Origin of the sequence: Paraburkholderia sartisoli (genome assembly GCF_900107685.1) — a bacterium.
GTDB lineage: Bacteria > Pseudomonadota > Gammaproteobacteria > Burkholderiales > Burkholderiaceae > Paraburkholderia > Paraburkholderia sartisoli.
Genome location: NZ_FNRQ01000001.1, coordinates 1,204,119 through 1,260,854, shown reverse-complemented (window position 1 = coordinate 1,260,854; position 56,736 = coordinate 1,204,119). Strand labels below are relative to the sequence as shown.

General features: G+C 63.8%; 54 protein-coding genes and 1 tRNA gene (1 of these 55 cut by a window edge). 25 read left to right on the top strand and 30 right to left on the bottom strand.

Translation table 11 applies throughout. The features are described 5' to 3' along the window. From BLV45_RS05750 to BLV45_RS05735, 4 genes are all read right to left on the bottom strand, one after another. Positions 1-1,056 carry the 5' portion of an FAD-containing oxidoreductase gene (locus BLV45_RS05750; protein ID WP_090530133.1) on the bottom strand. Its footprint begins 366 nt before the window's first position, so 1,056 of the gene's 1,422 nt are visible here — the first part of the coding sequence; the start codon lies at positions 1,054-1,056; the stop codon falls past the left edge of the window. 115 nt (positions 1,057-1,171) lie between these two features. Next, positions 1,172-1,360: a hypothetical protein gene (locus tag BLV45_RS05745; protein WP_090530130.1), complete on the bottom strand. Its 189-nt coding sequence runs from the start codon at positions 1,358-1,360 to the stop codon at positions 1,172-1,174. 167 nt (positions 1,361-1,527) lie between these two features. Then, entirely contained in the window at positions 1,528-2,646 is a 1,119-nt protein-coding gene (locus tag BLV45_RS05740) for a 3-deoxy-7-phosphoheptulonate synthase (RefSeq protein WP_090530127.1), read from the bottom strand. 130 nt (positions 2,647-2,776) lie between these two features. Further along, positions 2,777-3,085, bottom strand: a complete 309-nt coding sequence (locus BLV45_RS05735) for a high-potential iron-sulfur protein (protein WP_090530124.1) — start codon at positions 3,083-3,085, stop codon at positions 2,777-2,779. Positions 3,086-3,358: 273 nt separating this feature from the next. On the opposite strand from BLV45_RS05735, the gene BLV45_RS05730 reads away from it, so the two are divergent. The 4 genes from BLV45_RS05730 to BLV45_RS05715 all read left to right on the top strand — a co-directional run bounded on the left by BLV45_RS05730 (position 3,359) and on the right by BLV45_RS05715 (position 7,110). Further along, positions 3,359-4,465 (top strand): OpgC domain-containing protein, encoded by a 1,107-nt coding sequence (locus BLV45_RS05730; RefSeq protein WP_090530121.1) that lies wholly within the window; start codon positions 3,359-3,361, stop codon positions 4,463-4,465. Between the two features lie 143 nt (positions 4,466-4,608). Beyond that, on the top strand, positions 4,609-6,183 hold the full coding sequence (locus BLV45_RS05725; RefSeq protein WP_407670975.1) for a tannase/feruloyl esterase family alpha/beta hydrolase: 1,575 nt from the start codon (positions 4,609-4,611) through the stop codon (positions 6,181-6,183). 159 nt (positions 6,184-6,342) lie between these two features. Beyond that, a complete protein-coding gene (locus BLV45_RS05720; RefSeq protein WP_245753122.1) occupies positions 6,343-6,657 on the top strand; it encodes a DUF4258 domain-containing protein in 315 nt (104 codons plus the stop codon). 9 nt (positions 6,658-6,666) lie between these two features. Beyond that, positions 6,667-7,110, top strand: coding sequence for a helix-turn-helix domain-containing protein (locus tag BLV45_RS05715; RefSeq protein ID WP_090530115.1), 444 nt, complete (start codon positions 6,667-6,669; stop codon positions 7,108-7,110). Positions 7,111-7,241: 131 nt separating this feature from the next. Here BLV45_RS05715 and benD read toward each other — a convergent pair whose 3' ends face one another. The 5 genes from benD to catA all read right to left on the bottom strand — a co-directional run bounded on the left by benD (position 7,242) and on the right by catA (position 11,973). Next, positions 7,242-8,018 (bottom strand): benzoate diol dehydrogenase BenD, encoded by a 777-nt coding sequence (benD, locus tag BLV45_RS05710; protein ID WP_090530112.1) that lies wholly within the window; start codon positions 8,016-8,018, stop codon positions 7,242-7,244. Next, complete coding sequence (gene benC / locus BLV45_RS05705) at positions 8,015-9,037, bottom strand: benzoate 1,2-dioxygenase electron transfer component BenC (protein ID WP_090530109.1); 1,023 nt, start codon at positions 9,035-9,037, stop codon at positions 8,015-8,017. The genes benD and benC overlap by 4 nt, the downstream gene beginning before the upstream one ends. 39 nt (positions 9,038-9,076) lie before the next feature. Continuing rightward, complete coding sequence (gene benB / locus BLV45_RS05700; RefSeq protein WP_090530106.1) at positions 9,077-9,565, bottom strand: benzoate 1,2-dioxygenase small subunit; 489 nt, start codon at positions 9,563-9,565, stop codon at positions 9,077-9,079. Next, on the bottom strand, positions 9,562-10,920 hold the full coding sequence (locus BLV45_RS05695; protein ID WP_090530102.1) for a Rieske 2Fe-2S domain-containing protein: 1,359 nt from the start codon (positions 10,918-10,920) through the stop codon (positions 9,562-9,564). Before BLV45_RS05695 ends, benB begins: the two co-directional genes overlap by 4 nt. Positions 10,921-11,040: 120 nt before the next feature. Continuing rightward, complete coding sequence (gene catA / locus BLV45_RS05690) at positions 11,041-11,973, bottom strand: catechol 1,2-dioxygenase (RefSeq protein ID WP_090530099.1); 933 nt, start codon at positions 11,971-11,973, stop codon at positions 11,041-11,043. A 175-nt stretch (positions 11,974-12,148) separates the two neighbouring features. Here catA and BLV45_RS05685 point away from each other — a divergent pair, with 175 nt between their 5' ends. From BLV45_RS05685 to catC, 3 genes are all read left to right on the top strand, one after another. Then, the gene (locus BLV45_RS05685; RefSeq protein WP_090530096.1) at positions 12,149-13,072 is read left to right on the top strand and encodes a LysR family transcriptional regulator; all 924 of its coding nucleotides are present in this window, start codon (positions 12,149-12,151) and stop codon (positions 13,070-13,072) included. A gap of 105 nt (positions 13,073-13,177) precedes the next feature. Then, positions 13,178-14,305 carry a muconate/chloromuconate family cycloisomerase gene (locus tag BLV45_RS05680; protein WP_090530093.1) on the top strand — a complete coding sequence of 376 codons (1,128 nt, stop codon included), beginning with the start codon at positions 13,178-13,180 and terminating at the stop codon, positions 14,303-14,305. Between the two features lie 86 nt (positions 14,306-14,391). Then, a complete protein-coding gene (gene catC, locus BLV45_RS05675; RefSeq protein WP_090530090.1) occupies positions 14,392-14,670 on the top strand; it encodes a muconolactone Delta-isomerase in 279 nt (92 codons plus the stop codon). A gap of 191 nt (positions 14,671-14,861) precedes the next feature. Here catC and BLV45_RS05670 read toward each other — a convergent pair. Further along, positions 14,862-14,946 (bottom strand) — tRNA-Leu (locus tag BLV45_RS05670). Positions 14,947-15,392: 446 nt separating this feature from the next. Between BLV45_RS05670 and otsA the strand changes: the two genes are divergently transcribed. From otsA to BLV45_RS05630, 8 genes are all read left to right on the top strand, one after another. Then, positions 15,393-16,826 carry an alpha,alpha-trehalose-phosphate synthase (UDP-forming) gene (otsA, locus tag BLV45_RS05665; RefSeq protein ID WP_090530087.1) on the top strand — a complete coding sequence of 478 codons (1,434 nt, stop codon included), beginning with the start codon at positions 15,393-15,395 and terminating at the stop codon, positions 16,824-16,826. 219 nt (positions 16,827-17,045) lie between these two features. Continuing rightward, positions 17,046-18,101 (top strand): substrate-binding domain-containing protein, encoded by a 1,056-nt coding sequence (locus tag BLV45_RS05660; RefSeq protein WP_090530084.1) that lies wholly within the window; start codon positions 17,046-17,048, stop codon positions 18,099-18,101. A 136-nt stretch (positions 18,102-18,237) separates the two neighbouring features. Then, entirely contained in the window at positions 18,238-19,224 is a 987-nt protein-coding gene (locus BLV45_RS05655; protein ID WP_090531181.1) for an ABC transporter substrate-binding protein, read from the top strand. 88 nt (positions 19,225-19,312) lie between these two features. Further along, a complete protein-coding gene (locus tag BLV45_RS05650; RefSeq protein WP_090531178.1) occupies positions 19,313-20,137 on the top strand; it encodes an ABC transporter permease in 825 nt (274 codons plus the stop codon). 20 nt (positions 20,138-20,157) lie between these two features. Next, on the top strand, positions 20,158-21,084 hold the full coding sequence (locus BLV45_RS05645) for an ABC transporter permease (protein WP_090530082.1): 927 nt from the start codon (positions 20,158-20,160) through the stop codon (positions 21,082-21,084). Beyond that, entirely contained in the window at positions 21,081-22,130 is a 1,050-nt protein-coding gene (locus BLV45_RS05640; RefSeq protein ID WP_090530079.1) for an ABC transporter ATP-binding protein, read from the top strand. Before BLV45_RS05645 ends, BLV45_RS05640 begins: the two co-directional genes overlap by 4 nt. Before the next feature lie 49 nt (positions 22,131-22,179). Next, positions 22,180-23,007: a phosphodiesterase gene (locus BLV45_RS05635; RefSeq protein ID WP_090530076.1), complete on the top strand. Its 828-nt coding sequence runs from the start codon at positions 22,180-22,182 to the stop codon at positions 23,005-23,007. 202 nt (positions 23,008-23,209) lie between these two features. Beyond that, a complete protein-coding gene (locus tag BLV45_RS05630) occupies positions 23,210-24,415 on the top strand; it encodes an MFS transporter (RefSeq protein ID WP_090530073.1) in 1,206 nt (401 codons plus the stop codon). Between the two features lie 26 nt (positions 24,416-24,441). Here the strand turns inward: BLV45_RS05630 and BLV45_RS05625 are convergent, their stop codons facing one another. The 5 genes from BLV45_RS05625 to BLV45_RS05605 all read right to left on the bottom strand — a co-directional run bounded on the left by BLV45_RS05625 (position 24,442) and on the right by BLV45_RS05605 (position 26,739). Beyond that, the gene (locus tag BLV45_RS05625; protein ID WP_245753121.1) at positions 24,442-24,891 is read right to left on the bottom strand and encodes a response regulator; all 450 of its coding nucleotides are present in this window, start codon (positions 24,889-24,891) and stop codon (positions 24,442-24,444) included. Between the two features lie 8 nt (positions 24,892-24,899). Continuing rightward, entirely contained in the window at positions 24,900-25,532 is a 633-nt protein-coding gene (locus tag BLV45_RS05620) for a response regulator (RefSeq protein ID WP_090530070.1), read from the bottom strand. Positions 25,533-25,675: 143 nt separating this feature from the next. Next, positions 25,676-26,239, bottom strand: a complete 564-nt coding sequence (locus BLV45_RS05615) for a ferritin-like domain-containing protein (RefSeq protein ID WP_090530067.1) — start codon at positions 26,237-26,239, stop codon at positions 25,676-25,678. Between the two features lie 84 nt (positions 26,240-26,323). Then, positions 26,324-26,485, bottom strand: a complete 162-nt coding sequence (locus BLV45_RS05610) for a DUF1328 domain-containing protein (protein ID WP_090530064.1) — start codon at positions 26,483-26,485, stop codon at positions 26,324-26,326. A gap of 77 nt (positions 26,486-26,562) precedes the next feature. Next, positions 26,563-26,739, bottom strand: coding sequence for a DUF1328 domain-containing protein (locus BLV45_RS05605; protein WP_090530061.1), 177 nt, complete (start codon positions 26,737-26,739; stop codon positions 26,563-26,565). 273 nt (positions 26,740-27,012) lie between these two features. Between BLV45_RS05605 and BLV45_RS05600 the strand changes: the two genes are divergently transcribed. Both BLV45_RS05600 and BLV45_RS05595 read left to right on the top strand, forming a co-directional pair. Further along, on the top strand, positions 27,013-28,443 hold the full coding sequence (locus BLV45_RS05600; protein WP_090530058.1) for a sensor histidine kinase: 1,431 nt from the start codon (positions 27,013-27,015) through the stop codon (positions 28,441-28,443). 190 nt (positions 28,444-28,633) lie between these two features. After that, positions 28,634-28,771: an entericidin A/B family lipoprotein gene (locus tag BLV45_RS05595; RefSeq protein ID WP_090530055.1), complete on the top strand. Its 138-nt coding sequence runs from the start codon at positions 28,634-28,636 to the stop codon at positions 28,769-28,771. Positions 28,772-28,905: 134 nt separating this feature from the next. Here the strand turns inward: BLV45_RS05595 and BLV45_RS05590 are convergent, their stop codons facing one another. The 5 genes from BLV45_RS05590 to BLV45_RS05570 form a co-directional block, all read right to left on the bottom strand. Then, positions 28,906-29,823 (bottom strand): EamA family transporter, encoded by a 918-nt coding sequence (locus BLV45_RS05590; protein ID WP_090530052.1) that lies wholly within the window; start codon positions 29,821-29,823, stop codon positions 28,906-28,908. 366 nt (positions 29,824-30,189) lie between these two features. Further along, positions 30,190-30,423: a pentapeptide MXKDX repeat protein gene (locus tag BLV45_RS05585; RefSeq protein ID WP_090530049.1), complete on the bottom strand. Its 234-nt coding sequence runs from the start codon at positions 30,421-30,423 to the stop codon at positions 30,190-30,192. Between the two features lie 144 nt (positions 30,424-30,567). Then, a complete protein-coding gene (locus BLV45_RS05580; RefSeq protein WP_090530047.1) occupies positions 30,568-31,344 on the bottom strand; it encodes a molybdopterin-dependent oxidoreductase in 777 nt (258 codons plus the stop codon). Further along, positions 31,341-31,997 (bottom strand): cytochrome b/b6 domain-containing protein, encoded by a 657-nt coding sequence (locus tag BLV45_RS05575; protein WP_090530044.1) that lies wholly within the window; start codon positions 31,995-31,997, stop codon positions 31,341-31,343. Before BLV45_RS05575 ends, BLV45_RS05580 begins: the two co-directional genes overlap by 4 nt. Positions 31,998-32,054: 57 nt before the next feature. Next, positions 32,055-32,909 carry a DUF1223 domain-containing protein gene (locus BLV45_RS05570; RefSeq protein ID WP_090530041.1) on the bottom strand — a complete coding sequence of 285 codons (855 nt, stop codon included), beginning with the start codon at positions 32,907-32,909 and terminating at the stop codon, positions 32,055-32,057. A 789-nt stretch (positions 32,910-33,698) separates the two neighbouring features. On the opposite strand from BLV45_RS05570, the gene thiC reads away from it, so the two are divergent. The 5 genes from thiC to BLV45_RS05545 all read left to right on the top strand — a co-directional run bounded on the left by thiC (position 33,699) and on the right by BLV45_RS05545 (position 39,821). After that, positions 33,699-35,630, top strand: a complete 1,932-nt coding sequence (gene thiC, locus BLV45_RS05565) for a phosphomethylpyrimidine synthase ThiC (RefSeq protein ID WP_090530038.1) — start codon at positions 33,699-33,701, stop codon at positions 35,628-35,630. A gap of 171 nt (positions 35,631-35,801) precedes the next feature. Beyond that, a complete protein-coding gene (locus BLV45_RS05560) occupies positions 35,802-36,014 on the top strand; it encodes a glycine zipper 2TM domain-containing protein (protein WP_090530035.1) in 213 nt (70 codons plus the stop codon). A gap of 301 nt (positions 36,015-36,315) precedes the next feature. Continuing rightward, positions 36,316-36,759, top strand: coding sequence for a hypothetical protein (locus BLV45_RS05555; RefSeq protein WP_090530032.1), 444 nt, complete (start codon positions 36,316-36,318; stop codon positions 36,757-36,759). A 306-nt stretch (positions 36,760-37,065) separates the two neighbouring features. Next, a complete protein-coding gene (locus BLV45_RS05550; protein WP_090530029.1) occupies positions 37,066-38,664 on the top strand; it encodes an L-lactate permease in 1,599 nt (532 codons plus the stop codon). A gap of 227 nt (positions 38,665-38,891) precedes the next feature. Then, a complete protein-coding gene (locus BLV45_RS05545) occupies positions 38,892-39,821 on the top strand; it encodes a DMT family transporter (RefSeq protein WP_090530025.1) in 930 nt (309 codons plus the stop codon). Positions 39,822-40,292: 471 nt separating this feature from the next. Here the strand turns inward: BLV45_RS05545 and bamC are convergent, their stop codons facing one another. Next, entirely contained in the window at positions 40,293-41,525 is a 1,233-nt protein-coding gene (bamC, locus tag BLV45_RS05540; RefSeq protein ID WP_090530022.1) for an outer membrane protein assembly factor BamC, read from the bottom strand. 389 nt (positions 41,526-41,914) lie between these two features. Between bamC and BLV45_RS05535 the strand changes: the two genes are divergently transcribed. Together BLV45_RS05535 and BLV45_RS05530 are read left to right on the top strand one after the other, a co-directional pair. After that, positions 41,915-42,379: a DUF2844 domain-containing protein gene (locus BLV45_RS05535; RefSeq protein WP_090530019.1), complete on the top strand. Its 465-nt coding sequence runs from the start codon at positions 41,915-41,917 to the stop codon at positions 42,377-42,379. Positions 42,380-42,392: 13 nt separating this feature from the next. Continuing rightward, a complete protein-coding gene (locus tag BLV45_RS05530; RefSeq protein ID WP_090530016.1) occupies positions 42,393-43,649 on the top strand; it encodes a DUF3443 domain-containing protein in 1,257 nt (418 codons plus the stop codon). A 72-nt stretch (positions 43,650-43,721) separates the two neighbouring features. Here the strand turns inward: BLV45_RS05530 and BLV45_RS05525 are convergent, their stop codons facing one another. Together BLV45_RS05525 and BLV45_RS05520 are read right to left on the bottom strand one after the other, a co-directional pair. Beyond that, on the bottom strand, positions 43,722-44,819 hold the full coding sequence (locus BLV45_RS05525; RefSeq protein WP_090530013.1) for an OmpA family protein: 1,098 nt from the start codon (positions 44,817-44,819) through the stop codon (positions 43,722-43,724). 82 nt (positions 44,820-44,901) lie between these two features. Further along, positions 44,902-48,909 carry an ESPR-type extended signal peptide-containing protein gene (locus BLV45_RS05520; RefSeq protein ID WP_090530009.1) on the bottom strand — a complete coding sequence of 1,336 codons (4,008 nt, stop codon included), beginning with the start codon at positions 48,907-48,909 and terminating at the stop codon, positions 44,902-44,904. A 399-nt stretch (positions 48,910-49,308) separates the two neighbouring features. Here BLV45_RS05520 and BLV45_RS05515 point away from each other — a divergent pair, with 399 nt between their 5' ends. Then, positions 49,309-51,213, top strand: coding sequence for a glycosyl transferase family 1 (locus tag BLV45_RS05515; RefSeq protein ID WP_407670958.1), 1,905 nt, complete (start codon positions 49,309-49,311; stop codon positions 51,211-51,213). Here BLV45_RS05515 and BLV45_RS05510 read toward each other — a convergent pair. The 7 genes from BLV45_RS05510 to BLV45_RS05480 form a co-directional block, all read right to left on the bottom strand. After that, the gene (locus BLV45_RS05510) at positions 51,208-51,435 is read right to left on the bottom strand and encodes a hypothetical protein (RefSeq protein ID WP_090530002.1); all 228 of its coding nucleotides are present in this window, start codon (positions 51,433-51,435) and stop codon (positions 51,208-51,210) included. The two genes, BLV45_RS05515 and BLV45_RS05510, sit on opposite strands and share 6 nt — an antisense overlap. Before the next feature lie 101 nt (positions 51,436-51,536). Further along, complete coding sequence (locus BLV45_RS05505; RefSeq protein WP_090529998.1) at positions 51,537-51,944, bottom strand: hypothetical protein; 408 nt, start codon at positions 51,942-51,944, stop codon at positions 51,537-51,539. 142 nt (positions 51,945-52,086) lie between these two features. Next, the gene (locus tag BLV45_RS05500) at positions 52,087-52,455 is read right to left on the bottom strand and encodes a response regulator (RefSeq protein WP_090529995.1); all 369 of its coding nucleotides are present in this window, start codon (positions 52,453-52,455) and stop codon (positions 52,087-52,089) included. Between the two features lie 361 nt (positions 52,456-52,816). After that, complete coding sequence (locus tag BLV45_RS05495) at positions 52,817-53,584, bottom strand: amino acid ABC transporter ATP-binding protein (RefSeq protein ID WP_090529993.1); 768 nt, start codon at positions 53,582-53,584, stop codon at positions 52,817-52,819. Beyond that, positions 53,581-54,261 carry an amino acid ABC transporter permease gene (locus BLV45_RS05490; protein ID WP_090529990.1) on the bottom strand — a complete coding sequence of 227 codons (681 nt, stop codon included), beginning with the start codon at positions 54,259-54,261 and terminating at the stop codon, positions 53,581-53,583. Before BLV45_RS05490 ends, BLV45_RS05495 begins: the two co-directional genes overlap by 4 nt. Before the next feature lie 32 nt (positions 54,262-54,293). Next, positions 54,294-55,070: an amino acid ABC transporter substrate-binding protein gene (locus BLV45_RS05485; RefSeq protein ID WP_090531172.1), complete on the bottom strand. Its 777-nt coding sequence runs from the start codon at positions 55,068-55,070 to the stop codon at positions 54,294-54,296. Positions 55,071-55,612: 542 nt separating this feature from the next. Then, a complete protein-coding gene (locus BLV45_RS05480; protein ID WP_090529986.1) occupies positions 55,613-56,590 on the bottom strand; it encodes a LysR family transcriptional regulator in 978 nt (325 codons plus the stop codon). Positions 56,591-56,736 lie beyond the last annotated feature (146 nt).

The following is a 56,736-nucleotide window of genomic DNA, read 5'->3' as shown; positions in this document are numbered from 1 at the left end:
GACGCTGCGTCGTTCGCCCGTTCGCGCGGCATCGATCACATTCGCCGCGACGACCTGGAAGTCGTTATACGACGTGTGCGTGAATGCGCCGCGTCCGTTGACGTCGCCGATGGCCCACACGCCAGGCACCGAGGTCCGCAGTTCGCCATCGACGGGAATCATGCCGTGTCTGTCGACCACGATGCCCGCGGCCTCGAGACCGAGATCGTCGGTATTCGGGCGACGTCCGGTTGCAAAGAGCAGATGCGAAGCGTCGAGCACGGGCGTGTCGCCGGAAAAGTGAATGCGCGCCGCGCTGCCTTCGCTGTTCTGGCGGCCGGGTGCTTCGAGTCGCGTGGGTTCCGCGTGAAAGCGGAATTCGATGCCTTCGCGCACGAACACGTCCTGCACGGCTCTCGCGAAATCCGCGTCCTCGCGGCTCAGCACGCGATCGCCGCGCACGATCACCGTCACACGGCTGCCGAAGCGCCGGAACACCTGCGCGAATTCCAGCGCGATATAACTCGCGCCGACGATCACCAGATGCTCGGGCAACGTCGTCAGTTCAAGCAGCGTCGAGTTCGTGAAATAGCGGATGTCGTCGATGCCGGGCAGCGCCGGCACGACCGGGCGCGTGCCGGTGTTGATGAAGATCTGGTCGGCTTCGAGGTGCTGGCCGGGCTGGCCGTCGCGTCCTTCGACGTGCATCGTGTGCGGACCCGTGAAGCGCGCGTGGCCATTAAAGACGCTCACGTTGGTCGCGCCGTGCAGCCACTTTTCGACGCCGCCTCTGGACTGCCCGATGATCTCGTCCTTGCGCGCCTTCACGCGCGCGAGATCGACCGTGATGTCACCCGTGATCTGGACGCCGTACGCGACCGCGTGGCGCGCCACGTGCGCGGCGCGCGCGCAGGCCACGTACGCCTTGGTCGGCGTGCAGCCCACGTTCACGCATGTGCCGCCAAACGCCGCGCGTTCGATGACAGCGGTTTTGCGGCCGCTTTCGCCAAGCCGGACCGCCAGCGGCGAGCCGCCCTGTCCAGTGCCGATCACGATGGCGTCGAAATGCTGGGGCATGGCAGACCTCCGGAAGCCGGTAAGGGTCGTGCCATCTTACACGCGACTTTTCCGCCGTGCGGTTTCGCGGGCCTTTAGCGTGGGGGGCAGCGTCCGGGCGAGGTTCAGCGGACGTTCAGCCTTCGCAGTGAACGTGGCAGATGAACTCGCGCGAGCGGTCGAGCGCGGCCTTCGCGCCGCGCGTCGCGACGACAAACCCCACCTGGCTCAGGCTGAAATCGTGCGACACCATGAGCTGCATGAGCGACACCATCGCCAGCACCACGGCCGGGTGATAAAGCTGGCGTTCGATCAGGTCTCGCATGTCTACTCCTTCGCCCGTGTGTACCGTGGGGCACTGCATCCAATGTGTCGATGGAAGCAATTGTAGGAGGGACATGTCCACGGATAAATGCGTGGAACGCGAAGTCACTTGTCGGTGGATCCGAACAATCGGCCCGCTCCGCGGCGCGGGCCCCGGCGGGTATCGGTTCAGCCCGCGCGGCGTGCCCGAACGGCGGCTGCGAGCCTGTCGAGCACGGGCGCGGTCTGCGCCCACGAAAGGCATGCGTCCGTGATCGACACGCCGTAACGCAGCGGCACGCCGGGTTTCAGGTCCTGGCGCCCTTCCTCGAGGTGGCTTTCGATCATCACGCCGACGATGCGGCGATCGCCTGCCGAAAGCTGTCCGGCCAGATCTTCCGCGACGTCCATCTGCCGCAGGTGCGACTTGCCGGAATTGGCGTGCGAGCAGTCGACCATCACCTGCTCGCGCAGCCCCAGTTCGCGCAGCGCCGAGCAGCTCGCCTCGACGCCCGCGCTATCGTAGTTCGGGCCCTTCTTGCCGCCGCGCAGGATCACGTGCGCGTCGTCGTTGCCGCGCGTTTCGAAGATCGCCGCCATGCCCATCTTCGTCATGCCCATGAACGCGTGGCTCGCGCGGGCCGCGACGATCGCGTCCGCGGCGACCTGAACGCCGCCGTCGGTGCCGTTCTTGAAGCCGATCGGGCAGCTCAGGCCCGACGCCAGCTGGCGATGGCTCTGGCTTTCCGTCGTGCGCGCGCCGATCGCGCCCCACGCGATCAGGTCGGCGATGTATTGCGGGCTCAGCAGGTCGAGGAACTCCGTCGCGGTGGGCAGGCCGAGGCTGCTGATGTCGAGCAGCAGTTCACGCGCGCGGCGCAGCCCCTCGTTGATGCGGAAGCTGCCGTCGAGTTGCGGATCGTTGATGTAGCCCTTCCAGCCGACCGTCGTGCGCGGCTTTTCGAAGTAGACGCGCATGACGACCAGCAGATCGTCTTTTAACGCGCCGGCGGCTTCCTTCAGACGATGCGCGTAATCCATCGCCTGCTGATGATCGTGGATCGAACACGGGCCGACGACGACCACGAGGCGGTCGTCGCGGCCGTGCAGGATGTCCGCGATCGCCGAGCGGCTCTCTTCGACGAGCCGCTGGACGTCCGGCGGAACCGGCAGTTCGTCCTGCAGCAGCGCCGGAGAAATAAGGGGGCGAACGGCGCCGATGCGGGTGTCGTCGATGCGGGTGGTGTCCTGCGTCGAGTCGGCACGGCCGGCTTCCTGATCGTGCAAAGGGTTGTCCAGGCGGCTCAAGATAATCTCCGTAAGGCGGGTTGCGACAGGGCAAACGGCAAACCGCGATTATCGCATCCGCCGCGTGCGCTCGCGACCGGCGTGTACCGGCGTCTATCGGCGTCTATCGGCGTGTACCGGAGAACACCGCCTACGCGTTCGTCCAGGACGCGCACCAGCCGTGCGCCGCGACCTGTTTCGCGCCAAAGAGCGCGCAACCGCCGTACGGGTCGCTCGCGCCGCCCTGATAAAGCGAGCAGTTGCTGCACGTCTGGTTGGCGGCCCAGTTCGGGAATTTCGCGCGGTCGACCTTCGAGGCATCGAGCCGGTAGCCGAGTTTCTGCGCGGCGGGGTCGTCTTCGCTGAGTTTCGGCCCGTCGGCGAGGGCCGCGCGGGACAACGCCAGCGACGACACCATGCCGGCGCTGAGAATAAGAAAGCTGCGACGCGATGTTTGCATGACCGGATCCGGATGGTGGGGAGTCTTGTTGAAAGCCGCTGTGTTTCGCGACCTGGATTACCGTGCGCCGACAGCGTTATTTCAGTTGCCTCGCAACGCGCTGGTCTCACGCGAATTCGATTGACACCCTTCGCGTTTACGCGGAACGATCCACTTGTGTGTCTGTCGACTTCAATAACGTGCTCTGGTCGACCGCGATAACTTGCATGGGACCAGAGTAAGAGCTTTGCGCGAACTCTGGTCGACAGACTCACATCGTACGCGGGAATATCCATGAACTCGCATCAAGGCCGCTCGATCGAAGTGGATTTTTTCCGCGGGATCGTGCTGATCGTCATCGTGCTGGACCATATTCCCGGCAGCGTGCTGTCGCATCTGATGCTGCACGCATACGCGCTGTGCGATTCGGCGGAAGTGTTCGTGTTTCTCGGCGGCTATGCATCGGCGGCGGCTTATATGGCCGTACACGACCGTCGTGGTCCGGGCGCCGCCCAGAAGCGCTTTTTCAGGCGCAGCTGGGAAATCTATCGTGCGTATCTGCTCACCGCGCTGCTGACGCTCGTCTCGGGCGCCGCGCTCGCGCTCTTTCATCTGAACCAGCCGATGGTCGAGCTGTCCGGCTGGCTGCCGTTTTCCAGCGCACCGCTGCGCGCGGCGTTCGATATCGCGGTGCTCAGGCATCAGCCGTATCTGTCGAGCGTGTTGCCGATGTATGTGATCTTCGCGCTGTGGGTGCCGTTCGCGGTGCCGCTCGCGCGCCGCTCGGGGCTGCTCGCGATGACGGTGAGCCTCGCTATCTGGGCGCTCGCGCGCCCGCTAGCCTCGCTTTTCAGCATTGACGACGTCGGCAATTGGGCTTTCAATCCGTTTGCATGGCAACTGATGTTCGTACTCGGTATCCTGTGTCGCCTGCGGCCAGTCGGCGAGCGCTTTCATACGTCGGATACCGCGCGCTGGCTGACGCGGATTGCCGTCGCCGCCGTGCTCGCGTTCGCCGTGGTCAGGCTTTTCATCCTGACGCAGGCGTTGCCGGGTCATCTTAAACAGAACCTCTCGATGGATCGTGTGATCAATTTTCTGGTCATCGCGTGGCTTGCCGCGCGTTTCGTGCATACCGGCAGCATCGCGCGCCTTGCACGGCGGCTGCCCGCCGTGGTGACCGTCGGGCGCACCGGGCTCGTGTGTTTCGTCACGGGCACGCTGGTCTCGCTCATCGTCGACACCGCGACGCCGCGCGGCCTGCCCGGCTTCGCGCACACCGTGGCGGCGCTCACCGGCGATCTCGTCGCGATCACGGCGGTGCTCGCGATCGCGCGCGGCTGGAGCGAGTGGAAAGGCCTGCAGGCGCGCACGGCCGTCAATAGCGCCGGCTGCGGATGAGCGCGCGGGCCGGTTCGTCCGGCGCCCCGCGCGCCTTTGTCTCTTTGTGCGTGTCCGTGCTCGTGGCGTTGCGGGTGCCGTTGCATGTGCGCGTTTGGCCCGTGTTGCTGCTGGCCGCGGACGTTGTCAGTGCGGGCGCGGCGGTGGCGGCAACCGGGCCGACGCTCGCGACGCAATGCACGCAGTTCGCCGGATTCACGCTGCCGCCAGGGATCATCGGCCTGCCCACTGGCGGCGCGCGGATCGACACCGCGGAGATGATCGCCGCGACCGCCCGCAACAACCAGAACGGCGACTACTGCCGGATCACGGGCAGCATCAAGCCACTGAAGCCCGGCACGCCCGGCATCCGCTTCGACGTGAACCTGCCGCGCCGCTGGAACGGCCGTGCGTTGCAGGTGGGCGGCGGAGGCTATAACGGCGTCGTGGTGAGCGGCACGGGTGTGATGCCGTTCTGGCCGAACCGCGCGCCGCTCGCGCAGGGCTACGCGACGTTCGGCGACGATTCCGGTCACGTCGGCAATTCGGCCCTCGCGGTGTTCGGCCTCGACGATGAAGCCGTGGTGAACTTCGGCTACGCGCATCTGAAGAAGACACACGACGTCGCGCTCGCGCTGATCGAGCACGCCTACGGCCGGCCGCCCGAGCACACGTACTTCGCCGGCGGCTCGACGGGTGGACGCGAAGGCTACACCGTCATGCAGCGCTTCCCCGACGACTACGACGGCGTGATCGCCAACTCGCCCGCGCTGAATTTTTCCGGCGTGCGTCTGCTCGGCGTGAAAGTCGGCCAGACCGAGTACGCGACGCCAGGCGGTTTCGTGCCGCCGCCGCTGCTCGAACGCGTCTACCAGCGCACGCTTGAAGTGTGCGACCGGCTCGACGGCGCGGCGGACGGCATCGTGAGCGACGTCGGCGCATGTCGGAAGCACGAGGCGGACGTGATCGATTCGTTGCGGTGTCCGCCAGGCAAAGCCGGCATCGCGAACGACAGTTGCCTGTCGGGCGCCCAGCTCGCGACACTCGACGTGCTGCGCGACGGGCTGTCGCTGCCCTGGCCGCTCGCATGGAACGTACACCGCTATCGCGGCTACAACGTGTTTCAGGGCACGCTCTTCACCGGCATGCTCGGTCTTGCGCACGACGACGCCCACGGCACGCCCCCCACGATCGTCGCAAACGGGTATCTGTTTTCACAGGGCGACGGCTACGCCCGGTACTTCATCGCGCGCGACCCGGCCTTCGATTCGCTGAAGTTCGACGTGCTGCATCCAGGCCGATATCAGCGGCAGGTCGTGGCGCTCTCGCGGACGATCGGTGCGATGAACCCCGACCTGAGCCGCTATATCGCACGCGGCGGCAAGCTGATCACATTGCAGGGGCTCGCTGACGAAGTCATCAGCCCGAACCAGACGATCGCGTATCACGACGCGCTCGTGGACCGCTTTGGCTCCGGCACGGTCGATTCGTTCATGCGGCTTTACATGGTGCCGGGCTTCCAGCACGGCAGCGGCGCGTTCATTCCATCGACGGATCTGCTCGGCGCGCTCGACAACTGGGTGACGCACGACGTCGCCCCGGAGACGCTGACCGCGACCGACATCGCCGCGGCGACTAACGGACGTTCGCGGCCGCTGTGCCGGTATCCGATGTTTCCGCGCTATGGCGGCAAGGGGAATGTGAATCTGGCGAGCAGCTTTGTCTGCGTGGGGTCTTGAATGATGTGAGGCGTGCCCGGCATGGATTGCCGCTGGATCGGGGCTGGCCACGGCGGGACTCGAAACGCCTGGCCGCCTGAGCAGGTGTGGCCGAAGAAGCCCCTCCACATCCAGCAGTTCCGCTTGCTTTTCCGTCGCATACCCCTAATAATTATAGGTATGCCGCCCGAACCCATTCCGTTTCGTCTAAACGATTCCAACCTGCGCCGCCTGATCAGCGACACTGCAAAGGATTCGGGCCGCGTGTTCATCACGCCGCACGCGAAGAAACGGATGCGTGAGCGAAGAATCACGCTGGCGCAGGTATTGGACTGCCTGCGCAACGGACGGGTGTCGGAACCGTCGCACACGAATTTGCAAGGCAACTGGCAATGCACGCTCACGCGTCGCAACGCTGGCGACGAGGTGCGCGTAGCCGCGTCCATCGAGCGCACGGAGGACGGCGATTGGGCCGTCGTCATCACTGTTTTTTGAGGCACATCCATGTACCACTACACGGAAAGCGGGCTGCGTAACGTGTGGCTCGAAAACGGCGTTACCAAACGCAAGACAGCGCACGGCACGGCGACGGCGATTCAGGACGTCGACGGCCTGCACAAGGTGATCGGCCGCTCGCTCGCACAGAAAGGTCGTCTCACCGGCACCGAATTCAGGTTCCTGCGCAAGGAGCTCGACCTGTCACAGCACCGTCTGGCCGACCTGATTGGCACCACGGAGCAGACAGTCGCGCTTTGGGAAAAGCGCGGCAAGATCCCGAAAACCGCGGACCGCATGCTTCGCGCGATCTACCTCGAAACCATCGACGGCAATGTGAAACTCAAGGAGATGATTGAACACACTGCCGATCTTGACCGGCGAGAAGGCGAAAAGATGGTTTTCCATGACACCGAACGCGGCTGGGTCCCGGCGCAACTGGTGGCAGCCTGATCGGCCTGTTCACCGTCGGTGCTGTCCTGGCGCACAAGTCGGTCATATCGACGAAGCGCTACTCCTGTTCCAGAACGGGCAGAAAAATCCACACTCCCGCTTGCAAGCCAGTCGAGCCGGGCATGTGCAAATCAGCCTGTGTCACCACCGGCCACAGGCAGCACGGTGCCCGTGATATAGCCTGCCTCGTCTGAAGCGAGGAACAGAATCGGCGCGACCTGTTCGTCAATGCTTCCGTAGCGCTTGAAAAAGGTCGAATCGGTCACCTGCTTCACCGCATCGCTCATCCAGACTTTTTCCTGCTCGCTGTCGCCGGCGGTGTTGCGAGGGATGCGTCGCGGAGGCGCGTCGGTTCCGCCCGGCGCGGTGGCGACCACACGGATGTTGTGCTCCGCGTATTCCATCGCCAGTGATTGCGTGATCGCGTTGACCCCGCCCTTGGCCGCCGAGTAGGGCACGCGACGGATACCCCGTGTGGCATTCGAGGATACGTTGACAATCGTGCCGCCGCCGCGCTCAAGCAGGTGCGGCAGAACTGCATGGCAGGCGTACAACGTCGGCATGAGCGAACGACGGATTTCCGCGTCGATCTGCGCGGGTTCGAACTCGGCGAACGGACGCATGCGAATCGCGCCACCCACGCCGTTGACCAGGATGTCGATGCCGCCAAACCTGCGCACGGCAAATGCCAGCGCCGCTGCCGCGCCTTCGTACGTCTCGAGGTCCGCCACAAACGCTGCCGTGTCCGCGTCGCCGGCTTCCGCGGCAACTTCCGCGACGAAGTCGGCGCGATCAACGAACAGCACCTTGCCTCCTTCGGCGGCGGCACGCAGCGCCACGGCCCGGCCAATGCCCTGTGCAGCGCCCGTGACGACCATGACCTTGCCGGCAAATCGTTGCGTGTTCATGCCGTCCTCACTGCTGCGTTGGGCGTGAATTTCTCGTAGTGGAAGCCGTTCGGCTTCACGCCGTTGTCGTCGAAGTACTTGCGCACCGCATCAACCATCGGCGGCGGACCGCAGAGATAAACGTCGACGTCACCGTCATTCAACGCTTCGGCCGGCATGTGCTGCGTCACCCAGCCTTTGCGGGGGTGCGTCGAATCCGTGTCCGCCACAACCGTGCTGCACGTGAAATTGGGCAGCTTCGCCGCGTATGCCTCGATTGCGTCGACCTGAACCAGGTCGAGCTCTCGCGTTACGCCATAAATGAGGTGGGCCCTTTGCTGCGAATTGGCGCGCGCCAGCACTTCCAGCATCGACAGGAACGGTGCGAGACCCGTGCCGCCCGCGAGGAACAGCAACGGGCGCTCCACGGCGCGCAGATAGAAGCTCCCGAGCGGCCCGGTCAACTCCACCTTGTTGCCAGGCTGCGCGGACTCAAGCCATGTGCTCATCACGCCACCGGGAATCCGCTTGATCAGAAAACTGATTGTTGATTGCCCCGGTGCCGATGAGAACGAATACGAACGATACTGGCCGCTACCCGGAACATCGATGTTCACGTACTGACCGGGCAAAAACACCGGTGCCGTTGCGTCCACATCGAGTTCGAGCACGACGGCCGCATCGTTGCGCGGTTCGACCTTCGATACGGTCGCGGTGAACCGGCTCTGTTCGGTCTTGCATGCCGTTGAAGAGGCCGGCACCGCAATCACGCAATCGCTTTCCGGCACCATCTGGCAGGTGAGCACGAGACCGCTTTCCTTCTCGTCCTCAGTCAGCGCATCGTCGATGTAATCGTCGCCCAGGTCGTAGCTTCCGCTCTCGGCGCGGCACTTGCAGGTGCCGCACACGCCATCGGAGCAATCCATCGGCAGGTTGATCCTTGCGCGAAAGGCGGCATCGAGCACCTTCTCGCCCGTCTTGCACGTGACAAAGCGGGTCACGCCGTCTTCGAAATTCAGTGCAACGTTGTAGCTGGACATCTTGCCTCCTGTACTTCCCGTTTCCACCCAGACCCGACATCAAACGTGATAGACGTCGAGCACCTGGTGGATGTAGTCGTCCTTCAGCACGATTCGCTTGTAGCAAATCAACAGTTCATCGTCGACCTTTCGCAGGGTCACGAACGTCGTGCCGAAAAATTGATGGGTGGTTTTGTACCGGTGGCTGAGCGTGTTGAAGTTGTAGCGCACGTCCACTTCGTTCTCGCCCTCGGCCAGTACTTCCACGTTGGTCACGTTGTGACTGGTTCGCGGTTCAGGCATCGAGGCACCACTTCGTTCGGTCTTGATGCGGAATACCCGGTCTTCCAGGCCGCCACGGTCCGGGTAATACATCAGCGAAATCTGACTCTCGTGGTCGTCGACGAGCTGGTCGTCGTCATCCCACGCTGGCATCCAGTAGGTGACGTCCCCGGTATAACAGGCGAGCCATTCGTCCCACTGACGATCGTCGAGCAGGCGCGCTTCGCGAAACAGCACCGCGCAGATTTTCTGGTAATCGAAGCTCATGCCACGGCCTCCCCTTGTTCCTTTTTGAGTGCGTCGCGCATCTGGTGGACCCAGTATTCGTGCTGACACACAAAGAGGCCTTCGTCTTCGCTACGCTCGCCTGAGATGAGCGGCTTCAGGCCCATGTTCTTCGCGTTCGCGTCGGGACCTTCGACCCACAACGGTGCGCCGCGCGAGAGATCGTTCCACAACGCAGTGGTGCCGGCGTAGCCCACCTGGCAGGCGCGAAACTCTTCGAGGTCGTCCGCGGTGCCCATGCCCGAGACGTTGAAGAAGTCTTCGTACTGGCGGATGCGGGTAGCGCGGTCGGCGGCGCTCTCGCCCTTCGGTGCGAAACAGAAGATGCTGACTTCGGTCTTGTCCACGCTGACCGGACGTACGACGCGAATCTGCGTGCTGAACTGGTCCATCAGGAACACGTTCGGATACAGGCAAAGATTGCGCGTCTGGTTGACGATGAAGTCCGCCTTCACGTCGCCCACGCGTGCCTTGATTTCGTCGCGGTTTTTATAGACCGGCCGCACTTCCGGATTCATCGTCCGGGTCCACAGCAGGATGTGGCCGTGATCGAACCCGTACACACCGGCTACCGACTTGCTCCAGCTGTTCGCATCCACGGCCCTGGTGCCGTCGACGTTGCGCCGGTCCATCGTCGCGGCGTAGTTCCAGTGCACGGTGCTGACGTGGTAGCCGTCGCAGCCGTTCTCCATCTGCATCTTCCAGTTGCCCTCGTAGATGTACGAGGAATTGCCGCGCAACACTTCCAGCCCGTCCGCGGCCTGGTCGACGATCTGGTCGATGATGGTTCTGGTCTCGCCAAGGTAGTCTTCCAGCGGCATCACCTCTGCATTGAGGCTTCCAAACAGGAAGCCGCGATAGCTCTGGAAGCGGGCGACTTTTTTCAGGTCGTGCGAGCCGTTGGTGTTGAATTGCACCGGGTATTCCGTGGTCTTCACGTCCTTCACTTTCAGGAGCTTGCCGGTGTTGGCGAAGCTCCAGCCGTGGAACGGACACGTGAAGGTGCCCTTGTTGCCGTGCTTTTTGCGGCAAAGCATTGCACCCTTGTGCGCGCAGGCGTTGATGACCGCGTGCAGTTCGCCGCCTTTGTCGCGCGTGACCACGATGGGCTGACGGCCAATCCAGGTGGTGTAGTAGTCGTTGTTGTTGGGGATCTGGCTTTCATGCGCGAGATAGACCCAGTTGCTCTCGAAGATGTGCTTCATCTCGAGCTCGAACAGATCAGTGTTCGTGAAGATGTCGCGGCGGCAACGGAATACACCGTTTTGCCTGTCGTCCTGAACGGCTGTGTGCAGCAGTTCATCCAGTTGCGAGGCTTTGTCGATAATGGCAGACATGAGTGCTCTCCTTACGCGCGCTCGTGGTGAAGGAGCACGCGCATCGGTGTCGAAAGATTCTTGCGACGGATTGAGCGGCAGCAGGGGTACGACGTAGCGGCCGCGTTTAGCGTTTAGCGTTCAGGCGGCAGCAGATGCACGCAGGCGATGAACGAGCTGGTTATCCTTGCCCTGAACCAGCGGAGTCAACTCGACGTTGAACTCGATTTCCTTATACGTGTCGGCCTTCATTCCCAGCGCGGTGCCGCCGGTCTTCTCGACCACGGGGGGAATCAGATCCTCGCGGGTGGCGTAGGCGAAGTCGTCCCAGATCAACGGGTCGCCCTCGATGTTGATTTGCGTCGTCAGCTTGCGGTACCTGCCGGACGTGACGAAGAAATGCACGTGCGCCGGACGGTTGCCATGGCGGGCGAGCACGTTCAGCAGTTGCTGGGTCGCGCCCTGTGGCGGGCAGCCGTAACCGACCGGCATGAGCGTATGGAACGCGTACTTGCCGTCGGGACCGGTGCTGACCGCTCCGCGCAGGTTGAACGCGCTCTGCGCGCCGGTCGGGTCGAAGTGCGAATAGAAGCCTTTCGAGTTCGCGTGCCAGCATTCGATCACCGCCCCTGCAACGGGCTTGCCGTCAGGACCGGTTACCGTGCCGCGGATCACCAGCGGACCGGCGTCCTCGTCCGGATTGATATCAATCTTCGATACGCCCTCGCGCACGGACGCGCCGGCAACATACAGCGGACCTTCGATGGTGCGCGGCGTGCCGCCGATGTCGGCTTCCCTGTCCGCCGCATCCATACGAATGTCGAGATACTTCTCGAGACCGAGGCCCGCGGCAAGCAGCGCAGCTTCGCCGTCCTGGCCGAGCTTGTTGAAATAGTGAACGCCCGCCCAGATTTCGTCAGGCGTCATGTCAAGGTCGTCGATGGCCTTGAACAGGTCGCCCAGCAGGCGATGGACAATCTGCCTGGCGCGAGCATTGCCGTCCTGGCTACCCACGTTAGCAGCCGCCTTCAGCAGGTCCTGGACTTCCTTCGTATCGAACACTTTGACGCTCATGTCTGCTCCTGAATCCTGATTTTCTGGTGGGGGTTAACCCCTGGTTTAGCGCCCGTCGAAATATGCCCCGGAGGTATAATGGGTGCTGAAACAGAGTGTGAAAACAGAATAATTGACGCTCGAAGACCCCGTCCAACACTGATTTAGTATCGGTCTATATCCCAGAGGTATTGACATGGAACTGCGGCATCTTCGCTATTTCGTCGCTGTCGCCGAGGAACACAATTTCACGCGCGCGGCCCAGCGGCTGAACATGGCCCAACCGCCCTTGAGCCGCCAGATACAGCAGCTCGAAGAGATTCTCGAGGTGCAGCTATTCCAGCGCGACTCGCGCCCGTTGAAGCTCACCGAGACCGGCAAGTTCTTCTATGCCCATGCCGTCCAGCTGCTGGCCCAGACGTCCGAACTCGAATCAATGACGCGGCGCGTGGGCAACATCGAGCGCAGCCTCTCGGTCGGTTTCGTGGGTTCGACGTTGTACGGAATGCTGCCCAAAATCATCCGGCGCTTCCGCGACGAGAACACCACCGTTGAACTCAGCCTCCACGAGATGTCGACGATGGACCAGATCAGGGCGCTGAAAGATGGTCAGATCGATGTCGGGTTCGGCCGTATCCGGCATGAGGACGCAAACATCCGTCGGGTGATTCTTCGCGAGGAGAAGATGATCGTCGCGCTCCCGGAGGGCCATCCTCTCTCACGGGTCAAGCCCGTTCTCGGCCTTAGCGACCTCGTCAACGAGACGCTCATTATTTTCCCCAAGGCGCCGCGACCCAGCTATGCGGACCAGGTGCTGTCGGCATTCGGGGACCGTAGCCTCAAGCCTCGCCGGATATATGAAGTACGCGAGTTGCAGATTGCGCTTGGCCTCGTGGCAGCAGGGGAAGGAATTTCTCTCGTTCCGGGTAGCGTGTACGGCCTGAAGCGAGACGATGTGAGTTACAAGGAACTGGACGACCCCACGCTGGTTTCCCCAATCATCATGAGCACGCGTGCGCTCGACGAGTCCCGGGACATCCGTGAAATGCTCGACCTCATCTATCGGCTGTACGAGGAGGAAAAGACCCCCTATGCGCCCCGTAACGATTCGGGGCGATGACACCTGCCATACCTCGGGGGTATGACACCAGACGTCGACGGTGTTGGACAGGGGGTTAATGGGCGCGTAATACTTCAGCAACCCCTCAACTCCAACATTTCAGGTATGAACGCTCAAATCACCTCTGTCGAAGCGATTCTGGTTGATCTCCCAACCATTCGCGCGCATCAGCTCGCCATGGCGACGATGCAGCAACAAACCCTGGTGATCGTCCGTCTGCGCTCGAGCGATGGCATCGAGGGTATTGGCGAAGCCACTACGATTGGCGGCCTGTCGTACGGCGACGAGAGTCCCGAAGGCATCAAGCTGACCATCGACACTTACCTGGCACCTGCAATCGCCGGGCTGGATGCGACCAGCATCAACGGCGCAATGCTCAAGCTGAACAAGGTCGCCCGCGGAAACCGGTTTGCCAAGTGCGCCATTGAAACGGCTCTGCTGGACGCTCAGGGCAAGCGCCTGGGTGTGCCGGTTTCAACGCTGCTTGGCGGCGCCGTCCGCAAGACGCTGCCGGTCCTGTGGACGCTCGCAAGCGGCGATACCCAGCGCGACATCGATGAAGCCGAAACGCTGCTTGCCGAACGTCGCCACAATACGTTCAAGCTGAAGATTGGCCGTCGCAGCGTTCGTGATGACGTGGCGCATGTTTCGAAAATCAAAGCCGCGCTCGGCGATCGCGCCAAAGTCACTGTCGACGTGAATCAGGCCTGGACCGAGGCTGACGCGGCGCCCGGAATCGCGGCACTCGAAGCGGCTGGCATCGACCTCATCGAGCAACCCACTCCGCGAGAGCAGCGCGGAGCACTCGCCAGACTCGCGTCGCGTTTCATCGTGCCCATCATGGCCGACGAAGCCGTGACAGGCCCGGAGGACGCCCTTGAACTCGTGCGCGGTGCGTGCGCGGACGTGTTCGCACTGAAGATTGCGAAGTCTGGTGGAATCTACGGAATGATGCGCACGGCCGCCATTGCGGATGCAGCCGGCGTGTCGCTGTATGGCGGCACGATGCTAGAGGGCAGCATCGGGTCGATTGCATCGGCGCACGGCTTTAGCGCGCTTCCACAACTTGCCTGGGGTACGGAGCTGTTCGGACCGCTTCTGCTGAAAGACGACATCGTCACCGCACGCCCCCAATATCGGGACTTCGACCTTCATATGCCAGAAGGACCGGGCCTGGGTCTTCATATCGATGAGGAAAAACTCGCCTTTTACCGTCGCGACAAAAACGTCTGAGCACATGTGCTCAACGCAGAACTGGTCGCTTCGACTTTTTCCTGCCAGTGAACTGGCAGGAGCTTCGTATTTTCCGGGAGAGAACCATGCTTTATCTGGTAAGAATGGACGTACACCTGCCACACGACATGCCGGCTTCCGAGGCCGATGAAATCAAGGCTCGCGAGAAGGCATATTCGCAGGAGTTGCAACGGCAAGGCAAGTGGCAGCAACTGCATCGCGTGGTCGGTGAGTATGCGAACTACAGTGTCTTCGACGTCGAGTCGAACGACGAACTGCACACCCTCCTCTCAGGCTTGCCGCTGTTTCCGTATATGACGATGGAGGTGACTGCGCTCGCGCGTCATCCGTCGTCCATTCGCTGAAGCGGCAACGGATGGCATGAACCGGTTGTGTCGGCAAAGCGCTGCGCGCATCTTGTGACGGACAGGCTTGATATAGCTGTCGACAGGATTGGCAGGGAGAATAGTCGGCAGAAATCCGGGAATAGCAGAAAAAGGCACACACCCGTTTCTTGCACGACACGGCGAAGTGCCGAAGAGCCTTATGGATACTGTGGTGCCGGGGACCGGACTTGAACCGGCAAGCTGTTAAGCGGCGGATTTTAAGTCCGCTATGTTTACCAATTTCATCACCCCGGCCAGGTTGTGAAGCGGACGATATTCTATCACGCGCCGCCTTGTCAGCCCGGCGCCAGCCCGCCTTTGTTCCATAGTGAAGTCTGCGAGAACACCGTTTTCGCAGACTTCACCACGTACCCAAAAACATGACGTGAAACGCCGCTCTGTCGAGATCCTGTAGCACACTTAACGAACGCTCTTTCACCTTCTCACAAAGGCCAGTTTCCCGCGTATATTCCGGCTTTTCGCCATGCTCGAACATCGCGGCCGTTTGATGGCACAGGCATGCCCGTGTTACGATCGCTTACACGCTCTAGTGAAAAACAGGTGTCTGGTAAAGGTGATTTTGTTCGTGCCGGAGAATTGGACGACGTATAGCGACAGATGAGCAGTGCCGCTAACAACTGGATTCGCCGACCTGCGTTGTGCCCTCGCCCTGGCCTGTCCTAACCAATCGCGAGGATCAAGTGAGCCGTCTTGTCGTTGTTTCAAATCGTACCGCCGATCCCCGAAAAGCCGCAGCCGGCGGGCTTGCAGTCGCAGTCAAGGAAAGCCTGCAACAGACAGGTGGCCTGTGGTTCGGCTGGAGCGGAAAACTTCGCGATGACGTACCCGGAACGGGCAGCGACCGCGACATCAAGCTGCAAACAGTCGGCAACGTGCAACTGGCAACGATCGACCTGACCCAGGAAGATCACGATACCTACTACCTCGGGTACTCGAACAAGGTTCTATGGCCGGTATTCCACTACCGGCTTGACCTCGCGAAGTTCAACGTTCGATTCGCCGCCGGATACCGGCGTGTCAACCAGCTGTTTGCCCGCAAGCTGATGTCCCTGCTAAGACCCGACGACATCATCTGGGTCCACGACTACCACCTCATTCCCCTCGCTACAGAACTGCGCGCCCTCGGCTGTCGCAACCGGATCGGTTTCTTCCTGCACATCCCCATGCCGCCGCCGCTCATCATGGCTGCGATTCCCGAACACGAATGGCTCATGCGTTCGCTGTTCGCCTACGATCTGGTCGGCTTTCAGAGCGAGGCGGACGTCACCCATTTCGCCGGATACGTCGAGTCCGAAGCACAGGCAGACAGGCTGCCTGGCAACCGGCTGCGCGCGTTCGAGCGCACGCTGCGCGTCGGCGCGTACCCCATCGGAATCGATGTCGATGAATTCGCGAGCCAGGCGCGGGGACGGGATGGCGTCGAGATGTTCGAGCAGATCCGCCACGAGTATTCGCGCCGCCGCCTGCTTCTGGGCGTCGACAGGCTCGACTACTCGAAAGGTCTGCCACAACGGGTCCATGCCTTTCGTGAACTTCTCGCGAGCTATCCTGAGAACCGCAACAGCGCGACGCTCATCCAGATCGCCTCGCCAAGCCGGGAGGACGTGGGAGCCTATGACGATCTTCGCGTTGAAATGGACAGCCTGTGCGGCGCGATCAACGGCGACTATGGCGAACTGGACTGGATGCCTGTTCGATACATCCATCGCAATGTCGCGCGCAAGCGGCTGCCTGGTCTTTATCGCGCGAGTCGTGTCGCGCTTGTCACGCCGTTGCGTGACGGCATGAATCTGGTCGCCAAGGAGTTTATCGCGGCACAGGATCCCTCGGATCCGGGCGTGCTGGTTTTGTCGCGATTCGCCGGCGCGGCGGAGCAGCTAAAAGAAGCGCTCCTCGTGAACCCGTACGATACACAAGGAACCGCGCTCGCGATCCAGCGCGCGCTCACGATGTCGATTGAAGAGCGGACTGCCCGCCACGCGGCATTGATGCGACGCATCAGGCAGTTCGACGTGCATTGGTGGAGTTCGAGTTTCCTGACGGATCTCTCGTCCATGGAAAGCAGCGGCAATGTCGAGGCAACCCTGAGCAGTTCGGCTAATCTTCCGGATTAGCCCGCAGGCGCCTGGCGCACCTTCGACGTAAAAAAAGCGCGCCTGGCAATACGCCGATAAAGACGCCGATTGCAGGATTGCCGGTCGCCACGACGACCGCCGGCGGTCGCGGCTCGGCTTCTACCCCATTCCCCACGTGACGCCCCTGCCGTCATCGCACAGTCACAAACCTTCCAGATAATCCGCTCGACGAAAACGTTTACAACACGGGGCGAGCGGATGATTCCCACGATCAAGGATGTCGCGGCACATGCGGGCTTCTCGATTGCAACGGTCTCGCGGGCGATCAACGCGCCGCACACCGTCAATCCGGTCACGCTCGACAAGGTGCGTCAATCGATCGACGCCCTTCACTTCCGTCCAAGTCCGCTAGGCCGGCAACTGCGTGGCGAGCGCTCGCGCCTTGTCGGCGTCGTGCTGCCGACGCTCGCGAATCCCGTTTTCGCGGAATGTCTGCAGGGCATCGACGAACTGGCTTCGGCACAAGGCTATCGCCTCATGCTGATGACGACGCAATACGACGCCGACCGTGAACGCCACGCCATCGAGACGTTGCGCACACAACGTGTCGAAGGAATGATCCTGACCGTCGCCGACGCCGATACACACCCCGTGCTCGACGAGCTCGACCGCGACGGTTTGCTCTACGTGCTGATGCACAACGACACGGTGCGCCGTCCCTCGGTCTCGGTCGACAACCGGCTGGCCGCATACGACGGCGTGCGCATGCTGATCGCCCACGGTCATCGCCGCATCCTGATGCTCGCGGGCACGCTCGCCGCGTCGGACCGCGCACGGTTGCGCCATGCCGGCTATGCGCAGGCGATGCAGCAGGCCGGCCTTCAGCCCGCACCGGCGCTCGAGATCGACTTCAACGCCGACGAACTCGCGCCTTCGGTGCTCACGCATCTGACCAGTGGCCCGACGCGTCCCACCGCCCTTTTTTGCAGCAACGATCTACTGGCGATGGTCGTGATGCGCGGCCTGCGCCGCGCGCAGTTCGAGGTGCCGCGCGACATGTCGATTCTCGGCTTCGACGGGCTCGCGATCGGCGATCTGCTGTCGCCGCCGCTTGCGAGCATCGGCGCGCCAAACCGCGAGATCGGCTGCGCCGCGTGGCGCCGGCTCACCGGCCGCATCGAAGGCGCGTACGAAAGCGATGCGTCGCTCTCGCTGACCCTGCCGCACACGCTGCGCGCGGGCGCGACGATCGCCGCCATCGCAAGCGACAGCAGTGTCGCCCGCGCGCGCGAGTTGCCGCAGGCGAGCCGGTGACCTCCATGCCCGCGTCCTTTCGCACGCTCACGCTTCATCCACACGCATTGACACTTCCCCTGAAAGGAGACCTGCTGTGAACCGTCGTCCCTTCGTTGTCGATTCCCTGCTGCGCCGGCTCGTGCGCGCCGCAGGCATGACGCTCGTCGCGTCGGCCGCGCTGCTGGCGGCGCCCCTCCACGCCGAGGAAACCGCGATCTGCTACAACTGCCCGCCCGAATGGGCCGACTGGGCAAGCCAGATTGCGGCGATCCAGCAGAAGACCGGCATCCGCGTGCCATACGACAACAAGAACTCGGGCCAGGCGATCGCGCAGTTGATGGCCGAGCAGAAAAGCCCGGTCGCCGATGTCGTGTATCTCGGCGTATCGTCGGCGTTCCAGGCGAAGGAGAAAGGCGTGATCCAGCCGTACAGGCCGGCACACTGGGACGACATTCCCGCGAACCTGAAGGACCCGCAGGGTTACTGGTTCGCGATCCATTCCGGCACGCTCGGTTTCTTCGTCAACAAGGATGCGCTCGAAGGCAGGCCAGTGCCGCGTTCGTGGGCCGACCTGCTGAAACCCGAATATAAGGGCATGGTGGGTTATCTCGATCCGTCGAGCGCGTTCGTCGGTTACGCAGGCGCGGTCGCGGTGAATCAGGCGCTGGGCGGCACGCTCGACAACTTCGAGCCGGGCCTCGACTGGTTCCGCAAGCTGAAGGCAAACGCGCCGATCGTGCCGAAACAGACGGCCTATGCGCGCGTGCTCTCTGGCGAAATTCCGATCCTGCTCGACTACGACTTCGACGCCTATCGCGCGAAGTACAAGGATCACGCGAACGTCGAATTCGTGATTCCCAAGGAAGGCACGATTTCCGTGCCGTACGTGATGAGTCTCGTGAAGGGCGCGCCGCACGATGCGAACGGCAGGAAGGTGCTCGACTTCGTGCTGTCCGACGAAGGCCAGAAACTGTGGGCGAACGCGTATCTGCGCCCGGTGCGCGCAGGCGCGATGAGCCGCGAGGCGGCTTCGAAGTTCCTGCCCGCCAGCGACTACGCTCGCGTCCAGCCGGTCGACTTCGGCAAGATGGCCGCGAAGCAGACCGCCTTCGGCGAACGCTATCTGCAGGTCATGCATTGAACGAAAGCGCGACCTGTGCGCGGCCTTGACGCGCGCAGGTCGCAGCAACGCCGGCACGTCCACGTTTATCACGCCTCCCACACCCGTCATGCACGACATCACGTTCCCGTTACGCTGGCGCATCGCGCTGCTCGCGCCGGCGCTCGCTGTCTTTATCGCGTTCTGGCTGCTCCCCGTCGTCGCGCTGCTTCAGGTCAGCGCCGATGGTCACGCGTTCGACACGTACCGCATGCTGCTCGGCAACGGCCGCTATATGCGCAGCCTTGGCGCAACGGTCGCGCTGTCCGCGGCCGTCACGCTGACGACGCTCGTGCTGTCGGTGATCGCGGGCCTGCTGCTCGCGCGCCGCGAATTCCCGGGCAAGTCCACGCTGCTCGCGCTGCTGACGTTTCCGCTCGCGTTTCCCGGTGTGGTCGTCGGCTTCATGGTGATCATGCTCGCCGGGCGGCAAGGCCTGATCGGCGCGCTCTCGCTGAAACTCACCGGCGACCGCTGGGTCTTCGCCTATTCGATGAGCGGGCTCTTTCTCGGCTACCTGTATTTCTCGATTCCCCGCGTGATCGTCACGGTGATGGCATCGGCCACGAAACTCGATGCGTCGCTCGAAGAAGCCGCGCGCTCGCTCGGCGCATCGCCGTGGCAGATCATGCGCGACGTCGTGCTGCCGGCACTCTCGCCAGGCCTGATCGCCGCGGGCGCGGTGTGCTTCGCGACCGCGATGGGCGCGTTCGGCACCGCGTTCACGCTCGCCACCGACATCGACGTACTGCCGATGACCATCTACACCGAGTTCACGCTGAACGCGAACATGGTGACGGCCGCGGGTCTCTCGATCGTCCTTGGCGCGGTGACGTGGCTCGTGCTGACGCTGGCGCGCAGCGCAACCGGCCCGGCTGTTGCCGCAACCGCGTAATGCAGGAGGATCGGCACACCATGAGTTCTCTCACGCACAACGGCGCATCGACGGTGGCGGCACGACGCGCGTCGAGATTTCCCGCCTTACGCACGTGGCTCGCGCTCGGGCAATGGTGCATCACGCTCCTGCTCTGCGCGTTCCTGATCCTGCCCGTCGCGATGTCGATCGTCGCCGGGTTGACGGTCAACTATTTTCGGGGCGTCGCGAGCGGGCTGACGTTGCGCTGGCTCGTCGAGGTGTGGACGCAGTATCACGCGTCGGTGTTTCTTTCGCTCGAGGTCGCGGCGGCCACGCTCGCCATCACGCTGCTGACCGGCGTTCCGGCGGGTTATGCCCTTGCGCGCAGCAGGACGCGCCTGTCGCGTGTCATCGAGGAACTGCTCGTGCTGCCCGTCGCGTTGCCGGGGCTCGCGTCCGCGCTTGCGCTACTCGTCGTGTACGGCGGATGGACGATGTTTCGCATGAGCGTTGCGTTTATCGTCGTCGGTCATGTGGTGTTCACGCTGCCGTTCATGGTGCGTGCCGTCTCGGCCGTCTGCGCGGGTTCCGGTCTGCGCACGCTCGAAGAAGGGGCGGCAAGTCTCGGCGCGACGTTCTTTCAGCGCTTCTTCACGATCGTGTTGCCGAATGCGAAACCCGGCATCGTCGCGGGCGCGCTTGCCGTGCTCACGCTGTCGATCGGCGAATTCAACCTCACGTGGATGCTGCACACGCCCGATACGAAGACACTTCCGGTCGGGCTCGCCGATACCTACGCGTCGTTGCGCATCGAAATCGGCAGCGCGTACACGATCCTCTTCTTCCTGATGACGATGCCACTGCTGGTCGCGATGCAATGGCTCGGCGTCGATGCCACCGGGCAGCGACGCGGCGCCTCGAAACGCCGCTTGCGTGCCTCGCTCGCTTCGCCTGACACTCCAAACCCTCCGGACGTTACGCCATGAAACTCGCCTCCGTTCCGATCACGCTGAACCGCTGTTCGAAGACGTTTCGCGATACCCGCGTGCTCGAACCGCTCGACCTGTCGATCGAAGCCGGCGAAACGCTGGTGCTGCTCGGGCCGTCCGGCTGCGGCAAGACCACGACGCTGCGCATGATAGCTGGCCTCGAAACGCCCGACGCCGGCGGCTGTGTGCTGTTCGGCGACGAAGACGTCACGGCGCTGCCCATCGAGCGGCGCCAGGTCGGCATGGTGTTCCAGAGCTACGCGCTGTTTCCGAATCTGAACGTGCGCGGCAATATCGGCTACGGCCTGAAAATCCGGCGCGTCGCGGCCGCGACGCTGCGCGGGCGCGTCGACGAGCTGCTCGCGATGATGCGTCTCACCGACCACGCCGACAAGCCGGTCGACCAGCTCTCCGGCGGCCAGCGCCAGCGCGTCGCGCTGGCCCGCGCGCTCGCGCTGCAACCGCGCGTGCTGTTGCTCGACGAGCCGCTGACCGCGCTCGATGCGCGGCTGCGCGACGCGTTGCGCGCTGAAATGAACACGCTGCTGCGCGACCTCGGCGTGACGACGGTCTACGTCACGCACGACCAGGCCGAAGCGATGGAACTGGGCGATCGCATCGTCGTGATGAGCGCGGGGCGCATCGAACAGATCGGCACGCCGCGCAGCATCTACTACCAGCCGGCGAACCGCGCGGTCGCCGGGTTCATCGGCACGATCAACCGGCTTGCGGGAGAATGGCGTGACGGCGCGCTGGTCACGACCGGTGGCGCGGTGCCGGCGGCACGTCCGGCGCACGCGTCCGGCACCGGCGCGCGCGAACTGTTTTTCCGCCCCGAGGACGCGCAACTGGTCGACCCGGCGCACGCGCAGCTGCGCGGGACGATCGAGGGCGCGGCGTTCCTCGGCGAGCGCACCCGCCTCACGATTCGTGGGGCGGCACCCGACGCGCTCGTCGTCGATGTCGCCGGGCGCGTCGAACTGGCGCGCGGAACGCCCGTCGGACTGTCGATCGCCGGGGACGCGCTGATCGCACTCGCGTGACAATGCGATACTGTTCAACTGCCTGACAATGTACGCAAGGACCTTTCCCATGCTTATCGCCCAGATCAGCGACCTGCACATCAAGAGCCCGGGCGCGCTCGCCTACCGGCGCGTCGACACCGCCGCCGCGCTACAGCGCTGCATCGCACGCCTCAACGCGCTGGTCCCGCGACCCGACGTGGTGCTGATGACGGGCGATCTCGTCGATCAGGGCTCGGTCGGGCAATATCGCCACCTGAAGTCGCTGCTCGCCGCGCTCGAGATTCCGTATTACCTGCTGCTCGGCAATCATGATGGGCGCGCTGAAATTCGCGAGGTGTTTCCCGAGCGCGCGGAACTGTTCGAAGGCGGCGAGTTCGTGCAGTACGCCGCCGATATCGGCCCGCTTCGCTTCATCGCGCTCGATTCGCTGCAGCCGGGCGAGAGCGCGGGCCAGTTGTGCGACGCGCGCCTCTCGTGGCTCGCCGCGCAACTCGACGCCGCGCGCGAGCGGCCCGTGATCGTCGCGCTGCATCATCCGCCGTTCGAATGCGGCATCGGTCACATGGATCGCGCGCGCCTCGATCCGCCCGCCGCCACGCGCCTTGCCACGCTCATCGCGCAACATCCGAACGTCGAGCGCGTGATCTGCGGTCACGTCCACCGGCCGATGTTCGTGCGCTTCGGCGGCACGATCGCCTCGGCCGTGCCCGCGCCCGCGCATCAGGTCGCGCTCGATCTGCGCGACGATGCGCCGTCCGCCTTCATGCTGGAGCCGCCCGCGTTCGCGTTGCATCGCTACGAGCCCGCCACGGGCCTCGTCACGCATCATGCCTATGTCGACGCCTTCGACGGCCCGTATCCGTTCTATGAACCCGCTGGCGCGTTAATCGACTGAACGCGTCCACGGCGCAAGCGGCGCGGCGGGAACGCACAAAGGCGAAACGACGCGAGGGTACACGGGCACAAAGCCATGCCCAGCAGGGTTGCGCGCGCTCCGGTATGATCGGCACGCTCAAGGTGCCGCCGATGCGCGGCACCACCTCTCCGGCTGACTGACTGGCCGGTTGAGCCCATCCCGTTCGCCGTTGCGTATTTCCATGTCCACATCCGGTTCAAGTGCCACCGCCCCGTCCGCCGCTTCGCTGCGCGGCCTGCTGTTGCTGCTCGCGACGATCGCCGGGGTCGCGGTCGCCAACATCTATTACAACCAGCCGCTGCTCGACGATTTCCGTCAGTCGTTTCCGCATGGCGCGGCGTGGATCGGCGCCGTGCCGGCGGTCACGCAGCTTGGCTACGCGCTCGGCATGCTGCTGCTCGCGCCGCTTGGGGACCGCTTCGACCGGCGCTTCCTGATCCTGCTGCAGACGGCCGGCATGTGCGTCTCGCTGCTCGTCGCGGGCACCGCATCCAGCCTCACGGTCCTGATCGTCGCGAGCCTCGCGATCGGCGTGCTCGCGACGATCGCGCAGCAGGCCGTGCCGTTCGCGGCCGAACTGGCGCCGCCCTCGGCTCGCGGACACGCCGTCGGCACGGTGATGAGCGGTCTCCTGCTCGGCATCCTGCTCGCCCGGACCGCGGCGGGGTTCATCGCGGAGTATTTCGGCTGGCGCGCGGTGTTCTTTGCCTCGATCGTCGCGTTGCTGGGCCTGTCGGTGGTCATCGTGACGCGCCTGCCGCACAGCAAGCCGACGTCGACGCTCGGCTACGGCAAGCTGCTCGCGTCGATGTGGCATCTGAGCGTGGAGCATCGCGGGCTGCGCGAGGCCTCGCTCACGGGCGCCGCGCTCTTCGCGGCGTTCAGTATCTTCTGGTCGGTGCTGTCGCTGCTGCTTGCCGGGCCGCCATTCCATCTGGGGCCGCAGGCGGCCGGTCTGTTCGGCATCGTGGGCGCCGCGGGCGCGCTGGCCGCGCCGCTTGCCGGCAAGTTCTCCGACCGGCGCGGGCCGCGCTCGATCATCACGTTCGCGATCGGGCTCGTCGCCGTGTCGTTTGTGATTTTCGGCGTATCGGGCGCGAGCATTGCCGGGCTGGTCGTCGGCGTGATCGTGCTGGATATCGGCGTGCAGGCCGCGCAGATTTCCAACCAGTCGCGCATCTATGCACTCAAGCCCGAGGCGCGCAGCCGCGTGAATACGGTCTACATGGTGTGCTATTTCATCGGCGGCGCGGCCGGCTCGGCAATCGGCGCGCTCGCGTGGCACGCGTTCGGCTGGATCGGGGTGTCGGTTGCGGGTCTTCTGTGTGCCGCGCTCGCCGCGTGGAATCATCTGCACGGCCGTCCGGCAGAGACCGACGCGCTCTGAATGCGTCGCGTGCGCCTCATCGTCAATCAGACGGGCGGGCTGCGGCGCGAGCGCGCGTAGTCGTGCAACGCGTCGATCACGCGGTCGAACTCGAACGATTTGTCGTAGAAGTGCCGCACGCCGTACTGCTCGCAGCGCGCCCGGTACGCCGGCAACGCGTGATTCGTGAGCACTGCGGCGAAGGTCGTGTCGATCAGCCCATCGCGCTGAAGATGCGCCAGCACCGGCACGCCTGAACCGTGCTTGAGCTGCAGATCGACGATCACGGCGTCGAACTCCCCGTCGTTGAGCAGCGCGATGGCGTCGTCGGCGGTGTCGGCCCAGGCGGCCACCTGGAGCGTGCCGGAGGCGTCGATCGCTTCCACCAGACTGCGCCGGATCAGCGGCGAATCCTCGATCAGCAGCACGCGTAACGGTGCGTCGCGGGTCTCGTCGGAAAGCGTGTCGGGTTCGCGGCTCATGGGATCGTTTGCCATTGCGTGCATCAGTCGATCAGGCCGCTCTTGATCGCGTAGTACGTCAGGTCCGCGTTATTCGTGAGATTCATTTTCTCCAGCACGCGGGCGCGATAGGTGCTCACCGTCTTCACGGAGAGATGCAGTTCTTCGGCGATGTCGGTGGGAATCTGTCCGGCGGCGAGCTTGCGGAAGATCTGGAATTCGCGCTCCGACAACTGCTCGTGCGGCTGGCCCGCGGCCGGTTTGTCGAGCTTGTTCGCGAGCGTATCGGCCACCGTCTCCGACAGATAACGGTGCCCGCGCGCCACCGCGCGGATTGCCCGCACGATCTCGTCGGGCTCGCAGTCCTTGTTCAGATAGCCGTTGGCGCCCGCGCGCAGCAGGTTGATCGCGTACTGGCTCTCGGGGTAACCGGACAGAATCAGCACACCCTGCTCCGGGCGCACCTGCTTGATGACGCGCAGCGTGTCGATACCGTTCTTGTCGGGCATCGCGATGTCGAGCAGCACGACGTCGAACGCCTGCTCGCGCACGTGACTGATCGCTTCGTCACCGGTCGAGGCTTCCGCCGCGACGCACATGTCCGGCTCATCGGCGACGAACTGTCTGAACCCGCCTCGTACGATGGCGTGATCGTCCGCTATCAAGACTCGAATCATCGGTTCCCATCCGTGGTGCCGTGGCGATCTGTCCCAGGTACCTATTGTAGTGGTGTCCCGGTGTATGCATGCCGGGACCGTTTCCGTGCGACGCAACCGCACCGCGTTTTCCGCTTCACCAGCCGCGTCACCCGCCGCTTCGCCTACTTGCGGCCTTCGAGCAGATCCGCCATGTCGTCGGCGTGCTCTTCCTCGACGGCCAGGATTTCCTCGAAGATACGGCGCGTCGTGACGTCCTTGTCGCCGATGTAGTTGATGATCTCGCGATACGAATCGATGGCGATGCGCTCGGCGATCAGGTTCTCGCGAATCATGTCGGTCAGGTCCTTGCCTTCCTTGTATTCCGAGTGCGCGCGCGCAGCGAGGCCGTCGGGCGCGAAGTCCGGTTCGCCGCCCAGCTGCACGATGCGCGCGGCGAGCAGGTCGGCGTGACCTTGCTCTTCGTTGGCGTGTTCGAGAAACTCCGTCGCGACGCCTTCCGAATTGATCCCTTTGGCCATGAAGTAATGGCGCTTGTAACGCAGCACGCAGATGATTTCCGTCGCGAGCGAATCGTTCAGCAGCTTGAGCACCGTCTCACGATCCGCGGCATAGCTTTGTGTGACCGATCCTTCGGACATGTGCTGGCGCGCCTGCTCGCGGATCTTCTTCACGTCCATCACAAAAGCGCCTTTCGCCGCGCTTTGCCCGCTAGAGGTTTTCGACATTTGACAACTCCTTGTACTGATCTGTGGGGAACCGCGCGCGTGCCGCGAAGGCGGCAGCGCGCCTGACAGCGGTGAATGTCCAGGCTACGCCCGAAACACGCCGAGCAGCAACGTGACGACAAAAACAACGAGAAAAATATAGAACAGGATTTTGGCGATTTCCGCCGCGCCCGCCGCGATGCCGGTAAAACCGAACACGGCGGCGATGATCGCTATGACGAAAAACACGACTGCATAGTGGAGCATGGCGTTTCTCCCTGTGACTTCTGGTTCTGGCTGAAGCGTTGAAGCATTGAGCGGAACAGGCTCCAGAACGCGCTTCGCTAGTCGACGATTTTTTTCGCGACGACGAAGCCAATCACAAGGAACACCACGCACAGGATCAGGAACAGCACGAACAGGAACTTGGCGATGCCCGCTGCACCTGCTGCAATGCCAGTGAATCCACAGAGGCCGGCGACGACCGCGATGACGGCGAAAATCAGCGCCCACTTGAGCATGATCGTTTCCTCCTGTATGCGTAAGAGACTGGGACTGGTTCCCATCGTAAAGATGCGCGCCGACGTTGACACTCCGGCTCACGCCGTTTTTCGTGTGAGAATCCGCTTACACGTCATGATGAAAGCTTTACATGTCCGCATGTGCCGTGCGCGCCTGCGTTGAACAGCGCTCGTGGCAAAAGACACTACAAAACGCATACCGCGCGACAGACGCTACACTGGTGCTTCAATCCGGGAGCGACCTTGAACACAGTGGCACGACTCAACGACTGGATGCGCGAGCGCAGCTGGGCAATTGCGATGACGGTGGCGATCGTCATCACGGTCGGGGGCCTCGTGATTCTCGAAACGGGACGCCAGCGCATCGCGGGTGAATACGAAACCGCGCTCGAAGCGAAGGGCGCAACGGTGCAACTGGGCACGCTCGCCGCGCAACTCGCGCAGCTCACCGCCGACGAAAGCACCTTCCTTCTGACGAAACAGCAACTGGGGGCGAGCGGCTTTTGCGCGACCGCGGGAAAGATTCGTCAGACCTCGCAGCAACTCGACGCCTACTTCCGGCATCGCGCCGACAGCGCGGAGCAGGCGAGCTTCAGCCAGATCGCGTGGCTGATCGAGGCGCGCACGGGCGCGGGTCGCGACGCGCTGCAGCATGCCGCGCCCGACGTCGATCTGGCGAACTGTCCGGTCACGACAGCGGCGCGTCCCGTCGATATCGCGCTCGTCGAAAGCACGCTCACGCTGCTGCGCGACAACGAAGAGCGCCGTGCGCAGCACGCGCTCGACGCGAGTCGCACCGACCAGCGCATCTCGACGTTCGTCGCGGGCGGGCTGTCGGCGCTGAACATCGTGCTGTTCATCCTGCTGTTCCGTAACCTCGGCATCCAGTTCGAGCGGCAGGCGCGCGTGCAGCGCCAGCTCGTCACGCAGCAGGAAGAACTCGACCAGCTTGTCACCGAGCGCACGCGCCAGCTCGAGGCGCTCGGCTGGCACCTGCAGGCCGTCAGCGAAAACGAGAAGACGCAGCTTGCGCGCGAGCTGCACGACGAGCTCGGCGCGATTCTCACGGCGAGCAAGATGGACGTCGCCTGGGCGAACCGCAAGCTGAAGGACAACGAGCCCGTGATCTCCGAAAAGCTCATGCGCGCGCTCGCCAACCTGGATCAGGGCATCGCGCTGAAGCGGCGCATCATCGAGGACATGCGGCCCACCGTGCTCGCCAATTTCGGGCTCGTCACCGCGCTTCGCACGCTCGGCGACGAAGCGGCCCAACGCAACGGCTGGATGCTCGACCAGCACCTTCCCGACGACGACATCAAGCTCGACGAGCAGACGGAGATCGCCCTCTTTCGCGTCGCCCAGGAAGCGCTGACGAACGCAGCGAAGTATGCGAACGCGTCGCGCGTGTCGATCGGCCTGACGATGCATGCAGACCAGGTCGCGCTGTATATCGCGGACAACGGCATCGGCATCACGCCCGCCGATCTCAGGCGCACGCACACTCACGGGCTGCTCGGCATGCGCCAGCGGGTCGCCGCGCGCGGCGGCCGTTTCGATATCCGGCGCGGCGTTGCCGGCGGCACGGACATTCGCGTCACGATGCCGACGGTCAGCACGATCAAGCCATCCGGTGAAGCGGCGTCGGCGTCATCGGCGCGCTCCACCGATTCGCCGCCGGTCACGGCACCCGAGGCGCGCACGTAGGACTGCGCCGACGCAAACACCGGAGCGCGCCTACAGGAAAATCGCAGCCGCACCGACAGCGTGTGCCCGTCCCTTTTTTTAACATGCAATCAGACCGGATCGGTCTGCTTCATCGCCCGGCCGGACAATGGATAACACGCGTCGAGCCACATGGCGCGTGTGTCGATGCCACTTCATAAGGGGAACACTCATGACTCGACTGATCGCTTTGCTTCTGCTCGCGGGGTCCGCGATGCTGGCCACCGGCTGCAATACCGTTGCGGGCGCGGGTCAGGATATCTCGAAGGGCGGCGACGCCATTTCGAACTCGGCGGAAAAAGCGAAATAATTCCGCTGTCCGTGCGCGCCTTCGGGTGCGCACATTCACGGTTGTGATGTCGGCACCTGGTGCCACGAGATACAGGTCGACGTTCCGTGCGTTCACCGATGCATTGAAGCCGTGCATGCGGGTCGAAAAACCAGTCAGGCGACACCGCGCCGGCGCGAGTCGAACCAGAACGACAGGCCGACGCTCACCAGAATCACCGCGGTCGCGACCACGGTCGAGTGCGTCACGGGCTCGCCGAGCAGCAGCGCGCCGAGCGCGACCGCGACGACCGGATTCACGTACATGCAGCTGCTCGCGATGATCGGGCTCGTGTGGCGGATCAGGTAGCCATACGCGACGTACGCGGCCATCGTGCCGACCAGCATCAGATACAGGAACGCAACCGCCGGCAGAAAATGCACCGCCTGCATCCGTTCGCCGGCCAGCCACGCGACGAGCGTCGCCATTGCGCCGCCGAGGCCAATCTGTAGCGACGTCGACAGAAACAGGTCGGACGGCAGTTTCAGCCGTCCGGCCAGATGCGCGCCGCCCGCCCAGAAGAGCGCGCCGCACAGGATCGCGAGGCTGCCGCCCGCCGATCCCGGCGACGTATCGCCGTGACTCAGGATCGCGATACCGGCGAGGCCGAGACCGATCGCGAACCATTCGCCCCTGCCGATCTTGCGGCCCGCGAGCGCCGCGATCACGGTCGCGAAGAGCGGCACGGTGGCGACCATGACGGCGGCCGTGCCGGTGCCGACCGTCCGCATCCCGTAGGCCAGCATGCCGCTCGACAGGCCCACCAGCATCGTGCCGACGAGCCCGGCGTTGCGGACTTCCGCCGCGGTCGGCCTGGCCGGCCGGCGACGCACCGCGAAGACAAAGAGGCCGATGCCCGCGAACAGGTTACGCAGCCCCGAGAGCAGCAGCGGCGGGAACGACCCGAGCGCCACGTGTACGGCGAGGTACGTCGAGCCCCACACGATATAGACGACCGTCAGCGCGAGCGCGATGCGGCCTTGAGGTGTCTTCGGTGCGCGAAACGGGAAAGCTTCAGGAAACTGGAACGACATGCGCTCAACCCGCCCACGCCGATGAACGGGCCAGCCTGGCGGCGGCATGGGGACGTGGGGGTGTGCGCCGCCCGGAAGAGGCGGATGGGCGGTTGAAGCAGGACGGCATGGCGGAGGTGCGGCAGGAAACGTTTGCTGGCGGAAAATGGGCCGGCCTGATACGCAATGGCGCGGATCAGGCGCGGATCGAGCCCACGTTCGGCGGGCGTCGGCAGCATTATGCAATACCGTCGATCGGTCTCACTGAAAGCAAATGTAAATAATCGCTGCAGCCCATGAAAAACCGGGCCCGCGTGAGCGGGCCCGGTTCTTTTTGCGCCAATACCGGCGGCACCGGCGCAGTGCGCCGGACGCCGCGTGTACCGGTCAGTTCGCCATTGCGCCCGATGCCTCGTGCTTCATGCCCATCGAGCCACCCTTTTTCATCTTGCCGTGGCTCATCTTGTCCTTCGACATTGAATCCTTCGACATCGTGTCCTTGGACATCGAATCGTGCGACATCGCGCCGTTAGCCATCGCGCCGCTCGCCTGCTGCGCGAACGCCGACGTGCCAGCGGCGAGGGATACGATTGCCAGTGCTGCGATTACGAGCTTTTTCATGAGATCACTCCATTTTGTTATCAAAGGTTGAACCGGCGTGTGCCGGGTATTTCTGAAGCTTCTGCCGTCCGGGGTCGTGTCGCGCCGTCCATCTGCAAATCCACCTGCCAATCTCCGCAGGCCCGCACGCCCGACCCGCGCGCGTCAGGAGCCTCCGAACCAGTTGTAGCCCTGGTTGACCCAGTAGCCACCGGGATACGTATTCGTCACGAACATCTCGACGATGTGCTTCGGGTTCTTGTAGCCAAGCTTGGTGGGCATCCGCAGCTTCATCGGGAAGCCGTATTTCGGCGGCAAACGCTGTCCGTCATAGTCGAACGTGAGCAGCGTCTGCGGATGAAGCGCCGTCGGCATGTCGATGCTTTCGAAGTAGTTGTCCGCGCATTTGAAGCCGACGTATTTCGCCGTGGTGTCCGCGCCCACGCGTCGCAGGAAATCGCCGAACGGCGTGCCGCCCCAGCGGCCGATCGCGCTCCATCCTTCCACGCAGATGTGGCGCGTGATCTGCTCGGCGTGCGGCAATGCGTAGAGTTCGGGTAGCGTCCACGTCTTCTTGCCGGTGATGAGGCCGCTCAGCTGGAGCTTGTAGCCCGACGCGTCGACTTCCGGCACCTCGTCGATGTCGTAGAACGCGTTGAACGGAAACGGCCGCGTGATCTGCGCTTCGGTGTAGGTCGGCGCCATCTGCTTCGGATCGAAAATGAACGCCTGCGCGCGGTCGTTCAGGCGCGACACGGCGGTGAGAAACGTGTTGACCGAATCGTTGTCGGTGATCGAGCAGCCGGTCAACATCGTGAGGCCGCCCAGCGTCAGGAGCTGCTTGCCGAAGAGGCGCCGTGACGGTATCGCCAGTTCGCGGCGGGCGTCGATCAGGATCGATTCGCGGTCGAGTTCGAACGCGGGTTTGTGTTCCGGTTTCATGATCGGGATCCTCCCAGGCGGCCGCGCAGCATCGTCAGCAGCGAGCGCGGCACGAGCGCGACCATCACGACGTGTACGACGATGAACGCGGCCATCAGCGACATCGCGGTGAAATGAACGATGCGCGCGGTGTCGTAGCCGCCCATCAGTTCGCGCAGCAGCGGGAACTGCACCGACTTCCAGATCGCGAGGCCCGACAGCACGAGCAGGATCAGGTCGCCCATCACAAACAGGTAGGCGAATTTCTGCACGGCGTTGTACTGCCGCAGATCGGCGTGCGAGAGCTTGCCCGTGAGCGCGGCCACGAGATCGCGGGCAATCGCGCGTGGCGAGAGCGGCAGGAATTTGTGCCAGAAGCGACCGCCCGCGAGATTGAGTGCGAGATACACGAGGCCGTTGAAGACCAGCAGCCACATCGCGGCGAAATGCCATTGCAGCGCGCCGCCGAGCCAGCCGCCGAGCGTCAGCGACGGCGGAAACATGAACGCCGGAAAAATCGGCGACGCATCGTAGATGCGCCAGCCCGACAGCATCATGACGATGGCGGCGAGCGCGTTGAGCCAGTGCGTGACGCGCACCCAGGCGGGATGTATCGCGCCGCTCGCGGGTGCGGCCGGCGGCGCGGCGTTGGCGTGAAGACGGGACGTGTGCATCGAACGCTCCTCGGTTTTCGTGGTTCAGTGGGTTCAGTGGTCCAGTGGTGCGAGGGTTCAGTGGCAGGCGGCGAGATCGGCCACCTGAAGCACATCACCCGTCGCGGCATCCTCAACGAACGCAACCACACCGAATTTATTCCCTGACGCGGACGTATTTGTGCCGGCGCCGGCATCGCGATCGAACGCGCCCAACGCGACATCCTGATGAATCCGCGCATTACCGGCGACGAGCGGCACCGGCCCGATCCACTGCCGCACAACCCGCTCGTGATGCAGCGTCACGCCGCTGTTTTCGCCCGCGCGCACCTGCGAACTGAGACCGTTTTCATAGACCGCCACATAAGCATTCAGCCTGTCGCTGCTGGTTGCGCGCGCGGTGAAGGTGGCGTCGACATCGAGCGCGGCTGCCGCACCCGTGGCTAATGGCGCGCGCGGCGCGAGGGCGATCGCGACATTGGCCTGTGCGGGGCTTGCCGTCACGTCCTGCACGCGTGACTCGAAGCTGGAACGCTGCGACCAGCTGCGCAGTTCGCGGCCGGCGACGAACACTTCCGGCGTGTAGATCGTGTGACCGCCCGCCCGATCGGTCAGGCTTTGCTGACGCTCGGTGAATCGATGCTGCGAAAAGCGGTCCGTCCAGCCAAGGCTGTTCCAGTAATCGACGTGCAGCGCGAGCGGCACGACGCTTTCCGGCACGCCACCGCCCTTCCATTGGCCCAGCCAGCGGTCCGCGGGCGGACAGCTGTTGCACCCCTCGCTGCTGTACAGCTCGACGAGCGCAACGCGGTGCGCCGGGCTGTGCGCGGTACACATCGCGGTGGCGGCCTGCGCGGCACCGCTCGTCGCCAGCGCGAGCGCGAGTGCGAAACCGCGCACGGCGCGTGCGTGACGCGCAGTTTCGCGCGACATCGACGACCGGGTTGAAAGCGGGGTTGAAAGTGTTTGCATGGCAAGTTCCGTCTGGAAATCTGCACGTTTGTCGTTGCGCATCCGCGGTTATGACAGCAGGGATGAATTTTTTTTGCGGATGTAGCGGTAGCCTAAAAGGATGGGCGTTGCCAGAAACCACTCTTGCGTTTATGGGTGTGCGATACGCTCCCGCATCGATGCCGGCGTGCCCGCGTTGACTGCGTGAGATGAACATCGTGCGACGCCCGTCGGCCACGCTCTTCATGCTAATGCAACGCCCGGAAACGCAACGGCGGCGAGCTTCGGAGATTACGAAATGGTTACCACCCGGCGCGTATCCGGTAACAAGAAAAGTCGAAAGAAAACCGCAACGTCAGACGAAATGCTGGCGTGAATCACGCGCCACGCGCTGCGACGATTTTTTTGCGACGGGTTGCCATGCGCCCAAAACCCAGGGTATTGTGTGCGCTGCTAACGCGGGGGTCCTGCGTGGCGCATCGAACGATGGTCGGTGTGCTTCGTGGGTGAGAAATACCCTTTGAACCTGATCTGGATAATGCCAGCGCAGGGAAGCGTACGGATTTCGCCGCTTACCCATAGCTTCACCTTTCAAGCGAATCCGCCACTTCCGTCTCGATCTCCTGCCTAGCTGATACATCGGCACCCCACATTGCTTTGCATGGGACCGGAGTAAGACGCTAAAGCGTCAACTCCGGTCGACCGCAATAAATTGCATGGGACCGGAGTAAGACGCTAAAGCGTCAACTCCGGTCGACACAGGAGATACACATGAACGCCAATCCGAAGTTTCTTTCCGCCGACGCTCACGTCGATGCTGCTGCCGTCGCCCCCCTGCCGAATTCGCGCAAGGTCTACGTCACCGGTTCGCAGCCGGATATCCGCGTGCCGATGCGCGAAATCACGCAGTCCGACACGCCGGACAGCTTCGGCGGTGAAAAGAATCCGCCGGTCTATGTCTACGACACGTCGGGCCCGTACACCGATCCGGACGCGCACATCGACATCCGCGCAGGTCTGCCCGCGCTGCGCCAGCGCTGGATCGAAGCGCGCGGCGACACCGAGGCGCTGCCGGGCCTGACGAGCGACTACGGCCGCGAACGTGCCGCCGATGCCGCCACCGCCGATCTGCGCTTTCAGGGCCTGCATCGCACGCCGCGTCGCGCGATGGCCGGCAAGAACGTGTCGCAGATGCACTACGCGCGGCAAGGCATCGTCACGCCGGAAATGGAATACATCGCGATTCGCGAGAACCAGCGTCGCGCGGAATATCTGGAAAGCCTGCGCACGAGCGGCCCGAACGGCGAAAAGCTCGCCGCGATGATGGGCCGCCAGCACCCGGGCCAGGCGTTCGGTGCCAGCGCGTTCGGCCCCGATGCGCTGAAGGAAATCACGCCGGAATTCGTGCGCGAGGAAGTGGCGCGCGGCCGCGCGATCATTCCGAACAACATCAACCACCCGGAAAGCGAACCGATGATCATCGGCCGCAACTTCCTCGTGAAGGTGAACGCGAACATCGGCAACTCGGCGGTCACGTCGTCGATCGGCGAGGAAGTCGACAAGATGACGTGGGCGATCCGCTGGGGCGGCGACACGGTGATGGATCTCTCCACCGGCAAGCACATTCATGAAACGCGTGAATGGATCATCCGCAATTCGCCGGTGCCGATCGGCACGGTGCCGATCTATCAGGCGCTCGAAAAAGTCAACGGCAAGGCCGAAGACCTGACGTGGGAAATCTTCCGCGACACGCTGATCGAACAGGCCGAGCAAGGCGTCGACTACTTCACGATTCACGCGGGCGTGCGCCTGCAATACGTGCCGCTCACCGCGAAGCGCATGACCGGCATCGTGTCGCGCGGCGGCTCGATCATGGCGAAGTGGTGCCTCGCGCACCACAAGGAAAGCTTCCTGTACGAGCACTTCGAAGACATCTGCGAAATCATGAAGGCGTACGACGTGGCGTTCTCGCTCGGCGACGGCCTGCGCCCCGGCTCGATCTACGACGCGAACGACGAAGCGCAACTGGGCGAGCTGAAGACGCTCGGCGAGCTCACGCAGATCGCGTGGAAGCACGACGTGCAGACGATGATCGAAGGCCCCGGCCACGTGCCGATGCAGCTGATCAAGGAAAACATGGACCTGCAGCTGGAATGGTGCGACGAAGCGCCCTTCTACACGCTCGGGCCGCTCACGACCGACATCGCGCCGGGCTACGACCACATCACGTCGGGCATCGGCGCGGCGATGATCGGCTGGTTCGGCACGGCGATGCTGTGCTACGTGACGCCGAAGGAACACCTGGGCCTGCCGAACAAGGACGACGTGAAGACCGGCATCATCACGTACAAACTCGCCGCGCATGCCGCCGATCTCGCGAAGGGTCATCCGGGCGCGCAGGTGCGCGACAACGCGCTGTCGAAGGCACGCTTCGAATTCCGCTGGGAAGACCAGTTCAACCTCGGCCTCGACCCGGACAAGGCGCGCGAATTCCACGACGAAACCCTGCCGAAGGATTCGGCGAAGGTCGCCCATTTCTGCTCGATGTGCGGGCCGCACTTCTGCTCGATGAAGATCACGCAGGACGTGCGCGAATACGCAGCGCAACAAGGCATCAGCGACGACGAAGCCTTGAAAAAGGGAATGGAAGTGAAGTCGATCGAGTTCATGAAGAAAGGTGCCGAGATCTATCAGCGGCAGTAATTCACGGCAATAAGTGCCGCACACGCGCGACACCGCGCGTGGATGACAGGTAAGGAAGCCCGCTTCGGCGGGCTTTCCTTTTTTGTGCGCGTCGTATCGCGGGTGTCGTCCGCATGGGCAGGAACGCGGGTTGCTTCTCCTTTCATCATCCAGACAGAAGGAGTTGTCATCATGAAAGCGGTTCAGCGAGTGAGCGCGATTGCGGCCCTGGTCACGGTGGTCGCGAGTCTGTCGGCCTGCGACGGCATGAGCCCGCGTACGCGGGACACGGCAATCGGCGCAGGCGTGGGTGGCGCAGCGGGCGCCGTGATCGGCGGCAGCGCTTTGTCGACGCTCGGCGGTGCCGCCGTCGGCGGGGTAGTCGGAAATCAGGTCGGGAAGTAAGCGATCGAATGACGCCTTGACTGGCTGACCTTGTACGCGCTGCCATCGCGGGTTGTGGGTTGAACCGTCGGACGATGGGTCGCGCATGAACAGCGTGCCGGCCTCCGTCTGCGCGGGTTCTGGCACAGGCAGGTGACCGTGAAATATGCGGTAACCGCTTCCTGCCCCCTTATGGCCGACGTCGGCGTAAGCTCAAGAAATCGCATCGCCCGGCGAGGCGGCGCGATGGACGCGACCCCACGTCGGAATAACGTGCTGGCCGCGGTATGGTCACGCAGCGTGGCCAATCAGGGAGTGCGTCATGAAGCCCGTCTCCATCATCGTCCGTTCAGCCGGCGTCACCCTGTTGCTGGCGCTGTCCGGCTGCTACTACCCGTACGGTTATTACCCGTACGGCTACTACGGCTATAACGCCGTCCCTGCTGCCGCGACCCAGCAGGACATGCCCGTCGGCCAGCAACCCGACCAGAACGGCGTCTACACGCAGGCGGTGCCGCCAGCACAGTCAAACACGGCGTCCACCGGCTACGTGCCCCCCGTCTATACAGCCGTGCCGGCCTACTACCCCGCCTACCCGGCTTACCCCGCGTATTACGGCTATCCCGCGTGGTATGGGCCATCCGTCGCGATCGGCTTCGGGTTCTGGGGCGGTGGATGCTGTTATCACGGTGGCGGGTACTACCACGGCGGCGGTTATCACCACGGCGGCGGTGGCTACTACCACGGCGGAGGACACGGTCATTAAGGGTGTGTCGTCGCGCCTCGGAACGGGGGCATCCTGCATCGTGGGGGCGCGCGTCTGACGCCATGCCGACACATCGAATCAAACCGTTTGCTTTCGTTTTGCCTTCAGCATTGCGTCGCCGGTAGTTTCCCTGCTTGACGGCGCGGCGCAGGTCTCTATGCTGCGACTGGTTCACGAACTATCTGTTTAATTAGCGAAGCAGCGTCGTCTGGCCCGACGATGTCGCTTCGGTCCGTCCTGTCTCAAGCGGCGCGGCGATCAGATCGGTTATTGCGCGTCGATTCCTACAACAACGAAGGAGACGTGATGTTCCACCAGCTATTGACTCCCATCGGCAACGCCCTGTTGCCATCGTTCATTGTTGCCGCGCTGCCGATCATCGTCGTGCTCGTCCTGCTCGGGTGGGCGCGAAGGCCCGCGTGGCAGGCGTCGCTTGCCGGGCTGATCGTCGGCCTGCTGGTTGCGATCTTCGGCTGGCAGTTCCCGGTTGGACTCGCGATCAATTCGGTGGTGGCGGGCGCCGTGTTCGCGTGCTGGCCCGTGATGTGGATCGTGTTCGCCGCGATCCTGCTCTACAACATCGCGCTGAAGTCCGGACGCTTCGCCGCCTTCCGGATGTGGATGATCGACAACCTGCCGAACGACCGGCGCATCGTGCTGGTCGTGATCGGCTTTTCGTTCGGCGCGCTGCTCGAGGGCATCGCCGGTTTCGGCACGCCCATCGCGATCACGAGTTCGCTTCTGATTCTGCTCGGCTTCCCGACGCTCGAGGCGCTCACGTTCACGTTGATCTTCAACACCGCGCCGGTCGCGTTCGGCGCGCTCGGCGTGCCGATCACGGTGCTCGGCGCGGTCACGCACCTGCCCACCGATGCGCTCGCGAAAATGGTCGGCCGCCAGTTGCCGTTTTTCGCGCTGCTGCTGCCGTTCTACGTGATCGGCGTGTACGCCGGTTTTCGCAACATGATGCGTGTCTGGCCGGTGCTGCTCGTCTCGGGGGCAAGCTTCGCGCTGACGCAGTTCGTCACGTCGAACTACATCAGCTACAGCCTGACGGACGTGCTGTCGTCGCTCGTCTCGCTGATTTTGACGATCAGCTTCCTGCGTATCTGGAAGCCCGCCGTCGATCCGAAGTTCGCCATCAACGTCGATCGCGTGAACGAGGTGCGCGGCAAGGTGAGCGGCGCGCAGGGCTGGGCGCCGTGGCTGATCGTGGCGGCGGTCGTGATCGTCTGGACGATCGCGAAGGTGTTCCTGATCGGCGACGTCAAGATTCCGTGGCCGGGCCTCGACAAGGCCGTCTTCATCACGCTGTACAACACGCCGTATAGCGCCGTGTGGGACTTCCAGCCGCTCGCGACCGGAACCGCGATTCTCGTGGCCGCGATCCTCACGTCGCTCGTGGTCCGCCTGCCGGTCAACGAGTTCGGCCGCGCGATCGTCGACACCTGGGTGCAGACGCGCATCGCCATCCTGACCGTGGCGACGATCGTCGGCCTCGCGTATCTGATGAACTACTCGGGGCTGAACTACACGCTCGGCCTGGGTGCGGCTTCGGTGGGCGCGTTCTTTCCGCTGGTGTCCGCGTTTCTTGGCTGGGTGGCCGTGTTCCTCTCGGGCAGCGACACGTCCGGCAACGCGCTCTTCGGCAACCTGCAGGTCGTGGCCGCGAACCAGCTGAACCTGAACCCGGTGCTGATGGCCGCGACCAATTCATCCGGCGGCGTGATGGGCAAGATGATCTCGCCGCAGAACATCGCGACCGGTGTCGCGACGACCGAACTGAAGGGCAAGGAAGGCGTGGTGTTCGCGAAGACGTTTAAACACTCGATTCTTCTCACTATCCTGCTCGGGGTGCTCGTCTGGCTGCAGCAGAACGTGCTGACGGGGATGATTCCGCATTAAATCCGCGCTCGCCTGGCGTGTCCCGCCCCGCACGGCGGGGGGCGGATCCGGATTGTCGTGGCGCCGCCCGCGGGCGGGGCGGTGCCACGATATTGCGGCGTAGTGTAGTGCGATAACGGGGGGTGTCCGCGCACGCTTGCTGTTTCACTCCAGCCTGAACCATTCCGCAGGATGCCGGTGCTACCATGCCTGCGAGTCGCGACCCAACTGCGCGCGACGCTCCTCCGATGACCCTCAAGAATCTCATCCAGCTACTCATTCTGGCGGCCCTGTGGGGCGCGTCGTTCCTGTTTATTCGCGTCGGGGTCAGCGACTTTGGCGTCGCGCCGCTGATGGCGCTGCGTGTCGGCATCGGCGCGCTGTTTCTCCTCGTCGTGCTGCTCGCGCGACGTCCCGCGCGCGAAGCGTTCGGCACGCTGCGCAGCCGCGCGTGGCCGCTCGTCGTCGTGGGCCTTCTGAACTCGGCGGCGCCGTTCTGCCTCTTCGCTTATGCGGAGCTGACGCTCTCCGCCGGGGTGACCTCGGTCATCAACGCGACGACGCCGCTATGGGGTGCGCTCGTCGCGTTCCTGTGGCTCAGGGACCGGCTCAGCGCGCTGCGCAGCCTCGGCATGGTGATCGGCTTTCTCGGTGTGCTGATGCTCGTGTGGGAACAGATCGCCGCACCGCAAGGCGCGGGCGTCACGCCCGCGACCACGGCGCTCGCCGCTGCCGCCGCGCTCGGTGCGACGCTGCTGTATGGCATCGCGGCGAATTACACGAAGCGGCATCTGATGGGCGTCGACTCGCTCACCGTTGCCGCCGGCACGATGATGGGCGCGACGATTCTCCTGCTGCCGGTCGCCATCGCCACATGGCCCGTCACGCCGGTCTCCGCGCACGCGTGGGGCGCCGTGATCGCGCTGGGCGTCGCGTGTACCGGCGTCGCGTACATGCTGTTCTTCCACCTGATCGCGGTGGCCGGGCCCGCTCGCGCGATCACCGTCACGTTCGTGATCCCGATCTTCGGCATCCTGTGGGGCGCGCTCTTTCTCGGCGAGACGGTTTCACCCGCCATGATCGAAGGATGCGCGGTGATTCTCGTCGGGACGGCGCTGGCGACTGGCGTGATCAAACGCATCCCAGGTTTCGGCACACGCAGCCACGAGGCCGGGTAGATCGTCATTCGGTCGGCCCGCAGCCACAAGGGGTCAAAATTGCCTGCTGCCGGGGAGGCGTGTGGGCGAAATCTTCGTTTGGTGCCGGGAGATGCGCGGGCGAAACCCCTGCCTGCTGCCGGGAAGCCACGTAGGCGAAACCGTCGTCTGCTTCGTCTGCTGCCGGGGAGGCACGTGGGCAAAATCCTCGCCTGAGGCCGTGCGGCACGCGGGCGAAACCCTCGCCTGCTACACGGGGAGACACGCAGGCGAAACCATCAGCCAGCGTGCGAAGACAGCCGACGGAGCCCGCGCGGATCCGGCGCGCGGGCCCACAGATTCTCTACACGGTGATGTCACGTCACGCGGCGGCGCTGCGATGGCCGCTGGCGCTCATTAAAACCGGACGGATTTCATCGGCTGCGGATGCAAAAAACCCGCCTGCGGGCCAGCCAAGCGGGTTTGACACGCATACCGCGTGAGAAGCGCGGATCAGCGCAGCTGGTCGACCACCAGCGCCATGATCTGCTTCGCCGGCGCGGACGAATCGATTTCACCCTTTTCGTCGACGACTGCCACGCGCGTCTGGTTCGGCGTCACCGCACGGACGTTGACGCGATACTGCTTTGCGACCTTCTCTTTCTTGCCGTGGAACACCTGGCTCCAGAAGCCCTGTTCGGCCGAGGACATGTCTTTCGGATCCACATAACGCACGAAGTACAGACCCTTCGTACGGTCGCGGTCGTCCACCGTGAAGTTGCTGCGATCGAGCGCCAGGCCCACGCGCAGCCACGCGCGATCGTACGGCTCGCCGAGCGTGAGTTCCGTGGACGTGTACTGGCTGCCGCCCGCATCGCGCTCGTCCGGCGTCGGCGTCTGCGCGGCAAGCGCGACGTTTTGCGCCGCCGTGGCGGCCGCGGCGGATTTCGCGGCCGAAGAAGCCCCAGTTGCCGGGGCAGGCGCGGTTTGCACGGTGCCCAGCGACGCCTCGGCAGACTGCGAACCGCCGGCCTGGCCACGCGAGTCGGCCAGCGCCAGCGCCGCCATCAGGCGTTTCAGGTATTCGGTTTCGAGGCCCGGATCATTGGGCTTCGGCTGCCATTGGCTCGAGTCGTTGTTCGGGCCGGTCAGCGCTTCACGCATGCCCTTCTGGCTCACGAACACGTAGGTGCCGCCATTCGGCGCCGGTTCGAGACGCGTGCGATATTTATTGCGCTCCGACGTCACATACGAGTTACCCATCGCCTTCGACAGGGTGTTGCGGATGAACCCTTCGTTGATCTGCGCGTGCGTTTCGTTCCAGTCCGTTTCCATCACGCCCTTGTCGCGCTGGTCGACGACCAGCAGGAAACCCTGTTCCTGCCAGAAACGGCGAATTTGCGGCCATGCCTGATCCGGCGACTTGTTGTCGATCACGAGCCAGCTTTCCGTGCCATCGCGCTGGATGTGCATGTTCGCGACCGCCGGCACCACTGTGTTCGTGACGGGCGCCGTTTCCTGGACCTGTTTCAGCGTGGACAGTGACGTTTCGCCGCCCTGCGGCGGCAGGGACCGCTGATCGGCCGTTTCTTCGGTCATGTTCGGCGGCACGGCCAGCGACACTTCCTTCGATCTCGAGTCGCTCTTGTAGTCGATTTGAGTGGGTGACGGCGCGCTGCAGCCGGCGACGAGCCCGCCTGCTACCAGCAATGCTGCGAACCGCGAGGTAAGACGACGATCAGTCATGTTCAGGGAATCCTTCCGCTACGCCACGGCAAGTTTCCGTGGATCAACCCGTGATTTTACCGGTCCCGCGCCCGGAAGTGCAAAAACCCGCATTCGGCCGTAAATAAGGGCGACGGATGACATCAAATCCGGTGCCCGACAGGCCTGGCGCAAACGTCGTCTGGCACGCCCCAAATTTAACAGTTGGCAACCATTCCGGGCACAACCGGGGCCGTGGTCAAAATCATCCTAGACCCCTGTTTTGTAAGACCTTTTCCGACATCCTCCATCGACAATTCTGAGATTGATTCAGATCTTGCTCAAAGGGCTTCAGATTATTCAGGAAAACCAGGTGTTATCTTGAAATGAACGTTTCAACACCACCTGAAAAGACTCTCCCGGATACGTCAATGAGCAAGGTCATTCTGTTTTATGTCGTGTGGCCCGCCGTGCTGGCCAGTGCCATGAGTGCGCCCGGTACGTGCCGCGCGGAACTGGGCGGTATGGCCTCACCCGCCCCTGCCTCGGACGCAGCCGTCGTACATTCGCTGACAAGCGGCCTGTTTCAGGTACGAACGACAACTGACGACGGCGGCACAACAATCAACGAATACTCGACACCCGCCGGTGAAATCTTCGCCTATACCTGGCAGGGCCCGACGATGCCCGACCTGAAGACACTCCTCGGCAGCTTCTACGATTCGTGGCGCGACGGCGCCGCGTCCGCCCAGGCCAGCGAGAGCGCCCTTCACGCGACACGCATTGCACGACCCGATGTCATCGTCGAATCAGGCGGCCAGATGCGCAGCTACGTGGGACGCGCCTGGCTGCCTCGCGCGCTCCCCACTGGCGTCTCCGCCGACGACCTGCGCTGACGGAGTCCACGCGATGGCGACAAAATTGTCCCTGCCCTGCGTGTTGCTGCTTTGTGCTGCCATCGCCGGCTGCGGCGGCGGAGGTACAGACGGGACCACCAATCAGAGCGCAAGCGCGCCCGCTTCCGCGACGCCACCCGCCGGGACGCCGGTTGCAGCGAGCACACCCGTCAATCCTCCTGTGCAGCAATCGACGGTCCCCAACCAGCAGCCGGTCACCGTAAGCGCGACGCCTGGACTCGCGCGCAACATGCTGATGACGAGCGTCACGGTATGCGAACCGGGCACGGATCACTGCGCGACGATCGACAACGTTCAGGTCGACACGGGGTCGCAGGGGTTACGCCTGCTCGCCTCCGCGTTACCCGCGGACCTGACCTTGCCCGCCCTGCCCTCGGCGACCGGCACGGTTGGCCAGTGTGCCGTGTTCGGGACCGGCTACACATGGGGCGCGGTGCGCAGCGCCGACGTGCGCATGGCCGGCGAAATCGCCACGGCGTTGCCCGTCCACATCATTGCCGACGCGTCTGTGCCAACCGTGCCGGCCGATTGCGGACGCGCCGGGCTCGCAATGATGACGACGGGCACGCTTCACGGCAACGGCATCCTGGGCATCGGACTCTTTGCTGCGGATTGCGGCGCAGGCTGCGCCCGCACTGCGCTACCTCGCTGGTACTACACCTGTGCGTCCGATGGCACCTGCACGTCCACCGCGCAACCCGTCGCATCGCAGGTGACCAATCCCGTCAGCCGTTTTGCATTCGACAACAACGGTGTTGTCATCGACCTGCCGGCGGTTCCCGAGACAGGCTCTCCGTCCGTGGCCGGCTCCCTGACTTTCGGCATCGGGACGCAGGCAAACAACAGCCTGGATGGCGCGACGGTTCTCAAGGCAAATTCGGGTACCGGTTACGTCACCACTACCGTCGACGGGAAGCCGTACACGCAGAGCTTCTTCGATAGCGGTTCTAACGGACTCTTCTTCACCAGTTCGACATTACCGGTCTGCGGACTCTGGTACTGCCCGACATCGACGCAAACGTCCGTCGCCACGATCAAGGGAACCGACAGCGCGATGAACACCCTGTCGTTCCCGGTCGGCAACGCCCAGACGTTGTTCGCGACGTCAAACTTTGCGTTCAGCAACCTCGCCGGTACCGCCGGGAACGTGTTCGACTGGGGCCTTCCGTTTTTCTTCGGACGCAAGGTCTTCACCGCCATCGATTCCCGCGCGACACCCGCCGGCACCGGTCCGTACTACGCGTTTTAGCCCAACCACGCCGGTGATTGATCCGCGCGGCGCGCGCGGGTCAATCACCGCATATGGGCTCATGCAACCGGACTACTGCGAGGGCGTTACGGTCTTTTGCCCAACGAACCGGATGTCCACGCGCCGGTCGGGCGCCAGACACTCGATCAAGGCTTTCCGGTCGCGCGTTGTACAGGCCGTGCCGGGGTCTGCTTTGCCGAAACCCTGTGCGTCAATCGGAATCGTCACGCCCTTGCTGATCAGGTATTGCTTCACCGAGTTCGCACGCTGTCGCGACAGCCTGAGGTTGTAAAGGGAAGTGCCGAGCCTGTCCGTGTAGCCCGACACGGTCATGCGGTCAGTAAACCCGCTATCCCGCAGCCGGTTCGCGATATCGTCGAGTTGAGCGCGCCCTTGCGGCGTGATCGCCGATACATCGCCCCGGTCGAAGGCAAAGAGCGCGTCCGAAGAGAGCGACATGACCTTCGGCAGCGGCAACGGCGGCGGTGCAGGCACCGCGCAACTCGACAGCGCCTGCTCGCTGGCCCGGACCTGATCCTGAAGCGCGTCAGTACGCTGCTTCGCCTTGTCGAACGCACGCGTCCAGGCTTCATGGCCTGCGTACATGAGTTCAACTTCAGAGCACGCGACGAGCTTGCGTGCCTGCGGACACCAGGCAAATCGTGGGTCGACCCGAACCTTCGTCAGCTGGTCCCACAAGTCCGGGCGCACTTTTGCCACTGTCCGAAGCGCGGGGTTCGCCTGCGCTTCGGACTGCGCCGTCGCTTGAGCCGCGGATGGCGTAGCGCCGTCCGCGACGTCCAGACTGATGGTGAGTCGCGCGGCCTCGCCGATGGCCTCCTCGACGAAGCCCCAGTCGTCGTGCGCGGCAAACGCTTCCTTGCCTGCGTTGATCCAGCATTGCGCTTTCGCGCCTGCATAGCTGTCCTTGCGCGGGCCAGCGGCATCGAGCCGGCCCTGCAGGGTGTCCAGCACATCGCCACGGTGTTTGATCTGCGTGTAGACGTCGGTCCATTGTTTCGTGGCCGCGCCCGACGAGACGTCTTGAGGCGCACCGAAGCCTCGCTGCAACACAGTTGGGTTCTGAATGTTCAGTTGATCGCGCGAAGCCGTGCCCGCGCAACCGGTAAGCGCGGCAGCCATGGCTGCCGCGAGAATCGAGTGTTTCATAACTTTCCTTCGGAACGGGCGACGGTCAATCGACGTATCGCGCCGCCCGCTCCCTCACACAGTGCCGGACGTCCGGATTTGATCAATCGCCAAGAACGATGCCGATGCCCGCGCGCACGATCGTGCTGTTGCTGCCCGAAGACGCGACACCTGCGTTGAAATTGATCGTGCCTTTCTCGTTCCAGCGCGACACGCCAAGACCCAGCGCGGCCTGTCCGCGATAGCCCGCCACGCCCGCGTTCAGCGTCGTGCGGCCCGGCAGGTACGGTGTGACGATCTGCAACGCAGACGCTGCGGCAATCCCCTTGCGCGTGCTGCGGTCGATATCCTGAATCGACTGGCTGGTCTGGCCGAGCGCGGCGTTCAACTGGTTGACGTTCACCGCGTCCGTGCCCTGCGTGCCCGGCGCCACGTTCGTGATCTGCCGCTCGGCACCGACGCTGCCCACCGAAACCGTGTTGGCCCGATCGGCCACCGAACCGGCACCCAGCGCGACCGCGCCATCGGCGCTCGCCGAACTGCCCCAGCCGAGTGCCGTCGCGTTCGTGGCGCGTACACTCGCGCCCGACCCGACCACGGTGGCGCCGCTTCCTGTGGCATTGGCATTCGCGCCAAACGCGACTGCATCGGTGCCATTCGCTACCGCGTTCGCGCCCAGCGCAGCCGCGTGTGTGCCGCTTGCCAGTGCCGGTTCGTTGTCGCGATCGCCGTTCACACTCAGGAACGGACTGCCGCCGCTCGAGATGTCGTTCGAGATTTTCCCCAGCGCATCGTTCAACTGACCGAGGTTCACTGCGTCGGAATCGAGCGTGCCGGTGCCGACGTTATGCAGAACTGTGCCGCTCCCCGCCGCGCCGTTCCCAAGCGTGACGCTGGCATAGTCGGTCGTGCCGTCGTGGGTGTCGTAGGTGACCGCTGTCTTTGTATTGCCATCGCCGTCAATCACGCCTGCCTGCTTCAACTGCGCGACGTTGACCGCGTCCGTATCCGCCGTACCGGCAGCGACGTTGGTGATCTGCCGTTCGTGCCCGACCGAGCCGACCGACACGGAATTGGCCCGATCCGTCGTCGAGTTCGCCCCGAGCGCCACCGAGTTATCGAAAGTCGCCCGTGCATTGCCGCCGATTGCCACGGCATCGGCGCCCGACGCGACCGAATCGTCGCCCGACGAATTGACGTGTACATACTTCACGCTCACGCCGGTGTTCGTGATGTTGTTCAGGATCTCCGTGAGATTTGAGATCGAATTCGTGTTGGTCGTCACGCGCCCGTCAATATTCTTCACCACGTCGCCGATGCTGTGGTACGTGTCGCCTTCGACGATGTACGTGGGCTGCGTAATCGAGCCGTCCGGATTGACAGCGGTGCCACCGCCGAGCGCATCGGCGACCGTGCTGGCCAGGTTGTACATCTGGCCACCGTTCGTGGCATCGGTGCTGTTCGCCACCACCTGGCCGGATGCGACGTTACCCAGCCGCACGGGTGTCGTGGAGCCCGAGCCACCCAGCGTGATGCTCGCATGATCCGGATCGTCGTACATCACCGCGTCGGCTACGCTGCCCGCGACAACCGATTTCAGCTGGCTCACATTGACGGCGTCGGTATCAGCCGCACCCGCTGCAACGTTCGTCACACGACGCTCATTGCCTTCCGACCCGACCGACACCTCACCGACGGGCGCGGCACCCGCCACCTGGCCGGAGCCAGGCCGATACGCTTCCCGGGTGAGATCGGCGGTCGTCGTGGCGTTGGCGCCCAGCGCGACGGAATTGTCCGCGCTCGCCTGCGCGTTGCCGCCAATCGCGATCGACTCGTCACCGCTCGCCACGGCATCCGCCAGTGTGGAGTGGGTCTGGAAGTACTTGATGCCGACGCCGTTCTGGATGTTGTTGACCACGTTCATCACGTTGGTCACGTCGCCGTCGATGTGCGTGATCGCGTCGCCCACGCTCTGATAGGTGTCGCCGCCTACCGTATACGTTGGCGGCGAGATGGCACCATCGGGCGTGACCGCCGAGCCGCCGCCCATCGCGCTCGCGACGCTGTTAGCGAGGTTGTACAGTTGCCCGCCATTAACCGCGTCCCCACTGTTTTCCGCGACTGCGCCCGCCTTGAGATTCGAGATACCGACCGGTGCGGCAGCATCCACGCCGCCAAGCGTGATGTGCCCTTTCGACGTGTCGTCATACGTGACGAATGCGTTCGTCACGTTGCCGTCGCCGTCGGTGTTGATCCCGGCCTGACGCAGCTGCCACATATTGACGGCATCCGTGTCGGCCGTACCAGCCGCGACGTTGGCCAGCTGGCGCTCGTTGCCCGCCGCGCCAATGGAAACCGTGTTCGCTCGGTCCGCAACGGCGTTGGCGCCCACAGCGACTGAGTTGTCGGCCGTGGCGCGCGCGTTGCCGCCAATCGCAGCCGATTCCGCCCCCTCGGCGCTCGAATCGTCCAGTGTCGAGTTCACGTGCATGTACTTGATGCCCGCGCCATTCTCGATGTTGTTGACCACGTTGGTGACGTTCGTCACCGCGCCGTCGACATGCGTGATCGCGTCGCCAATGTTCGTGTAGGTGTCGCCCCCGATGTTGTACGTCGGGCCTGTCATCGAGCCATCCGGGTTGACACTCGCGCCACCCCCGATCGCGTCGGCGACACTGCTCGCCAAGCCGTAGAACTGGCCGCCGTTGATCGCATCGTGACTACTTTCCGTGACCGCGCCCGCCTTGAGGTTCGAGATACCGACTGGTGCGGCGGCATCCGCGCCGCCCAGCGTGACGTGTCCTTTCGACGTGTCGTCATACGTGACAAACGCGTTCGTCACGTTGCCGTCGCCGTCGGTATTGATGCCGGCCTGACGCAGTTGCCACAGGTTGACGGCATCCGTATCCGCTGTGCCCGCCGCGACGTTGACCAGTTGCCGCTCGTTGCCCGCTGCGCCAATGGAAACCGTATTCATGCGGTCTGCAACGGCGTTGGCGCCCACCGCTACTGAGTTGTCGGCCGTGGCGCGCGCGTTGCCGCCAATCGCAGCGGATTCCACACCCTCGGCGCTCGAATCGTCCAGCGTCGAGTTCACGTGCATGTATTTGATGCCCGCGCCGTTCTCGATGTTGTTGACGATGTTCGACACGTTCGTCACCGCGCCGTCCACGTGCGTGATCGCGTCGCCGACGTTTGTGTACGTCTCGCCGCCCACGGTGTAGGCGGGCGGCGTCATCGAGCCGTCCGGATTCAGTGCGGCACCCCCGCCGATCGCGCTGATCACCCCCTTCAACTGCGTGACGTTCACCGCGTCGTTGTCCTGCGTGCCGCCCGCCACGTTGACGATCTGCCGCTGTGTCGTGCTGTTACCCACCGAGATGGTGAACTCACGGTCAGCAACCGATGCGCTACCCAGCGCCACCGAATCGTTCACGTTTGCCGCGGCATTCATTCCAAGCGCCATCGAGCGGTCTGCGCCAACGGCCGTGAATGCATTCGTGCCGATAGACGCGGAATCCTCGCCGTGCGCGATGGTGAGCCCACCCAGGGCCAGGGTATTCGCGCCGTACGTCTTGGCCAGGCGGCCGATCGATACGGAGTTTTCCGCGTCCGTACCGGTCGTGGCACCGCTTCCGATCGCGGTCGCGTTCAGCCCGATCGCGGCCGCCAATGCACCGACAGCCGTCGTGCCGTCGGTCGCCGCGAACGACCCGGCACCGATCGCCGATGCATTTTCACCGGCCGCCGCCGATACCGGGCCGATGGCCATGGCGTTCGTTGCATCCGAGGCAAACGTCGCGTTGCCCTGCGTCACGTTCGGGCTCACCGCGATATAGATTGTCGGGTCAACCGCGACCGTCAGCGCAGGGGCCGGTGCAGCAGCGGTGGGCGCAGCGAGCAGGCCGGCGAGCATGGTCTGCATACGCCGGGCGTCTTCCGTTTCGGCAGCGCCGGCCGCGGGCACGAGCGCCATCGCGCCAAGACCGGCCATGACCACGGCCATGCCGGCCCGCCGTGAGGCCTTGCTCCGCCTTGCCGTAGCGAGTTCCGACACAGCAACCCACGTGTTCGTGACGTCGTTCCAGACGACGCGGTGCGATTTGTTCATTTAATACCTTAAGACGAGTAGTGACTGCCCGGACGACAGCCGGTGTCAACGCGGCTTTTCGCGCTGAAAGTCACATAGAATCAATACGTCATTCGCAATCCGAATTACCAGAAACAGAACACGAACCAGGCCGTGCGCACGATCGCCATGCACCCGCCGCCAGCCCGCCCGCGATCCGAAAAAGCATGACGTGCCCGAAAGTTCCACACCGACGCGCAGGACAGAATTTCCCTACACGTACGACAATCGAATCCTACGAATCGGGTCATCTACCAGATACAAGAAAACTCCCAAATTCCTGGAATCGACGCACACGTGGTCCGGTTTCTGCGAGAATGAAGTGGATGCCGGCGTATGTCCGTTCACACCATTTAGTTAGTCATACCAATTTTCATGCCAATGAACATGCCTCAGAACCTGTGCCTTGACCTGCTCGAGCAACGCGTGCATACCGGCGAGACCGGTCATGCGCTCGACCAGCTCGTCGTGATCCTCGCCCATCTGCGCGCGAAACACGGCGAACTGGGCGACGGTCTCAGCGCATCGTCAATGGAGGGGCTCACTGCAGACGGGCAGCACGCGCGCTTTCTCACCCGTCTTGCAGGCGCTGTGAGCGTGCTGCTGGCGAATCCCGGCTGCGTCCCCACGCCGTCGCAATACAGCGCGCTACTGGGCCTGCATCCGTGGATCGGTGCGATTTTCGCGGCAACGGCGCTGGGTAACGCGGACCACGTCGCGTGCTATCTGGGCGGGCGCGGCGCTGAAAACGACACCGCCCCGCGCCAGGATCTGGCGCGTGCAAAGCGCTGGCTGCTCTATTCGAACGAGTCCGGTCTGGCGCTCGATCTCGATGCGCTCTGGGTCGAGAACCGCACGCTCGCCGCAGGACTCGCGCTCGCCCTCCTCTCACCCGAATTCCAGGGCTCGCCGGCCGCGCACGCCAAACGCGAGGCGCTGCTCGCCTGGCTGCCCGGCAAGCTCGCGCAGGTCGACGATCTCGACTCGCTGCCAACGGACATCCTGCACAACGTCTATATGTATTGCAGCTATGCGGATTCGCCCGCACGGCACGCAATCAAAAAGGACATCAACGTGCTGGTCCGGCGCAAGCTCGCGTGGCTGGGCCTCGCGGATCTCGACCCTGTGCCAGGGCGTTCACCCGGGCGCGGCCGCAAAAAGCCGCTGATGATCGTTGTCGCGGAGTGGTTTTGGGGCGGCCACTCGATCTATCGCACCCATTCGCGCGCGATCGAAGCGGCGCGTCAGCACTTCGAGGTTGTCGGTTTCGGCTTCGGGTATGCCGTCGATGCCGCGGGGCGCGCGATATTCGACCGGTTCATCGAACTGGAGGAGCCCGACTATATCGGCGAGTGCCTGGGCACGATCCGCGCATTCGCGAAGGCCCACGGGGCGCAGGTGCTATACATGCCGAGCGTCGGCATGTTCGTGCTGACAGTGTTCCTGTCGAATCTGCGTGTCGCGCCGTTGCAGGTGGCGGGGCTCGGTCATCCGGCCACCACGCACTCCGCGCAGATCGATTACGTGAGCGTCGAGGAAGACTACGTCGGCGACCCGGCATGCTTTAGCGAAACACTGCTGACGCTGCCTGCCGACGGGCAGCCCTATCGTCCGTCAGCCGCGCTTCCGGGAATTGTCGCGTGCGTGCCGGCAAGGCGCAGCGTCGTGAAAATTGTCGTCACGGCGAGCGCGATGAAGATCAATCCGCGCTTTCTCGAAGCCTGCGCGCAGATTCAAAAGCGCGCCGGCGTTCCCGTGCAGTTTCATTTCATGACAGGCACACGCAACGGGATGCAGCACGCGCACATGCGCACGGTCATCGCCCGCGTTCTTCCGGGCGCACACGTTCATGGCTTTCACGACTACGCGGCCTATCTCGCGCGCGTACACGACGCCGATATGTTCATCAGCCCGTTCCCGTTCGGCAATACGAACGGCATCGTCGATGCGTTCACGGTCGGCTTGCCGGGCGTCTGCAAGACCGGGCCCGAGGTGTTCGAGCATATCGACGGCGCGATGTTCGCGCGCGCGGGCATGCCTTCGTGGACTATCGCCGGAACGGTGGATGCGTATATCGAAGCCGCCGTCCGGCTGGCGACGGAACATGGCGAGCGCGAGACGCTGCGCCAGCGGCTGATCGAAGGGAAAGTGGCCGGGCGCTTCTTCGCGGGAAATGCGGCGCGACTGGGCGAACGGCTGGCCCGATGCGTACGGCCGGCGCGGCGCGGGAAGCCGGCGAACGCGCAGCCGGCGAATGCACAACCAGCGATGCACGAGGCGCTATGAACCCCGCGCCAGCACCTTTTCGAGCGCCATCGAGCGGGCCGCTTCCTCGGCCTCGTCCGCCGTCTCGAACACGCTTCCGGAGACGTGGACCTGGTGCCACTCGGGCCGGTCGGCCGCGTCGCGAAAAATGCGGAACCTCGCGCAGAAGCCGCGCGGATTGGCGGGCACGACGTCGATGTCCACCGACGCGCCTTCTATCTGATGTCTGACAAAGCCGTCCATCATGATCCTCCTGGTCGGCGACGGTTCAATCGTAGCACCGTGAGGCACGTCCCGTTGTGCCGCATCGCCCGGCTACGCTAACTCTGGTCGACGGGGAGACGTTACTCCGACGCTTCGTCGTCGGGATTGGCGAGATCAGCCGGAGCGAGCCAGCGGAACGCCGTCAGATCGGAGCCGGAGAATGTGCATTCCGCGGCCGTGGCGGTGTAGACCTTCTTTTTCTTGCCGGTTGCGACCACCGCAGGCGTGGCCGAAGCCGCGGCGACGCCCGAAGCCGCCACGCCAGACGCCGCCTTGGGCGGCGTCTCGAACTGGCCTTCCACGACCACGCGTTCGCCGCGAATGGCCGCGCCGGTGTGCGAAATCGTCAGCTTCTGCGGATACTTGTCGGCGAGCTTCTCACGCGTCATCTGCTCGCATGCGTCCGAATTCCTGTAGACGACCGTACATCCCGCCGAGAGCATCACGGCAGTCATTGCACATGCAAGAGATAGAGTCCGAATCTTCATTGATTTTCCGTTGTTCAGGCCGCCGGCAATTGTATCGCACGGGCGCCCCGCCCATGCCCGACATCGGCCGCCAAGCGCCGGAATCCACCAGTCGAGCGAAACGGAAAACGAATGAACGGATCAACGATGAATCATCGACGGATCAATCCTTCGCCGGCTGCGGGGGCACGAGTTCGCCGACGAGTTCGAGCAGGCGGCGCATCGCAACGGGCTTGCGGCAGAAGGCGGTCCACGGCGCGGCGCTGATGCCCGGCGGCAAGGAGGCTGAGACCAGCATCACTGGAATCAACGCCAGCGCCGGCTGGCGCTTCATCCGGAAGCACAGTTCGACGCCGTCCATGAACGGCATGTTCCAGTCCGTGATCACGACGTCCGGGCGCTCGCGCTGCACGGCAAGGAGCGCCCCGCAGCCGTTATCGGCGGTCATCACCCGATACCCCTCGTGTTCCAGAACGAGCTGGAGCGCTTCGAGGTCGCGGGCGTTGTCGTCCGCCAGTAAAACAGTACACATGGAACTCCCGGCGTGTTGGCGCGTGTTCTTGCATCACGCTGTCGTCAGCAACGATTGTTCCCGCAGTGGTCATTGAATCATCCGGCAGCAGCTGCGCGATGGCCGCGCCGCCACGGGCAACGGTTCGCCACGGTCAGTGCGTTTGCCGGACCCGTTTCGCCTCTAGCCTGAAAGCATCCGAAGCGGCGTCGATCTGACTGATCCGTGCCACAAAATACACATCCAGGGACGACACCGATCACGCGCGTTTCGCGACAAAACGACAAAACGCCGGATCGATGAACAGAACGGGATAACAGTGAAATGCTGAAGCCGGCGCGGAAAGCGCCGGCTGGGGTCGCTCAGGGCGGGATGGGCGGGATCAGTCGTCCCAGCTGTCCGGCAGCTTTTGCGTGAGGGTGGACACGAAGCTGGCGGTTTCCGGCCGGCCAGGACGCGTGAAGATGTCGCGCGCCGGGCCCGATTCGACCACCTCGCCGTCGGTCAGGAACACGACGTCACGCGCGATCGACGCGGCAAGCCGCAGGTCGTGCGTGGCCATCAGCATCGTCATGCCTTCCTTTGCAAGCTGGCGCAGCACGTCGACGACTTCCGCGGCCAGCCCCGGATCGAGCGCCGAGGTCGGCTCGTCGCACAGCAGCACGTCCGGTGAAGGCGCCAGCGCCCGCGCGATCGCGACGCGCTGCTGCTGGCCACCGGAGAGCGTCGAGGGCCACGCGTCCGATTTGTGGGCGATGCCGACTTTCGTCAGCAGTTCGTGCGCCCGCGTGCGTGCGCGCGCCACGTCCCACTTCTGCACGGTGATGAGCCCTTCCATCACGTTTTCGATGACCGTGCGATGCGGAAACAGCTGGAAATTCTGGAACACCATGCCGGTGCGCCGGCGGATCGCGAGCACCGCGTCGCGCGAGGGTTTCTCCGTGCGGCTGAATTCGAGCCGCTGGTCGCCGAGTTCGAGCGTGCCGGCTTCGGGAATCTCCAGCAGGTTCACGCAGCGCAGCAGCGTGCTCTTGCCGCTGCCGGACGGGCCGATCAGCGCCGTGACGTTGCCCGGCGCGAGCGCGAGATCGACCGCGTTCAGCACCCGGTGATCGCCAAAATACTTTTCGATTTTCTGAAGCTTGATCATCCGTTGCCACCCGTGAAAAGCGCGTGGCGCCCGAAGCGCCGTTCGAGCCTGACCTGCGCCGACGACAGCACCGAACTGAACACCAGATAGATCAACGCCGCTTCCGTATACAGAATGAGCGGCTCATATGTGACCGACGCGATGCGCTGCGCGGCCTGGAAAATCTCCGGCACGGTCAGCACGGCGGCGAGCGACGTGTCTTTCACGAGCGCGATGAACGAGTTCGACAGCGGCGGCAGCGCCACGCGCGCCGCCTGCGGCAGGATCGCGCGACGCAGCGCCTGGCCGCGCGTCATCCCCATCGAATACGCGGCTTCCCACTGTCCTTTCGGGATCGATTCGATGACGCCGCGAATCACCTCGGAATTGTAGGCGCCGACGTTCAGCGAAAAACCGATGATGGCCGCCGTCAACGGATCGAGCACGATCCCGACGTTCGGCAGCCCGTAGAAGATCACGAACAGCTGCACGAGCAGCGGCGAGCCGCGAATCAGCCAGACGTAGAACCGCACGACGGCGACGGACCAGGCCGGCCCGAACAGCCGGATCAGCGCGACGGCAAACGCCAGCGCGAGACCCAGCACGAAGGAAATCAGCGTGAGCGGCACGGTAAACACCAGCCCCGCGTACAGCAGGGGCCAGAGCGACGTGCCCATCAAATGCAGCCATGCCGGCATGATTCAGACCCGCTTCCCAAGGTTCCCGGACATTACTTCGAGACGTCCTTGCCGAAGTACTTGATCGAGATCTTGTCGTAGGTTCCGTCGGCCTTCATGTCGGCGAGCGCCTTGTTGATCGCGGCCTGCAGTTCCGGATTGCCCTTGCGGATCAACACGCCCGACTGGTCGCTGTCGGCGTTATCCAGCGCGGCGATCTTCACCTTCGCATCCGGCTTGTGCTTCTTGAAGTCGAGGTACGACAGCGAGTCGTTCACCGTCGCATCGACGCGGCCCGACGTCAGCAGATCGACCGATTCGTTGAAACCCTGCACGGCGACCACGTCCGCGCCATGCGCGAGCGCGATCTTGCCGAAGTTGCTGGTCAGCGTGTTCGCCGACTTTTTGCCCTTCAGGTCGTCGAACGTCTTGATGGTCGTGTTGTCCGAGCGCACGATCAGCGCCGCGTGCGACGTGATGTACGGGCTCGAGAAATCGTACTTCGCCTTGCGCGCGTCGGTGATCGACACTTCGTTGATGACGGCATCGTAACGGTTCGCGTCGAGGCCGGCGATCAGGCCGTCCCACTTGCCCTCGACGAACTCCGCCTTCACGCCGAGACGCTGCGCGATCGCGCGGCCGATCTCGACGTCGAAGCCCGTCAGCTGGTTCGACGCGTCATGGAACGTGAACGGTGCGTACGTGCCTTCCGTGCCGATCTTGAAAACGCCGGCCGACTTGATCTGCGCGAGATCGTCGGCAGCGAACGCCGACGTCGCGGCGGCGACCTGCAACAGGCCGATCAACAGAATGGAGCGAATCGATTTCATCACATAGTCCTCTTGGTGTTGTTTGTCCGGCATGCGTGTGCGTTGCGTGTTCGCCATGCTACCGGTCCGAAGCGCGCAGCGGACTGTAGCAAACGGGTTTTATTTCCACAAAGCATTTCGAAGACAAACAATATTTCTTCTGGTTATAAAGAGATCATGGCGCCTTGAAGCCGCAGATTGTGCCAGTGTCTTGTCTTTTTGGCAGTGGAACGTATGACGAAACACGAATAGTGAAAACCCGAAGTGTCCTGATAATTCACTCCGGAATACCGGTCGAAGCACTGCTCGCCCGCCCCGAAGCACACGGCCGGCAGAATACTACTGCAGCTTTGGATCGTTCGCGGAAGCGGCTGAATCTCGAACGGCTCACGGCGGAACCGCTGTCTCTGCCCGTCACGTCGAGCCGTCAGGCCGGCAAGGGTTTGCATATTGCACACCGGCGGCCGGAAGCGGATGCACGGCTCGCGCACACGCGAGTGGCGCATGAGCACCACGCTGGCGGGCAACGCCCACGCGGCCGTTCGCGATCTGCTGCCGGACGGCTAGCGCACGGGCACGCTGCGCGATGCGTCTTCAGCGGACGCGGCGGGCGCCTCGGGCGCAACCGATGCACCAGCGGCACCCGCCGCACCATCGTAAAACGCCGCCGCGTAATCGACGAACGCGCGCACCTTGGCCGGCATGAACTTCCGGTTGCTGTACGCGAGCCGCAACTCGATGTCGCTGTCGACCAGTTCGTAGTTCTCCAGCAGCAGCACGAGCCGGCCATCGCGCAGTTCGTTTTCGATCAGCGAGCGCGGCAACGCGCCGAGCCCAAAGCCGTTCAGCACCATCTCCTTGCGCAGCGTCGCATTGTTCGTCGATATCTCGACGTTCAGGTCGACCGACGTCTCCTCACCGCCGCGCCGAAAGCGCAGCGGCAAACCCTGAATCGACGGCGACAGCGCGACGAACCCGTGTCGCGCGAGATCGCCCGGGGTATCGGGACGCGGGTGCGTCGTCAGATATTCGGGTGAGGTCACCACGACGATCGCGATGCGTGTCAGCGGGCGCGTGATCATCTGGTCGCTCGTCAGCATGAACGGCAGCAGGATGCCGAGATCGTAGCCTTCCTCGATCAGATCGACGGGCCGCTCGCTTAGCGTGAGATCGAGATGCACCGTCGGATATTCCTTCTTGAATCCGGCTATCAGCGGCACCAGCAGATTCACCGTGACCGTCGTGTGTGCCACGACTCTCAGCACGCCCGTCGGCTCGCTGACGCCGTGGCGTGCCTCTGCCTCCAGCACGTCGAGTTCCGCGAGGAGCCGCGAACAGCCCTTGAAAAACTGTTCGGCGACTTCGGTTGTGGAGATATGACGCGTCGAGCGATGAAAGAGGCGAACGCCGAGGCGCGTTTCGAGTTCGCTCACCGAGCGGGAAACCGCCGGCGTCGACAGGCCGTGAACCTGCGCCGCACGCGTAAAACTGCGGACTTCGACCACGGTGCAAAAGACACGCAGCGATTCGAGGTGATCCATGAACGTCCTTTTGAGCGTCGCACGTGCGGTTGATCGCGCTGCAGCCGGAACGCGCGAAACGTCACGACGCCCCAATGCGTGAAGGCGTGCCGGAACATTGTATGCGTTGATGGACAAACGCGTGGCGGGCCGCCCGGAATGCTTAC

Coding starts and splice junctions, on each gene's coding strand:
- BLV45_RS05745 (WP_090530130.1), bottom strand. CDS start 1,360: ATGCGAGACCTGATCGAACGCCAGCTTTATCACCCGGCCGTGGTGCTG.
- BLV45_RS05735 (WP_090530124.1), bottom strand. CDS start 3,085: ATGCAAACATCGCGTCGCAGCTTTCTTATTCTCAGCGCCGGCATGGTG.
- BLV45_RS05730 (WP_090530121.1), top strand. CDS start 3,359: ATGAACTCGCATCAAGGCCGCTCGATCGAAGTGGATTTTTTCCGCGGG.
- BLV45_RS05720 (WP_245753122.1), top strand. CDS start 6,343: ATGCCGCCCGAACCCATTCCGTTTCGTCTAAACGATTCCAACCTGCGC.
- BLV45_RS05715 (WP_090530115.1), top strand. CDS start 6,667: ATGTACCACTACACGGAAAGCGGGCTGCGTAACGTGTGGCTCGAAAAC.
- benD (WP_090530112.1), bottom strand. CDS start 8,018: ATGAACACGCAACGATTTGCCGGCAAGGTCATGGTCGTCACGGGCGCT.
- benC (WP_090530109.1), bottom strand. CDS start 9,037: ATGTCCAGCTACAACGTTGCACTGAATTTCGAAGACGGCGTGACCCGC.
- benB (WP_090530106.1), bottom strand. CDS start 9,565: ATGAGCTTCGATTACCAGAAAATCTGCGCGGTGCTGTTTCGCGAAGCG.
- BLV45_RS05695 (WP_090530102.1), bottom strand. CDS start 10,920: ATGTCTGCCATTATCGACAAAGCCTCGCAACTGGATGAACTGCTGCAC.
- catA (WP_090530099.1), bottom strand. CDS start 11,973: ATGAGCGTCAAAGTGTTCGATACGAAGGAAGTCCAGGACCTGCTGAAG.
- BLV45_RS05685 (WP_090530096.1), top strand. CDS start 12,149: ATGGAACTGCGGCATCTTCGCTATTTCGTCGCTGTCGCCGAGGAACAC.
- BLV45_RS05680 (WP_090530093.1), top strand. CDS start 13,178: ATGAACGCTCAAATCACCTCTGTCGAAGCGATTCTGGTTGATCTCCCA.
- catC (WP_090530090.1), top strand. CDS start 14,392: ATGCTTTATCTGGTAAGAATGGACGTACACCTGCCACACGACATGCCG.
- BLV45_RS05660 (WP_090530084.1), top strand. CDS start 17,046: ATGATTCCCACGATCAAGGATGTCGCGGCACATGCGGGCTTCTCGATT.
- BLV45_RS05655 (WP_090531181.1), top strand. CDS start 18,238: ATGACGCTCGTCGCGTCGGCCGCGCTGCTGGCGGCGCCCCTCCACGCC.
- BLV45_RS05650 (WP_090531178.1), top strand. CDS start 19,313: ATGCACGACATCACGTTCCCGTTACGCTGGCGCATCGCGCTGCTCGCG.
- BLV45_RS05645 (WP_090530082.1), top strand. CDS start 20,158: ATGAGTTCTCTCACGCACAACGGCGCATCGACGGTGGCGGCACGACGC.
- BLV45_RS05640 (WP_090530079.1), top strand. CDS start 21,081: ATGAAACTCGCCTCCGTTCCGATCACGCTGAACCGCTGTTCGAAGACG.
- BLV45_RS05635 (WP_090530076.1), top strand. CDS start 22,180: ATGCTTATCGCCCAGATCAGCGACCTGCACATCAAGAGCCCGGGCGCG.
- BLV45_RS05630 (WP_090530073.1), top strand. CDS start 23,210: ATGTCCACATCCGGTTCAAGTGCCACCGCCCCGTCCGCCGCTTCGCTG.
- BLV45_RS05625 (WP_245753121.1), bottom strand. CDS start 24,891: ATGGCAAACGATCCCATGAGCCGCGAACCCGACACGCTTTCCGACGAG.
- BLV45_RS05620 (WP_090530070.1), bottom strand. CDS start 25,532: ATGATTCGAGTCTTGATAGCGGACGATCACGCCATCGTACGAGGCGGG.
- BLV45_RS05615 (WP_090530067.1), bottom strand. CDS start 26,239: ATGTCGAAAACCTCTAGCGGGCAAAGCGCGGCGAAAGGCGCTTTTGTG.
- BLV45_RS05610 (WP_090530064.1), bottom strand. CDS start 26,485: ATGCTCCACTATGCAGTCGTGTTTTTCGTCATAGCGATCATCGCCGCC.
- BLV45_RS05605 (WP_090530061.1), bottom strand. CDS start 26,739: ATGCTCAAGTGGGCGCTGATTTTCGCCGTCATCGCGGTCGTCGCCGGC.
- BLV45_RS05600 (WP_090530058.1), top strand. CDS start 27,013: ATGCGCGAGCGCAGCTGGGCAATTGCGATGACGGTGGCGATCGTCATC.
- BLV45_RS05595 (WP_090530055.1), top strand. CDS start 28,634: ATGACTCGACTGATCGCTTTGCTTCTGCTCGCGGGGTCCGCGATGCTG.
- BLV45_RS05590 (WP_090530052.1), bottom strand. CDS start 29,823: ATGTCGTTCCAGTTTCCTGAAGCTTTCCCGTTTCGCGCACCGAAGACA.
- BLV45_RS05585 (WP_090530049.1), bottom strand. CDS start 30,423: ATGAAAAAGCTCGTAATCGCAGCACTGGCAATCGTATCCCTCGCCGCT.
- BLV45_RS05580 (WP_090530047.1), bottom strand. CDS start 31,344: ATGAAACCGGAACACAAACCCGCGTTCGAACTCGACCGCGAATCGATC.
- BLV45_RS05575 (WP_090530044.1), bottom strand. CDS start 31,997: ATGCACACGTCCCGTCTTCACGCCAACGCCGCGCCGCCGGCCGCACCC.
- BLV45_RS05570 (WP_090530041.1), bottom strand. CDS start 32,909: ATGTCGCGCGAAACTGCGCGTCACGCACGCGCCGTGCGCGGTTTCGCA.
- thiC (WP_090530038.1), top strand. CDS start 33,699: ATGAACGCCAATCCGAAGTTTCTTTCCGCCGACGCTCACGTCGATGCT.
- BLV45_RS05560 (WP_090530035.1), top strand. CDS start 35,802: ATGAAAGCGGTTCAGCGAGTGAGCGCGATTGCGGCCCTGGTCACGGTG.
- BLV45_RS05555 (WP_090530032.1), top strand. CDS start 36,316: ATGAAGCCCGTCTCCATCATCGTCCGTTCAGCCGGCGTCACCCTGTTG.
- BLV45_RS05550 (WP_090530029.1), top strand. CDS start 37,066: ATGTTCCACCAGCTATTGACTCCCATCGGCAACGCCCTGTTGCCATCG.
- BLV45_RS05545 (WP_090530025.1), top strand. CDS start 38,892: ATGACCCTCAAGAATCTCATCCAGCTACTCATTCTGGCGGCCCTGTGG.
- bamC (WP_090530022.1), bottom strand. CDS start 41,525: ATGACTGATCGTCGTCTTACCTCGCGGTTCGCAGCATTGCTGGTAGCA.
- BLV45_RS05535 (WP_090530019.1), top strand. CDS start 41,915: ATGAGCAAGGTCATTCTGTTTTATGTCGTGTGGCCCGCCGTGCTGGCC.
- BLV45_RS05530 (WP_090530016.1), top strand. CDS start 42,393: ATGGCGACAAAATTGTCCCTGCCCTGCGTGTTGCTGCTTTGTGCTGCC.
- BLV45_RS05525 (WP_090530013.1), bottom strand. CDS start 44,819: ATGAAACACTCGATTCTCGCGGCAGCCATGGCTGCCGCGCTTACCGGT.
- BLV45_RS05520 (WP_090530009.1), bottom strand. CDS start 48,909: ATGAACAAATCGCACCGCGTCGTCTGGAACGACGTCACGAACACGTGG.
- BLV45_RS05515 (WP_407670958.1), top strand. CDS start 49,309: ATGAACATGCCTCAGAACCTGTGCCTTGACCTGCTCGAGCAACGCGTG.
- BLV45_RS05510 (WP_090530002.1), bottom strand. CDS start 51,435: ATGGACGGCTTTGTCAGACATCAGATAGAAGGCGCGTCGGTGGACATC.
- BLV45_RS05505 (WP_090529998.1), bottom strand. CDS start 51,944: ATGAAGATTCGGACTCTATCTCTTGCATGTGCAATGACTGCCGTGATG.
- BLV45_RS05500 (WP_090529995.1), bottom strand. CDS start 52,455: ATGTGTACTGTTTTACTGGCGGACGACAACGCCCGCGACCTCGAAGCG.
- BLV45_RS05495 (WP_090529993.1), bottom strand. CDS start 53,584: ATGATCAAGCTTCAGAAAATCGAAAAGTATTTTGGCGATCACCGGGTG.
- BLV45_RS05490 (WP_090529990.1), bottom strand. CDS start 54,261: ATGCCGGCATGGCTGCATTTGATGGGCACGTCGCTCTGGCCCCTGCTG.
- BLV45_RS05485 (WP_090531172.1), bottom strand. CDS start 55,070: ATGAAATCGATTCGCTCCATTCTGTTGATCGGCCTGTTGCAGGTCGCC.
- BLV45_RS05480 (WP_090529986.1), bottom strand. CDS start 56,590: ATGGATCACCTCGAATCGCTGCGTGTCTTTTGCACCGTGGTCGAAGTC.